The 57,671-nt window shown below is 35.5% G+C and carries 57 protein-coding genes and 3 tRNA genes (1 of these 60 running past the window's edge); 38 read left to right on the plus strand and 22 right to left on the minus strand.

Features of this window, described 5'->3' with window-relative positions:
• Positions 1-125: 125 nt before the first annotated feature.
• From JO950_RS01815 to JO950_RS01900, 18 genes are all read left to right on the plus strand, one after another.
• On the plus strand, positions 126-587 hold the full coding sequence (locus JO950_RS01815; RefSeq protein WP_017495265.1) for a MarR family winged helix-turn-helix transcriptional regulator: 462 nt from the start codon (positions 126-128) through the stop codon (positions 585-587).
• Between the two features lie 4 nt (positions 588-591).
• Positions 592-1,224, plus strand: a complete 633-nt coding sequence (locus JO950_RS01820) for an NAD(P)H-dependent oxidoreductase (protein ID WP_202700798.1) — start codon at positions 592-594, stop codon at positions 1,222-1,224.
• 30 nt (positions 1,225-1,254) lie between these two features.
• Positions 1,255-1,821, plus strand: a complete 567-nt coding sequence (locus tag JO950_RS01825) for a YceI family protein (RefSeq protein ID WP_202700799.1) — start codon at positions 1,255-1,257, stop codon at positions 1,819-1,821.
• 207 nt (positions 1,822-2,028) lie between these two features.
• Positions 2,029-3,309: a hypothetical protein gene (locus JO950_RS01830; protein ID WP_202700800.1), complete on the plus strand. Its 1,281-nt coding sequence runs from the start codon at positions 2,029-2,031 to the stop codon at positions 3,307-3,309.
• Positions 3,310-3,609: 300 nt separating this feature from the next.
• Positions 3,610-5,010 carry an anthranilate synthase component I family protein gene (locus JO950_RS01835; RefSeq protein ID WP_202700801.1) on the plus strand — a complete coding sequence of 467 codons (1,401 nt, stop codon included), beginning with the start codon at positions 3,610-3,612 and terminating at the stop codon, positions 5,008-5,010.
• Between the two features lie 144 nt (positions 5,011-5,154).
• Positions 5,155-5,604 (plus strand): hypothetical protein, encoded by a 450-nt coding sequence (locus tag JO950_RS01840; protein WP_202700802.1) that lies wholly within the window; start codon positions 5,155-5,157, stop codon positions 5,602-5,604.
• 82 nt (positions 5,605-5,686) lie between these two features.
• Positions 5,687-6,253 carry an aminodeoxychorismate/anthranilate synthase component II gene (locus JO950_RS01845; RefSeq protein WP_202700803.1) on the plus strand — a complete coding sequence of 189 codons (567 nt, stop codon included), beginning with the start codon at positions 5,687-5,689 and terminating at the stop codon, positions 6,251-6,253.
• Positions 6,254-6,403: 150 nt separating this feature from the next.
• A complete protein-coding gene (trpD, locus tag JO950_RS01850; RefSeq protein ID WP_202700804.1) occupies positions 6,404-7,396 on the plus strand; it encodes an anthranilate phosphoribosyltransferase in 993 nt (330 codons plus the stop codon).
• Between the two features lie 84 nt (positions 7,397-7,480).
• Positions 7,481-8,260 carry an indole-3-glycerol phosphate synthase TrpC gene (trpC, locus tag JO950_RS01855; protein ID WP_202700805.1) on the plus strand — a complete coding sequence of 260 codons (780 nt, stop codon included), beginning with the start codon at positions 7,481-7,483 and terminating at the stop codon, positions 8,258-8,260.
• A gap of 174 nt (positions 8,261-8,434) precedes the next feature.
• The gene (locus tag JO950_RS01860; protein ID WP_202700806.1) at positions 8,435-9,097 is read left to right on the plus strand and encodes a phosphoribosylanthranilate isomerase; all 663 of its coding nucleotides are present in this window, start codon (positions 8,435-8,437) and stop codon (positions 9,095-9,097) included.
• Complete coding sequence (gene trpB, locus JO950_RS01865; RefSeq protein WP_202700807.1) at positions 9,087-10,268, plus strand: tryptophan synthase subunit beta; 1,182 nt, start codon at positions 9,087-9,089, stop codon at positions 10,266-10,268. The genes JO950_RS01860 and trpB overlap by 11 nt, the downstream gene beginning before the upstream one ends.
• 13 nt (positions 10,269-10,281) lie before the next feature.
• Complete coding sequence (locus JO950_RS01870; protein WP_202700808.1) at positions 10,282-10,602, plus strand: gamma-glutamylcyclotransferase family protein; 321 nt, start codon at positions 10,282-10,284, stop codon at positions 10,600-10,602.
• Positions 10,603-10,611: 9 nt separating this feature from the next.
• A complete protein-coding gene (locus JO950_RS01875; protein ID WP_202700809.1) occupies positions 10,612-11,349 on the plus strand; it encodes a carbon-nitrogen hydrolase family protein in 738 nt (245 codons plus the stop codon).
• Positions 11,350-11,443: 94 nt separating this feature from the next.
• The gene (trpA, locus tag JO950_RS01880) at positions 11,444-12,205 is read left to right on the plus strand and encodes a tryptophan synthase subunit alpha (protein WP_202700810.1); all 762 of its coding nucleotides are present in this window, start codon (positions 11,444-11,446) and stop codon (positions 12,203-12,205) included.
• 291 nt (positions 12,206-12,496) lie between these two features.
• Positions 12,497-13,126, plus strand: a complete 630-nt coding sequence (locus tag JO950_RS01885) for a TetR/AcrR family transcriptional regulator (protein WP_202700811.1) — start codon at positions 12,497-12,499, stop codon at positions 13,124-13,126.
• On the plus strand, positions 13,116-14,435 hold the full coding sequence (locus tag JO950_RS01890; protein ID WP_202700812.1) for a TolC family protein: 1,320 nt from the start codon (positions 13,116-13,118) through the stop codon (positions 14,433-14,435). Before JO950_RS01885 ends, JO950_RS01890 begins: the two co-directional genes overlap by 11 nt.
• A gap of 12 nt (positions 14,436-14,447) precedes the next feature.
• Positions 14,448-15,527, plus strand: a complete 1,080-nt coding sequence (locus tag JO950_RS01895; RefSeq protein WP_202700813.1) for an HlyD family secretion protein — start codon at positions 14,448-14,450, stop codon at positions 15,525-15,527.
• A gap of 4 nt (positions 15,528-15,531) precedes the next feature.
• Entirely contained in the window at positions 15,532-17,118 is a 1,587-nt protein-coding gene (locus tag JO950_RS01900) for an MDR family MFS transporter (protein ID WP_202700814.1), read from the plus strand.
• 245 nt (positions 17,119-17,363) lie between these two features.
• Here JO950_RS01900 and yaaA read toward each other — a convergent pair whose 3' ends face one another.
• Positions 17,364-18,122: a peroxide stress protein YaaA gene (yaaA, locus tag JO950_RS01905; protein WP_202700815.1), complete on the minus strand. Its 759-nt coding sequence runs from the start codon at positions 18,120-18,122 to the stop codon at positions 17,364-17,366.
• Between the two features lie 476 nt (positions 18,123-18,598).
• Between yaaA and JO950_RS01910 the strand changes: the two genes are divergently transcribed.
• From JO950_RS01910 to JO950_RS01920, 3 genes are read left to right on the plus strand one after another with little or no spacing between them, the layout of a single operon-like run.
• Positions 18,599-18,970, plus strand: coding sequence for a GxxExxY protein (locus tag JO950_RS01910; protein WP_202700816.1), 372 nt, complete (start codon positions 18,599-18,601; stop codon positions 18,968-18,970).
• Between the two features lie 16 nt (positions 18,971-18,986).
• On the plus strand, positions 18,987-20,414 hold the full coding sequence (locus JO950_RS01915; protein ID WP_202700817.1) for a CCA tRNA nucleotidyltransferase: 1,428 nt from the start codon (positions 18,987-18,989) through the stop codon (positions 20,412-20,414).
• 23 nt (positions 20,415-20,437) lie between these two features.
• Positions 20,438-21,463, plus strand: coding sequence for a COX15/CtaA family protein (locus tag JO950_RS01920; protein ID WP_202700818.1), 1,026 nt, complete (start codon positions 20,438-20,440; stop codon positions 21,461-21,463).
• Positions 21,464-21,754: 291 nt separating this feature from the next.
• Here the strand turns inward: JO950_RS01920 and JO950_RS01925 are convergent, their stop codons facing one another.
• The 10 genes from JO950_RS01925 to JO950_RS01970 form a co-directional block, all read right to left on the minus strand.
• Positions 21,755-22,522, minus strand: coding sequence for a LytTR family DNA-binding domain-containing protein (locus JO950_RS01925; RefSeq protein WP_202700819.1), 768 nt, complete (start codon positions 22,520-22,522; stop codon positions 21,755-21,757).
• A 36-nt stretch (positions 22,523-22,558) separates the two neighbouring features.
• Positions 22,559-22,927: a 2TM domain-containing protein gene (locus JO950_RS01930; RefSeq protein ID WP_017495242.1), complete on the minus strand. Its 369-nt coding sequence runs from the start codon at positions 22,925-22,927 to the stop codon at positions 22,559-22,561.
• Between the two features lie 18 nt (positions 22,928-22,945).
• Positions 22,946-23,317 (minus strand): 2TM domain-containing protein, encoded by a 372-nt coding sequence (locus tag JO950_RS01935; RefSeq protein ID WP_202700820.1) that lies wholly within the window; start codon positions 23,315-23,317, stop codon positions 22,946-22,948.
• 10 nt (positions 23,318-23,327) lie between these two features.
• Positions 23,328-23,645: a 2TM domain-containing protein gene (locus JO950_RS01940; protein WP_202700821.1), complete on the minus strand. Its 318-nt coding sequence runs from the start codon at positions 23,643-23,645 to the stop codon at positions 23,328-23,330.
• Positions 23,636-23,965 (minus strand): 2TM domain-containing protein, encoded by a 330-nt coding sequence (locus JO950_RS01945; RefSeq protein WP_202700822.1) that lies wholly within the window; start codon positions 23,963-23,965, stop codon positions 23,636-23,638. Before JO950_RS01945 ends, JO950_RS01940 begins: the two co-directional genes overlap by 10 nt.
• Positions 23,955-24,269, minus strand: coding sequence for a 2TM domain-containing protein (locus tag JO950_RS01950; RefSeq protein WP_202700823.1), 315 nt, complete (start codon positions 24,267-24,269; stop codon positions 23,955-23,957). The genes JO950_RS01945 and JO950_RS01950 overlap by 11 nt, the downstream gene beginning before the upstream one ends.
• A 2-nt stretch (positions 24,270-24,271) precedes the next feature.
• A complete protein-coding gene (locus tag JO950_RS01955) occupies positions 24,272-25,630 on the minus strand; it encodes a 2TM domain-containing protein (RefSeq protein WP_202700824.1) in 1,359 nt (452 codons plus the stop codon).
• Positions 25,631-25,651: 21 nt separating this feature from the next.
• Positions 25,652-26,275 carry a hypothetical protein gene (locus JO950_RS01960; protein WP_202700825.1) on the minus strand — a complete coding sequence of 208 codons (624 nt, stop codon included), beginning with the start codon at positions 26,273-26,275 and terminating at the stop codon, positions 25,652-25,654.
• A 43-nt stretch (positions 26,276-26,318) separates the two neighbouring features.
• Positions 26,319-26,726: a DUF2141 domain-containing protein gene (locus tag JO950_RS01965; protein ID WP_202700826.1), complete on the minus strand. Its 408-nt coding sequence runs from the start codon at positions 26,724-26,726 to the stop codon at positions 26,319-26,321.
• A gap of 340 nt (positions 26,727-27,066) precedes the next feature.
• Complete coding sequence (locus JO950_RS01970) at positions 27,067-29,226, minus strand: TonB-dependent receptor (RefSeq protein WP_202700827.1); 2,160 nt, start codon at positions 29,224-29,226, stop codon at positions 27,067-27,069.
• Positions 29,227-29,363: 137 nt separating this feature from the next.
• On the opposite strand from JO950_RS01970, the gene JO950_RS01975 reads away from it, so the two are divergent.
• The 10 genes from JO950_RS01975 (at position 29,364) to JO950_RS02020 (ending at position 36,046) form a co-directional block, all read left to right on the plus strand.
• The gene (locus JO950_RS01975; RefSeq protein WP_202700828.1) at positions 29,364-29,822 is read left to right on the plus strand and encodes a DinB family protein; all 459 of its coding nucleotides are present in this window, start codon (positions 29,364-29,366) and stop codon (positions 29,820-29,822) included.
• Between the two features lie 10 nt (positions 29,823-29,832).
• On the plus strand, positions 29,833-30,324 hold the full coding sequence (locus JO950_RS01980; RefSeq protein ID WP_202700829.1) for a hypothetical protein: 492 nt from the start codon (positions 29,833-29,835) through the stop codon (positions 30,322-30,324).
• Between the two features lie 49 nt (positions 30,325-30,373).
• The gene (locus tag JO950_RS01985; protein ID WP_202700830.1) at positions 30,374-30,832 is read left to right on the plus strand and encodes a YciI family protein; all 459 of its coding nucleotides are present in this window, start codon (positions 30,374-30,376) and stop codon (positions 30,830-30,832) included.
• A gap of 9 nt (positions 30,833-30,841) precedes the next feature.
• Positions 30,842-31,408: a sugar O-acetyltransferase gene (locus tag JO950_RS01990; RefSeq protein WP_202700831.1), complete on the plus strand. Its 567-nt coding sequence runs from the start codon at positions 30,842-30,844 to the stop codon at positions 31,406-31,408.
• Between the two features lie 7 nt (positions 31,409-31,415).
• Complete coding sequence (locus JO950_RS01995; protein ID WP_202700832.1) at positions 31,416-31,805, plus strand: VOC family protein; 390 nt, start codon at positions 31,416-31,418, stop codon at positions 31,803-31,805.
• Between the two features lie 137 nt (positions 31,806-31,942).
• Positions 31,943-33,223, plus strand: coding sequence for a chloride channel protein (locus JO950_RS02000; RefSeq protein WP_202700833.1), 1,281 nt, complete (start codon positions 31,943-31,945; stop codon positions 33,221-33,223).
• Positions 33,224-33,229: 6 nt separating this feature from the next.
• The gene (locus JO950_RS02005) at positions 33,230-33,832 is read left to right on the plus strand and encodes an HPP family protein (protein WP_202700834.1); all 603 of its coding nucleotides are present in this window, start codon (positions 33,230-33,232) and stop codon (positions 33,830-33,832) included.
• Between the two features lie 117 nt (positions 33,833-33,949).
• Positions 33,950-34,489 carry a hypothetical protein gene (locus JO950_RS02010; RefSeq protein ID WP_017495227.1) on the plus strand — a complete coding sequence of 180 codons (540 nt, stop codon included), beginning with the start codon at positions 33,950-33,952 and terminating at the stop codon, positions 34,487-34,489.
• A gap of 94 nt (positions 34,490-34,583) precedes the next feature.
• The gene (locus JO950_RS02015) at positions 34,584-34,943 is read left to right on the plus strand and encodes a four helix bundle protein (RefSeq protein ID WP_202700835.1); all 360 of its coding nucleotides are present in this window, start codon (positions 34,584-34,586) and stop codon (positions 34,941-34,943) included.
• A 44-nt stretch (positions 34,944-34,987) separates the two neighbouring features.
• A complete protein-coding gene (locus JO950_RS02020) occupies positions 34,988-36,046 on the plus strand; it encodes a nucleoid-associated protein (protein WP_202700836.1) in 1,059 nt (352 codons plus the stop codon).
• A gap of 85 nt (positions 36,047-36,131) precedes the next feature.
• Here JO950_RS02020 and JO950_RS02025 read toward each other — a convergent pair whose 3' ends face one another.
• Together JO950_RS02025 and JO950_RS02030 are read right to left on the minus strand one after the other, a co-directional pair.
• Positions 36,132-36,713 carry a TetR/AcrR family transcriptional regulator gene (locus tag JO950_RS02025; RefSeq protein WP_202700837.1) on the minus strand — a complete coding sequence of 194 codons (582 nt, stop codon included), beginning with the start codon at positions 36,711-36,713 and terminating at the stop codon, positions 36,132-36,134.
• 73 nt (positions 36,714-36,786) lie between these two features.
• A complete protein-coding gene (locus JO950_RS02030) occupies positions 36,787-37,539 on the minus strand; it encodes an SDR family oxidoreductase (protein ID WP_202700838.1) in 753 nt (250 codons plus the stop codon).
• Positions 37,540-37,764: 225 nt separating this feature from the next.
• Between JO950_RS02030 and JO950_RS02035 the strand changes: the two genes are divergently transcribed.
• Positions 37,765-40,134, plus strand: a complete 2,370-nt coding sequence (locus JO950_RS02035) for a GAF domain-containing protein (protein WP_202700839.1) — start codon at positions 37,765-37,767, stop codon at positions 40,132-40,134.
• Positions 40,135-40,149: 15 nt separating this feature from the next.
• On the opposite strand, the gene JO950_RS02040 is transcribed toward JO950_RS02035, so the two are convergent.
• On the minus strand, positions 40,150-41,328 hold the full coding sequence (locus JO950_RS02040; protein WP_202700840.1) for a Pycsar system effector family protein: 1,179 nt from the start codon (positions 41,326-41,328) through the stop codon (positions 40,150-40,152).
• Between the two features lie 26 nt (positions 41,329-41,354).
• On the opposite strand from JO950_RS02040, the gene JO950_RS02045 reads away from it, so the two are divergent.
• Positions 41,355-45,089, plus strand: coding sequence for a metallophosphoesterase (locus JO950_RS02045; RefSeq protein ID WP_202700841.1), 3,735 nt, complete (start codon positions 41,355-41,357; stop codon positions 45,087-45,089).
• A 245-nt stretch (positions 45,090-45,334) separates the two neighbouring features.
• On the opposite strand, the gene JO950_RS02050 is transcribed toward JO950_RS02045, so the two are convergent.
• On the minus strand, positions 45,335-46,195 hold the full coding sequence (locus tag JO950_RS02050; RefSeq protein ID WP_202700842.1) for an SdiA-regulated domain-containing protein: 861 nt from the start codon (positions 46,193-46,195) through the stop codon (positions 45,335-45,337).
• Between the two features lie 70 nt (positions 46,196-46,265).
• Positions 46,266-47,318 (minus strand): hypothetical protein, encoded by a 1,053-nt coding sequence (locus tag JO950_RS02055; RefSeq protein WP_202700843.1) that lies wholly within the window; start codon positions 47,316-47,318, stop codon positions 46,266-46,268.
• A 110-nt stretch (positions 47,319-47,428) separates the two neighbouring features.
• On the opposite strand from JO950_RS02055, the gene JO950_RS02060 reads away from it, so the two are divergent.
• The 3 genes from JO950_RS02060 to JO950_RS02070 are packed head-to-tail and all read left to right on the plus strand — an operon-like array spanning position 47,429 to position 51,550.
• A complete protein-coding gene (locus JO950_RS02060) occupies positions 47,429-48,340 on the plus strand; it encodes an ABC transporter ATP-binding protein (protein ID WP_202700844.1) in 912 nt (303 codons plus the stop codon).
• Positions 48,341-48,343: 3 nt separating this feature from the next.
• Positions 48,344-49,180 (plus strand): ABC transporter permease, encoded by an 837-nt coding sequence (locus tag JO950_RS02065; RefSeq protein ID WP_202700845.1) that lies wholly within the window; start codon positions 48,344-48,346, stop codon positions 49,178-49,180.
• Positions 49,181-49,195: 15 nt separating this feature from the next.
• The gene (locus JO950_RS02070; RefSeq protein ID WP_202700846.1) at positions 49,196-51,550 is read left to right on the plus strand and encodes a T9SS type B sorting domain-containing protein; all 2,355 of its coding nucleotides are present in this window, start codon (positions 49,196-49,198) and stop codon (positions 51,548-51,550) included.
• Between the two features lie 121 nt (positions 51,551-51,671).
• Here JO950_RS02070 and typA read toward each other — a convergent pair whose 3' ends face one another.
• Positions 51,672-53,468 carry a translational GTPase TypA gene (typA, locus tag JO950_RS02075; protein WP_202700847.1) on the minus strand — a complete coding sequence of 599 codons (1,797 nt, stop codon included), beginning with the start codon at positions 53,466-53,468 and terminating at the stop codon, positions 51,672-51,674.
• Positions 53,469-53,636: 168 nt separating this feature from the next.
• Between typA and JO950_RS02080 the strand changes: the two genes are divergently transcribed.
• Positions 53,637-55,346 (plus strand): PAS domain-containing protein, encoded by a 1,710-nt coding sequence (locus JO950_RS02080; RefSeq protein ID WP_202700848.1) that lies wholly within the window; start codon positions 53,637-53,639, stop codon positions 55,344-55,346.
• Positions 55,347-55,351: 5 nt separating this feature from the next.
• The gene (locus tag JO950_RS02085) at positions 55,352-55,765 is read left to right on the plus strand and encodes a response regulator (RefSeq protein ID WP_017495212.1); all 414 of its coding nucleotides are present in this window, start codon (positions 55,352-55,354) and stop codon (positions 55,763-55,765) included.
• Positions 55,766-55,903: 138 nt separating this feature from the next.
• Here JO950_RS02085 and rpsT read toward each other — a convergent pair whose 3' ends face one another.
• The 5 genes from rpsT to proS all read right to left on the minus strand — a co-directional run.
• Entirely contained in the window at positions 55,904-56,155 is a 252-nt protein-coding gene (rpsT, locus tag JO950_RS02090) for a 30S ribosomal protein S20 (protein ID WP_017495211.1), read from the minus strand.
• 158 nt (positions 56,156-56,313) lie between these two features.
• A tRNA-Glu gene (locus JO950_RS02095) sits at positions 56,314-56,385 on the minus strand.
• A gap of 44 nt (positions 56,386-56,429) precedes the next feature.
• Positions 56,430-56,501, minus strand: a tRNA-Glu gene (locus JO950_RS02100).
• Between the two features lie 40 nt (positions 56,502-56,541).
• A tRNA-Glu gene (locus tag JO950_RS02105) sits at positions 56,542-56,613 on the minus strand.
• Positions 56,614-56,693: 80 nt separating this feature from the next.
• A protein-coding gene (proS, locus tag JO950_RS02110) for a proline--tRNA ligase (protein ID WP_202700849.1) crosses the window boundary here: on the minus strand, positions 56,694-57,671 show its 3' portion. 501 nt of this gene lie beyond the right edge of the window; the window shows 978 of its 1,479 coding nt (coding positions 502-1,479); the start codon falls outside the window, past its right edge — the gene reads right to left on this strand; its stop codon occupies positions 56,694-56,696.

A 57,671-nucleotide genomic window follows, 5' to 3' on the forward strand; every position in this document is an offset into this window, starting at 1 on the left:
GTTCTATAGGGTATATAAAGTTTAAAAGCAGTGTTATTTTTAATTAACAAAAAGTTAACAATACATTTGTATATACAAATATAAAAAGTTATACATTTGTATATACAAATTATACACTTACGACTATGACAATTGAAGAGGTTATAAAAAGTACAGTTAAGATGGATAATGCGAGAAAAGTTATTCTGAATATCATGTACACGCAAAATGTGATTCAGGATCATTTCAACGAATTGATAAAACCGTATGATCTGTCCGGAGAGCAATACAATGTACTGCGTATATTAAGAGGACAAAAAGGAAACCCTGCTAATATGTGTGTGATACAGGAGCGAATGCTGGCCAAAACGAGCAACACGACCCGATTAGTAGACAAATTATTATTGAAAGATTTCGTTACCAGAAATGTTTGTCCCGGTAATCGACGTAAAATTGAAGTTCTAATCACCCAAAAGGGATTGGATGTATTGAAAGAATTAGATCCGAAAGTAGACGAGCACGAGCGTTTGTTTGCCAAGAACATAAGTCCGGAAGAATTAGAATTATTAAACCAATTATTAGAAAAATACAGAACCCAACAAAATTAAAATTATGAGTACATTATTAGACAATCTAAACTGGAGATATGCAACAAAGAAATTTGATGCCACCAAAAAAATATCTTCACAAGATTTAAACACTTTAAAAGAAGCTGTTAGATTAAGTGCTTCTTCATACGGATTACAACCCTACAAAGTTATTATTGTTGAAAATCCGGAAATCAGAGAAAAATTAAAAGCTGCTGCTTACGGACAGACGCAAATTACAGATGCTTCTCAAATATTTATTTTCGCCAACGACTTAAATCTTGGAGCAGATTCTGTAGATGCTTACATCAACACCATCAGTGAAACAAGAGGTGTTCCTGCTGACGCTTTAGGCGGATTCAGTGACATGATGAAAGGTACTATTTCAAATCTTTCAGTTGAAGCAAAAAATATTTGGACAGCAAAACAAACTTATATCGCTTTAGGTACTTTATTGAGTGCTGCTTCTGAATTAAAAATCGATGCGACTCCAATGGAAGGATTTAATGCTGCTGCATTTAATGAAATCTTAGGTTTTGACAAATTAGGATTAAACACTTCTGTTATCGCAACTGTAGGATACAGACATGATGAGGACGAAACTCAGCACTACAAAAAAGTTAGAAAATCAAACGAGGATTTATTTATCACTATATAATTATTATTAATCAAAATCAATTTTAACAAAATGAAAAATTTAAAGACAATTGCAATAGCATTATTCGTAGCAGTAGCTGGACTTTCAGTAAACGCACAAACTAAAAAAATCGATGTAAAAGCAAGTACTATCAAATGGGTAGGTAAAAAAGTAACCGGAGAGCACTCAGGAACTGTAAACTTCAAAGAAGGTGCAGTAGTTTTCAAAGGAAAAAAATTAACAGGTGGTAGCTTCACTGTTGATATGACTTCATTAACAGCAACTGATATCACCGGAGAATACCAAGGAAAATTAAACGGTCACTTAAAAGCTGACGATTTCTTTGGAACTGACAAATTCCCAACTGCAAAATTAGTTTTCAAAACTATCGGAGCAAAATCAACTGATGTATACACTGTAACTGCTGATTTAACTATAAAAGGAATCACTAAACCTGTAACTTTTGATATCGCTGTAAAAGGAAATACTGCTACAACAGCTTTCAAAGTAGACAGAACTAAATACGATATCAAATACAACTCTGGTAATTTCTTCCAAAACTTAGGAGACAAAACTATCAATGACGAATTTGAATTGACTGTAGCTTTAAAATTCTAATAGCATAAAAATCAGCAATTCCTTATTTTATAAGAAAAACCCCAATAGTTTAACACTATTGGGGTTTATTTTTATATTTTTCCCAAAAAAATAACATTCTTAATACTCCCCTAACGCTTTCGTAATACCATACTGGACTTTGATTAACATTGGCCTTCTACTTTTGAACTTATTAAAAATCAAAAACTGGAAATCAAAATCATAGTTATGAAAGCAAAAATACATCTTATAGTTGTCACGGTTCTTAGTACTTTTTTTCTACAGGCACAACAACAGCCTAAAGGTATTATTGGTACCTCAAACTGGATGAACAACTGGACCAATTTTAAACCTGCCAATACCGAATATAGCGAAGCCACAAACATTATTGCAGGAACTATTAACAAAGACACCAAACTCCTTAAACGCAATACGTATCAGTTAGTTGGAGTTGTTTACGTCACCAACAATGCCGTATTATCTATCGAACCGGGAACTGTAATAAGAGGCGACGATAAAACATGTGGAACTTTGGTAATTACAAACGGATCCAAAATTGTAGCCGAAGGTTTAGAAACAGACCCTATTGTTTTTACATCCAATAAAGAAACGACCCAAAGAAAACCGGGAGACTGGGGTGGAATTATCATTTTGGGAAAAGCACCAATCAATACACTTGGAGGAGTACATACTTTACCTTTTGATCTCGAACCAATGCTAAACCACTATGGCGGTCAGGATGCCGAAGACAACTCGGGAGTTTTAAAATATATTCGAATTGAATATTCCGGACGAAAACTAAGTGCTGCCAAAGAACTTAATGGACTTTCGCTTGCCGGAGTAGGAAAAAAAACAATTTTAAGCAACATTCAGATCAGTTACTCTAATGATGACTCTTTCGAATGTTACGGAGGAGATTTAAACCTGAATAATCTGGTTTCTTATCGAACTACCGATGATGATTTTGATTTTACTCAGGGTGCACAAATCAACATCAATAACAGTATTGCCATTCGTCATCCCTTTTCATCGGATATTTCAGGCTCAAGATGTTTCGAAGTTGATTCTTATGACAAAATCGGAAATACAGACATGAGCAAAAAATTAACTAAAATAAACGCCAGTAACATTACACTTATAAATCTGGAAGAAAATAATCAGGGACTTGTGAGAGAATCAGTCTATGTGAGAGAAAATACTTTTTTTAATTTTACGAACAGTATTGTTTCCGGATTTACACCTTTTGTTCTACTGGAAGGAAATATTGGAAACGGCGAAGTTAATTTGGGAAAAATTACCTTCAAAAACTTAATCGTCAATAACTGTAATGGTGGAATCACAAGCGAAGCCGGCGGAGCAAATACTGCAATTGAAAATTATTACAACAATCCCATTTTTGACATTAACTTTACTAAAATCAAAAACAGCGAATTGTTTACAACACCAAATATCAAAGGAAGTCCGGACTTTAGGATGAACGTAAACAATACCATAGCCATTGGCAACTAAGACCTTAAAACAACCTTACAAGAACAAAATTTAACAAATTTTAAAATTTAAAGAAGTTTTTTTTTACTTTTTATACCTTGTAATTCAAATTACATTTATATATTTGTGAAATCAATATAAGATATGAAAACAATAATGAACAATACTTGGTGGTGGAAGAATTTACGTGAAACGTCGTGAACAAAGCTTCCTATGGTATTATAAAACTATAAATATAAAAGGCTTGTCATCACGACAAGCCTTTTTTTTTGGTCTGAACTCTGATAAGAAAATCTATTAAAAATAAAAAAACGAAAAACTTTGAAACCATTTACACTCAACACACACTACAAACAAATTCTGGCAGACACCATTACACCGGTAAGTGTTTATTTTAAAATCAGAGACAAATTCCCAAATAGCTTACTATTGGAAAGTAGTGATTATCATGGAAATGATAATAGTTTCTCTTACATCTGCTGCAACCCTATTGCAACCATTAAAATTGAGAACGAAATCATTTCAAAAACTTTTCCTGACGGAACGAAAGAACGAATCACTATCGACAGTTCAACGAATATTCCGGAAATTATTCAGGAATTTTCGAGCCAATTCCAATCAGAGAAAAATGATTTTAAATTTATCAATAATGGTTTATTTGGATACATTTCTTACGATGCTGTTCGTTATTTTGAAAAAGTTTCGATTGCCAAAAAAGACAGAGCTACCTCAATTCCTGATGTATTTTATGCTGTTTATCAAAACATCATTGCCATCAATCACTTTAAAAACGAAGCGTACATTTTTTGTCATAGTGTTGATGGAAGAAATAATATTTCGGAGATCGAACAATTATTACAATCGAGAAATATAGCATCTTACAAATTCAGCAAGGAAGGCGAAGGTTTCTCTAATTTAACCGATGACGAATTCAAACACAATGTAGCTTTAGCCAAAAAACACTGCTTCCGTGGAGATGTTTTTCAACTGGTACTTTCACGTCGTTTTACCCAAGGTTTCAAAGGCGATGAATTCAACGTATATCGAGCTTTACGAAGTATAAATCCTTCTCCGTACTTATTCTTCTTCGATTATGGTGATTTCAAAATATTTGGGTCTTCACCTGAGGCACAAATAATTGTAAAAAACAGAAAAGCCGAAATTCATCCTATAGCCGGAACTTTCAAAAGAACCGGAAATGACGAACAGGACGCTGTTTTAGCCAAACAACTATCAGAAGATAAAAAGGAGAACAGTGAACACGTGATGCTTGTCGATTTGGCCAGAAATGATTTAAGCCGAAATGGACATGATGTAAATGTTGAAAAATACAGAGAAGTTCAGTTTTTCTCGCATGTAATTCATTTGGTTTCCAAAGTAACCGGTTATTTACATGAAAAAGCAACCACTATGCAGGTGGTAGCCGATACTTTCCCGGCAGGAACTTTAAGTGGAGCTCCAAAACACAGAGCCATGCAACTGATCGAAGATTATGAAAAAACAAATCGTAATTTCTACGGAGGAGCCATTGGGTTCATGGATTTTGAAGGTAATTTCAATCACGCTATTATGATTCGAACTTTCCTGAGTAAAAACCACCAATTACACTGCCAGGCTGGTGCCGGAATTGTTGCCAGTTCTGATGAAGAAAGTGAAATGCAGGAAGTTTACAACAAACTAAGAGCCTTGAATACAGCCTTAGAGATGGCAGAGAAAATATAAGTCATTTTGTTTCAGGTTTGTCTGCGTTACAACAACGTGAAACTTGAAACTTAAAACTTGAAACAAAAAGAACCTGAAACAAAAAGAACCTGAAGCTTGAAACAAAACTAAAAAAACAACCATAAAACCAACCTAAAAAAAACGATGAAGAACATTATTCCATTTTTGATTGCCATTGTATTATTTACTTCCTGTGAAGCTAAAAAAGAATCAAACACACTTCCTTTAAGCGGAACCTGGCGTCTGATATCAGCTGAAACCACCGAAAAAGATTCTACGTTCTCAACTTTCAATCCGAAAACAAAAATGATTAAAATTATAAATGATAGCCATTTTGCTTTTTTTAATCATGATTTAAATAGCGGTAAGGATTCAACGAATGCGGTTTTCTTTGGCGGAGGTGGAAAATATACTTTAAAAGACAGTATTTATACCGAAAATCTGGAATACTTCAATAACCGTCAATGGGAAAACAATAAGTTTGAGTTTGTTGTAAAAATTAAAAACGATACTCTGATTCAAAAGGGAATCGAAAAATTAGAAAAATTAGGAATCGATCGTATTATCACTGAAAAGTACGTTCGGGAGAAATAAACAGAAATCAGTTGCCAGTCACAGTATTCAGTCTCAGAAAACTTAGCACCTCAGAACCTTAGCAACTTAGAACCTTAAAAAAATGAAAAAAATATTAGTTATAGACAATTACGATAGTTTCACTTATAATTTAGTACACTATCTGGAAGATTTAAACTGTGAAGTTACGGTATACAGAAACGATGAGTTTGATATTGATGAAATTGCATCTTTTGAAAAAATACTACTTTCACCAGGTCCCGGCATACCGGATGAAGCAGGGTTATTAAAAGCGGTGATTCAGAAATATGCTCCAACAAAAAGTATTTTAGGCGTTTGTTTAGGACAACAGGCTATCGGAGAAGTTTTCGGAGGAACACTTTCAAACCTGGACAAGGTATATCATGGTGTTGCTACAAATGTAAAAACAGTAGTTTCAGACGAAATTTTGTTCGAAGGTTTGGGTAACGAATTCGAAGTTGGTCGCTACCATTCCTGGGTTGTTGATGCCAACTTGCCCGATGTTCTTGAAGCCACTTCAATTGATGAAAACGGACAAATCATGTCTTTAAGACACAAAACTTTTGATGTAAGAGGTGTACAATTTCATCCGGAAAGTGTTCTGACACCAAAAGGAAAAAGGATTTTAGAGAATTGGATTAAGAGTTAGACATTAGTCAAAAGTTTTAAAGTCGAAAGTCCCAAAGTCAAAAACTTCACCTTTCCTATTAAAACTTAAAACAGCAATCAATTCCAGAAAAAACATCAAATTTTGAAGACTTTATGACCTTCGACTTTAGACTTTAAGACTTAAAAAAAAATGAAAAACATACTAAATAAATTAATCAATCACGAAGTACTTTCGAAAGAGGAAGCCAAAGACGTGTTGATCAACATCTCAAGCGGGGCTTACAACCCAAGTCAAATTTCGGCATTTTTGACTGTATTTATGATGCGAAGCATTACCATTGATGAACTTTCCGGATTTCGAGAAGCTTTATTAGAATTGTGCATTCGTGTGGATTTATCGGCCTACAACGCTATTGATTTGTGCGGAACGGGTGGTGACGGAAAAGATACTTTCAACATTTCGACTTTAGCTTCATTCGTAGCTGCCGGAGCAGGAATAAAGGTAGCAAAACATGGAAATTATGGGGTCTCCTCTATTTCGGGATCAAGCAACGTGATGGAAAAAATGGGAATAAAATTCAGCAACGATCCGTCATTTTTAGAAAAATGCATTGATCAGACAGGAATTTGTGTTTTACACGCTCCTTTATTTCACCCTGCTATGAAAAATGTAGGGCCAATCCGAAAAGAACTAGCGGTAAAAACATTTTTTAACATGTTAGGTCCAATGGTAAATCCATCTTTCCCTAAAAATCAATTAGTTGGTGTTTTCAATTTAGAATTGGCGAGAATGTATGCTTATTTATATCAAAACACCGATGTTAATTTTACCATCCTGCATTCGCTTGACGGTTACGATGAAATCTCGTTAACCGGTCCGACAAAAATCATTACAAGCGATATGGAAGGCATGTTGAAACCCGAGGATTTCAACGTTCGCCTTTTATCGCAAAGAGAAATTGAGGGAGGAAGAACCATCGAAGAATCAGCCGATATGTTTGTGAGTATTATTTCCGGAAAAGGAAGTGAGGCTCAGAATAATGTGGTTTGTGCAAATGCCGCAATGGCCATTTCAACCGTAACCAAATGCTCTCCTCAGGAAGGTTTTAAGCAGGCCAAAGAAAGTTTGTTTTCCGGAAAAGGGCATCAAGTGCTTAAAAAATTACAAGAACTAAGTAAGTAAAAAATAGTTTCAAGTTTTTTTGTTTCAGGTTTCAAGTTATTGAAACCGGGAACTTGAAACCTGAAACCTGAAACCAATAAAACAATGAACATTTTAGATAAAATAATTGTAGATAAAAAACGAGAAGTCGTTCTGAAAAAATCAATCATTCCCGTTTCACAATTGGAAGCTTCTGTATTTTTTGGAAGAGGAACGATTTCTTTAAGTCAAAAACTGAAGACAAGTTCGACAGGAATAATTGCAGAGCACAAACGCCGTTCGCCGTCTAAATCTGTAATCAATCATAGCTTCACAGTAGAAGAAGTTGTTAAAGGATATGAGAATGCAGGCGCCTGTGGAATTTCAGTTTTAACTGATGGAAAATACTTTGGCGGTTCATTAGACGATTTACTTCTGGCAAGAGCAAGTGTAAATATTCCGCTTTTGCGAAAAGAATTTATCGTCGATGAATATCAGATTTTAGAAGCCAAAGCATACGGAGCCGATTTAATTTTACTGATTGCAGCCGTTTTAACCCGCGAAGAAATCAAATCCTTATCGGAATTTGCCAAACAATTAGGGTTAGAAGTTTTACTGGAAGTACACAATCAGGAAGAATTAGAGAAATCTATAATGCCGAGTTTAGATATGATTGGCGTGAACAACAGAAATCTGAAAACCTTTGAAGTAAGTCTGGATTTCAGCAAACAACTGGCCGCTCAAATCCCGAATGATTTTGTAAAAGTTTCAGAAAGCGGAATTTCATCTATTGAAGCCATTTCGGAATTAAGACCCTATGGTTACAGTGGTTTCCTAATCGGAGAAAACTTTATGAAAACAGATAATGCCGGTCAGGCAGCAACTGAATTTATTAGACAGCTGTAGGCTGTAGGCTGTAAGCTTTAAGCCGTAAGCTGAAAACCGAAAAACTTTCTTAACATTACTAATTTAGCCTAAAGCTTACTGCTTAAACTCTAACCAATCGATAAAAAATAATACGGCATGAAACAAAAGCTTATAGCTTAATGCCTATTGCTTAAAGCATAAAAATAAAAAAAAATGAAACTAAAAATATGCGGCATGAAATATCCCGACAATATACTCGAAACAGGAGCACTCCTGCCCGATTATATGGGATTTATTTTCTGGAAAAAATCCGCACGTTATTTTGACGGAACGATTCCGGAATTGATTCATACCATCAAGAAAACTGGTGTTTTTGTAGATGAAACGGTTGATAACGTATTATCAACAGCAGACAAGTATCATTTACAGGCCGTTCAGTTACATGGAAAGGAAACCGTAGAATTTTGCCAGGAACTGAGAGCTAAGATCGATGCCAAAATTGATGTGACTATTGAAATCATAAAAACATTCTCGATAGATGAACATTTTGATTTTGAAATTCTGGCACCTTTTGAAAAGGTTTGCGATTATTTTCTGTTTGATACAAAAGGAAAATTACCGGGCGGAAACGGAACCACTTTTGACTGGAAAATACTGGAAAATTATAAATCTGAGAAACCAATCTTTTTGAGCGGTGGCATCGGAATTGAAGAAATACCTGCGATAAAGAACCTCAAAGTGCCTATTTACGCTATCGACGTAAACAGTAAATTTGAGACAGAACCAGGATTAAAAAATATAAGTCTATTAAGAAAGTTTCAGAAAAATCTAAAACCTGCTACTTTAAACCCAAAACAACTATACAATGAATTATAATGTTAACGAAAAAGGATATTACGGAGAGTTTGGAGGCGCCTATATACCCGAAATGCTTTATCCGAATGTAGAAGAATTACGTCAGAATTATCTAAAAATAACAAGCGAACCAGATTTTAAAGCAGAATTTGACCAATTACTAAGAGATTATGTAGGTCGTCCTAGTCCGCTTTATTTTGCAAAACGTTTGTCGGAGAAGTACAATACTAAGATATATCTGAAAAGAGAAGATTTAAATCATACCGGGGCACATAAAGTCAATAATACTATTGGACAAATTCTGGTTGCCAAACGCTTGGGTAAAAAAAGAATTATCGCCGAAACTGGTGCCGGTCAGCATGGTGTGGCAACCGCTACAGTATGTGCTTTAATGGGAATGGAATGTATCGTGTATATGGGTGAAATTGACATCGCACGTCAGGCACCAAACGTGGCACGTATGAAAATGTTAGGCGCCGAAGTTCGTCCGGCACTTTCAGGCTCCAAAACATTAAAAGATGCTACCAATGAGGCGATTCGTGATTGGATTAACAATCCCGTAGATACACATTATATCATAGGTTCAGCAATTGGACCACACCCCTATCCCGATATGGTTACCCGTTTTCAAAGTGTTATTTCAGAAGAAATCAAATGGCAGTTAAAAGCAAAAGAAGGACGTGAAAATCCTGATTATGTAGTAGCTTGTATTGGTGGAGGAAGTAATGCGGCCGGAACTTATTATCACTTTCTACACGAACCTGAAGTGGGAATTATTGCCGTAGAAGCTGCCGGAAAAGGTGTAGACAGCGGTCATAGCGCCGCCACCAGTAAATTAGGGAAAATGGGAATTATTCACGGCTGTAAAACCCTTTTAATGCAAACTCCGGACGGACAAATCACCGAACCGTATTCTATTTCTGCCGGTCTTGATTATCCCGGAGTTGGTCCTATGCATGCCCATCTGGCGCAAACCGGTCGCGGGGAATTCTTTTCTGTAACTGATGATGATGCAATGAACGCAGGTTTACAGCTTACCAAACTGGAAGGAATTATTCCGGCAATTGAAAGTGCACATGCTTTTGCTGTTTTAGATCAGAAGAAATTCAAGCCAAGCGATATTGTAGTGATCAGTCTTTCCGGTCGTGGAGATAAGGATTTAGACAATTATATTGATTATTTTAAATTGTAATAAGATAGCAACTATGGAAAAGTTATTCTCTTACGGAACATTGCGATCAAAAGAAATTCAGATGCGCCTTTTTAACAAGGTGTTAATCGGAACCCGAGATCAGCTTCATGGTCACAAACTAAAAAGTCTGCAAATCGAAGAAGAATTTGGAATGGCAGATTATGTTGTAGTTGTACCAAGCGCATCCTCTACGGACCCTATACACGGTGTTGTTTTTGACGTCACAAATGCCGATTTAGCCAAAGTAGATCTATTCGAATCTAATGCGTATAAAAGAGTTCAGGTAACCTTGAATTCCGGAACAGTTGCCTGGATTTATATCGAAAACAAATAATTCTATACCATGATTCTGGCAGCAGCACAAACAAAACCACTCCGCGGGGATATTGATTCCAACTTATTAGAGCACTATCGTCTTGTTGAACTAGCCGTTCAGAATGGAGCAAAATTAATTGCATTTCCTGAAATGTCAATCACGGGTTACGAAAGAGAGTGCGCTCAAAAACTAGCGTTTCAAAAAGACGATTCGAGATTAGATCGTTTAAGAAAATTAGCCATAGAAAATAATATCGTCATCATTGCAGGAGCACCAATCCAAATTGAAACAAAATTATTTATCGGCGAATTTATTATTGCTCCGGACAATTCTGTTTCGATATACACCAAGCAATTTTTGCATGAAGGAGAAGACGATTTTTTTCAATCTTCGTTTGATTATAATCCGATGATTGAAATTGAAAATCAGAAAATTTCATTTGCTATTTGTGCTGATATTGACCATCCGCTGCATCCGCAAAATGCATGTAAGAGAGAAGCAAATATTTATATTGCCAGTATTTTCTTTTCGCCAAACGGGATTCCAAATGCTTACAGGCATTTACAAAGTTATGCCGAGAAACATCAATTGAATGTGCTGATGTCTAATTTCAGCGGAGAATCGTGGGGATCACCATCAGCCGGACAAAGTGCTTTCTGGAATAATAAAGGTGAGCTTATTGGGCAGATGAACGATACAGATTCGGGAATATTATTAGTCGAAAAACTAAATGAGGATTGGACAAGTAAGATTTTAAAAAAATAAAAATAATGCCACAGATTTCAAAGATTTTAACAGATTAAACTATTAAAAAAATGGTTGAAATCCTTTTAATCTGTGGCACAAAAAACATAATAAAATGAACAGAATAACTCAAAAATTACAAGAAGATAAAAAGATTCTTTCTATTTATTTCTCAGCGGGATATCCCAATTTGAATGATACCGTTCCCATCATTCAGGATTTAGAAAAAAATGGTGTTGATTTAATCGAAATTGGCTTGCCTTTTAGTGATCCTTTGGCTGATGGTCCAACCATTCAGGCGAGTTCAACACAGGCACTTCACAATGGAATGACTACCCAAATTCTTTTTGATCAGTTGAAAAACATCCGCGAAAGCGTAAAAATTCCGTTAATTATTATGGGGTACTTCAACCCGATGCTGCAATACGGAATCGAAGAATTTTGTAAAAAATGTGCCGAAATTGGTATCGACGGCTTAATTATTCCGGATTTACCTGTTGATGTTTACGCAGACGAATACAAAGCAATTTTCGAAAAATACGGTTTAATCAATGTTTTCCTGATTACCCCTCAAACGTCAGAAGAGCGTATACATTTTATCGACAGCGTTTCAAATGGATTCATTTATATGGTGAGTTCAGCCAGCGTAACGGGTTCTCAGGCCGGTTTCGGAAATACTCAGGAAAGTTATTTCGAAAGAATTGCCCAAATGAATCTTAAAAACCCACAAATTGTAGGTTTTGGAATTTCAAACAAAGAAACATTTGATCAGGCTACTAAATATGCCAAAGGGGCTATTATCGGAAGTGCGTTTATCAAACATTTAAGTGAAAACGGTTCTGGAAAAATTAGAGAATTTGTTGGAGAGATTAGATAATTAATTTTTCTACTAAATATATAATACTGTCTAGTTTGTCATTTCTCCTCCGTCGAAATCACACTCGTAATTCGACAAAGATTGACTATTATGCAGGAGGAATTTCTTATGCGATTTCTCCCTTCGGTCGAAATGACAAAAAACCATTAAAAGCTGAAAACAGGTCTGTTTTCAGCTTTTTTTGTGCAAAATTATCACGCTTAAAAAGTGTTAATATTTTGTTAAAATAAAATTAAACAACTGTTTAATTTAAACGCTTGTTTAATTTTGTACCCGATTAGAAACAATACCATGTTAAACTTAGAATTAAACGATAAAAAAATTCAAATTCTGGAAGTTGCTGAAAAGCTATTCTCAGAAAAAGGATTTGAAGGGACTTCGATACGGGATATCTCCAAACATGCAAAAATTAATATTGCAATGGTTTCGTATTACTTTGGCTCTAAAGAAAGACTACTGGAAGCCCTTATTATTTACAAAACTGCCGATTTAAAGCTTCAACTTGAAAATTTATTACAGGAAAATATTGAACCTCTCGATAAAGTCAATAAATTAATCGAAATTTACATTACGAGAATAAGCTGTAACAAAGGGATTTTCAGAGTTTTACACTTTGAACTTAACTCTAAAAAAAGAGAGAAAAGTATGATCGCCTTCACAGAACTTAAAAAAGGAAATTTAAAATCGGTTGAGAGTATTATTGCACAGGGGCAGTCTAAAGGAGTTTTTAGAAAAGATGTAATTATTCCACTCATTACTCCTACCATCATTGGAACCTTTTTTCACTTTCACATGAATAGGCCTTTTTTTGAGGAACTATTAAATTTAAAAACAGAAGAGATGTACAACGAGTACATCAAAACCAGTCTTACAAAGCACATTCAACAAACTATAAAAGCGCTACTTGTTTATGAAAATTAGTCAATTAATGCTCTTTGGGGTTTTCTTCATCGGAATTTCGTCAATAGAAGCACAAGAGAAAACAAGTTTAACCTTAGGCGAGGCCGTAAAAATGGCTTGGGAAAAAAGTAACGAAGTTACACTTGCCAACTCTAAGGTAAACACAAAAAAATACGAATTAAAAAGCGTAAAAGACAATCAATACCCGGATATTAAAATTTCCGGTCAATACCAACGTCTTACAAAGGCATCGATTACTATGCCAAATCAAAGTGAAAATGCATCTATCGCATCTCCGGACAGAGCAATGTTTGGAATGGCAACTTTGAGTCTTCCTTTATTTTCAGGATTCAAAATTCAGAATAGTATTGAAGCCTACGATAACTTGTACGAAGCGGAAAATGCTACTGCTGCCAAAACGAAAGAGGATGTTGCTTTAAAAGTAATTACCTATTACACTGCTTTGTACAAAGCTCAAAAAACATTGGATGTTTTAAATGAAAATCAAAAAAGTGCGAAACAACGTGTTACTGATTTTACAGAATTGGAGAAGAATGGAATTATTCCAAGAAATGATTTATTAAAGTCTCAATTACTGGTTTCAAAAACACAATTATCTATTGATGAAGCCACTAACAATCTTAACAATATCAACTTCTATCTAACGACTTTATTAAAGTTAGACCCTAACACAAAACTGCAGGTTAATGAAGCTGATTTTTTCAACTTAAAAACAAGCAATGCACCAACATCAGATGCAATAGCTCTTGAAAACAGAAAAGATTTAGAAGCAATTCGTTTGCAGCAAAAAGCTACTGAGTCAAATATCAAAGTAGCAAAGGCTGCCTATTATCCTACATTAGCCTTACTTGGCGGTTATACGGCACTGGACCTTAAAGACATCATAACGGTGAGATATGCTATGAACTTTGGATTAGGTTTAACTTATGACTTATCCGGAATTTACAAAAACAGTGCCCATGTACGAGTAGCGGAAAGCAAAGCTCTGGAAGTTAAAAATAGTGAGGCTGTAATGACGGACCGTATTAAAATTGAAGTTCAAAAATCAATTGAAGATTATGATTTGGCTATAAATCAAAGTGTGGTTTACGATGAAGCTCTTCAACAGGCAAGTGAAAATTACAGACTTGTAAAAGATAAGTTTGACAATGGTTTATCAGATACTAATGATTTGGTTGAAGCTGACGTTGAACAATTAAGCGCTAAAATAAATACCGCATTATCAAAAGCTACTATCATTCAAAAATATTACGAATTACTTTCGGTATCCGGACAATTATCACAATCATTCAATCTTTCTAAAATATAATCGACAGCTCTCATGGAAAAGAAAAAAACAAATACTAAATTCATCATTATACTAGCCGTTTTGGTTTTAGTGGGCGGAACTTACGGAATAACTAAGTACATGCATTCTTTAGCTCACGAAGAAACGGACGATGCTCAAATCGAGAAAAAAATGAATCCGATTATTCCAAGAGTATCGGGATATATTAGTAAAGTATACGTAAAAGATAATGATTTTGTAAAAAAAGGTGATACTTTGTTTACGATTGATAAAAGAGATTATCAGTTAAAAATAGATGAGGCTAATGCTGCTTTATTAGGCGCTGAAGGACAATACGAAGCTGCAAAAGCTGACATTGGAAGCGCTAGTGCAAGCATCTCTGTATCGGATGCGCAAATGAGATCTGCAACTGGTTCTATCGAAAGCGCAAAAATTAGATTAAGACAGATTACAAACGATTACAACCGTTACAATAATTTGTACAAAACACATACGATTACAAAACAACAATACGAACAGGCTCTATCTGCAAAAGAAGAAGCCGAAAACCAGGTACGTGTTTTGCAAGATCAACAACGAGCTAGTTCTTACCAAAAATCAGTAATTCAATCGAAATCAAAAGTTTCTGACAAACAAACTGAAGTAGCTTCCGCTAATATCAAAAAAGCGAAAACAATGTTAGACGTTGCTCATTTAAACCTTAGCTATACGGTTGTAACTGCTGCAATTGACGGACAGGTTTCTAAAGTAGACATTCAACCAGGACAATTAGTTCAACCGGGACAATCTTTATTCTACATCATCAACAACAATGAAGCTTGGGTTGTAGCTAACTTCAAAGAAACGCAATTAAACAAAATGGTTGCCGGACAAAAAGTAAGTCTAAAAGTGGATGCTTATCCAAACTATGAATTTAAAGGTACTGTAACCTCTTTTTCTCCTGCAACGGGATCTCGTTTTTCTTTATTACCTCCTGATAATGCAACCGGTAACTTCGTAAAAACAATTCAAAGACTACCCGTAAAAATTAGTTTAGACGAATCAAACGATCCTGAGAAAGTAAAATTACTAAGACCAGGGATGAATGTTGATGTAGATGTACATTTAAAATAACATAATGGCAGCAGTACAAGCAGACGATGATTTAGTAGAATACGGATTCAGACGTGTCATTATTACGATTACGGCGGTACTTTGTGCCCTGCTTGAAATCGTCGACACGACCATTGTAAACGTAGCACTAACAGACATGCGAGGTAGCCTTGGTGCTACTTTGACTGATGTGGCCTGGGTAATTACAGCATACGCCATTGCGAATGTGATTGTAATTCCGATGACGAGCTGGCTTTCACAACAATTTGGAAGACGTAATTATTTTGTGGCTTCTATCATAATATTTACGGTCTGTTCCTTTTTATGCGGAAACGCCTCCAATATTTGGGAACTGGTAGCCTTTAGATTTGTTCAGGGTATGGGTGGAGGTGCCTTACTGGTAACAGCACAAACCATTATCACCGAAAGTTATCCCGTAGCAAAACGTGGAATGGCTCAGGCTATTTACGGAATGGGGGTAATTGTTGGACCAACTTTAGGACCGCCATTAGGAGGTTATTTAGTAGACAACTACTCCTGGCCTTATATTTTTTACATTAATATTCCATTGGGGATCATTGCTACAATTTTAGCATTAACCTTCGTAAGAAGTCCTAAGTATGGAGAAAAATTAAAAGCCAATCAGGTTGACTGGTGGGGAATTATATTGCTTGCAGCCTTTATCGGGTCTCTACAATTCGTTCTGGAGCATGGGCAACAAGACGATTGGTTCAACGATTCAACTATCATAACTTTAAGTGTGGTTACGGTTTTAGGATTGGTCTTATTTATTTGGAGAGAGCTTACTTATAAACATCCAATCGTAAACTTAAGTGTTCTAAAGGATGGAAATCTTAGAATAGGAACTGTAATGTGTTTCATTCTTGGTTTCGGTCTGTACGGATCGACTTTAATTATACCAATCTACACGCAATCTATTTTAGGATGGACCGCAACCGATGCCGGATTATTATTGATTCCCGGGTCTATTACCACAGCAATCATGATGCCTTTTGTCGGGAACATGATTCAGAGAGGAGTTCCGCAGGGCTATATGGTTGGAGTAGGATTTTTGGTATTCTTTTTCTTTACCTTTATGATGCAGACCCGTATGACTCCTGATACCGGAGTTGAACATATGTATTGGCCTCTAATTTTAAGAGGAGTTGGTTTAGGATTACTTTTTGTACCTATTACGACACTCTCTCTATCTACCTTAAAAGGAAAACATATTGGTGAAGGAGCTGCTTTTACCGGAATGATGAGACAACTAGGAGGTTCGTTTGGTATTGCCATTATTACCACGTTTATTACTCGTTTAGGACAGGAACACCGAGTAAACTTACTAACCAAGTTAGATCCTGCAAAATACGAAGTACAACAGCGTATTGCAGGAATGCAAAGAGCTTTTATGTCTAAAGGATATAGCGCAGACGTTGCATTGAAAAAAGCCTACCAAGCCATTGAATATTCTGTAATGAAACAAAGTACCGTAATGGCTTATATGGATATTTTCATGTATTTGGGAATTATGTTCTTATGCTGTATTCCAATTATTCTTTTAATCAAAAAAGGAAAAAACAAGATTAATCCTGCTGATGCAATGCATTAATAATAATTGATTTATAATACGTAAAAACGCCGAGTTCATTCCTGTAACTCGGCGTTTATTTTTTTCAAACATTAATAATTTAACCGCAAAGCACGCAAGGATATTATTTCTAAGAAGCTTTAAATATGAAAAGTTCGCAAAGCTTTGTGTAAAAACTTTGCGAACTTTGCGTAAATCATTGTGTTCTTTGCGGTTAAAAACCTAAGTATCTCAGCATCTTAGCCCCTCAGAACCTTAAAAAAAACCTATCTCGTAAACACCAAATGATTTCCCTTTGAAAGATTACCATCAAACTGATACCCTTCATAATTAAATCCTTTTAAGTCTTCAATAGTTTCAGCATTAGTATCAATAATATAACGCACCATCATCCCTCTTGCCTTTTTGGCAAAAAAACTGATTATTTTGAGTTTTCCGTCTTTATAATCTTTAAAGTCCGGTGTGATCACAGGAACTTTTAAAGCTTTTACATCTACCGCTGAAAAGTACTCGTTACTTGCTAAATTCACGAACAGCTCTCCCTTAGACAACTCTTTATTTAATGCTTTTGTCACGGTTGGTTTCCAAAACTCGTGCAGATTTTTATACTCCCCCACTGGCAATTTTGTTCCCATTTCCAGACGGTAAGCCTGCATTAAATCTAATGGTCTCAAAACGCCGTAAAGTCCTGACAGAATTCGAAGTTTACTTTGAAGAACGTCGAGTTTCTCCACCGGAATAGTATAAGCATCTAACCCCGTATAAACGTCTCCATCAAAAGTATAGACTGCCGGACGGGCATTTTCAGGTGTGAATGGTGTTTTCCAATCCTGATTTCTTTTCCAGTTCAAATCTGATAATTTAGCTGAAATCGACATTAATTCAGATAACTCAGCAGGTTTTTTAGTCTTTAAGATTTTATGAACCTCACGTGCTTCTTTTAAAAAATAAGGTTCTGTATGTTGAGTAGTAGGTAATTCTTTTTCGAAATTCAGTGACTTTGCAGGCGATATAACAATTTTCATGTGTACATTTTTATATACTCCAAAAATACAAATTGAATTTTTAAAAATAACAGATCTGAATTGATTTGTTCGATCGCATTATAAAGGTTTTTTTTCGCCACGAATTCACGAATTAACTTTTTAAATTAAATAAAATCCGTGAGTTGTTTCGCACGTTCACATTACTAAATATTTATTTTGCCACAAATTTTCGCTAATTTCTGTTTCTATACCTAATCTAATTCGCAGAAATTCGTGTAATTCGTGGCAAACTTTTTTCTATTAATAAAATCCTAGCACTCAAACTGTGAATTTATTCAAAAAAGTGAGCCTTAGATTATAATAGGCATTTTCTATGTCGTAAATTTGCAACCATAAAATTCCAAAAACATTTTCAATGCAAAATTGAAAGTTGTATTCAAAAAAATAGCCACGAATTCACGAATTAAAATTTTTTAAATTAATTCGTGAATTCGTGGCAGAAAAAAATTTAGAACATGACAAAGATTTTGTACCAGCTGGAAAGTTATCAAATAATGGGAATTTTATTTGATGTTCATAGAAATTTAGGTGGAGGCTTTTCTGAAATCGTATATAAAGATGCTTTAGAATATGAATTTAAGAAAGAGAATATTCCATTTGAAAGAGAAAAAGAATATTTGGTAAACTATAAAGACATAATATTGAATCACAGATTTTACGCTGATTTTATTTTGTTCGATAAAATTGTACTTGAAGTAAAATCGAGTGAATTTTTACATCCAAAATACATTTCGCAATGTCTTAATTATCTCAAAGTTTCTAAAACGCATTTAGCAATTTTAGCGAACTTCAATTCTGTCTCACTTGAATACAAACGTATTATTTAATAAAATTCGTGAATTCGTGGCTATACAAACAAATTATAAAACTGCATTACAACATAAAATCTTCGATATCATTTCGAAGGCATCCCGGGAACTTAATGTTGACAGTTATGTCATCGGAGGTTTTGTTCGGGATTTACTTTTAAACAGAGGTTCTAAAAAAGATATTGATGTTGTTGCTGTGGGCAGCGGTATTGAATTGGCATTAAAAGTTTCTGAATTATTGCCCAACAAACCAAAGGTACAGATTTTTAAAACTTACGGAACCGCCATGCTTCGTTTTGAAGATACTGATATTGAATTTGTCGGAGCAAGAAAAGAATCTTACAGTTCTGACAGCCGAAATCCGGTAGTGGAGAACGGAACCCTGGAAGACGATCAAAACCGTCGCGACTTCACCATTAATGCTTTGGCTTTATCATTAAACGAAAAAAACTTCGGAGATCTTTCTGATCCTTTTAATGGTTTGTCTGATTTAGAGAACAAAGTCATCAAGACCCCTTTGGATCCGGACATCACTTATTCTGATGATCCGTTGCGCATGCTTCGTGCGATTCGTTTTGCCACACAGTTGAATTTCGAAATAGAAGAAAATTCATTGAATGCCATCACAAAAAATGCTGACCGCATTAAAATTATATCAGGTGAAAGAATTGTTGACGAATTAAACAAAATTCTCTCCACTCCTAAACCTTCAACCGGCTTTTTACTATTGTACCAAACAGGACTTTTAGATTTAATTTTACCTGAATTAACAGCATTAAATCAGGTCGAAGAAATTGAAGGCCATACCCATAAAAACAACTTTTACCACACACTGGAAGTGGTCGACAATATTTGCCCGAATACAGATGATGTCTGGTTACGCTGGGCAGCTTTATTGCACGATATTGGAAAAGCACCGACAAAACGTTTCAATAAAAAACAAGGCTGGACTTTTCACGGGCATGAGTTTTTAGGTGGTAAAATGACTAAAAAGATTTTCGAACGTCTGCACATGCCGTTGAATCACAAAATGAAATTTGTACAAAAAATGGTTATCATGAGTTCACGCCCTATTGTTTTGGCTGACGACATCGTAACCGATAGTGCAGTGCGTCGTTTGGTTTTTGATGCCGGTGAGGATGTCGAAAATCTAATGACTTTGTGTGAGGCAGATATCACCACCAAAAATCCGTCAAAGTTTAAAAAATACCATAAAAACTTCGAGCTCGTCCGCAAGAAAATCGTTGAAGTCGAAGAACGCGATCATGTTCGTAATTTTCAACCGCCCATTTCGGGTGAAGAAATTATGAAAATCTTTGATCTGAAGCCTTCAAGAGAAATCGGAATTTTGAAAGAAGCTGTAAAAGAAGCAATTCTTGAAGGTGACATTCCAAATGAGTATCAGGCTGCTTATGATTTTGTGATTAAAAGAGCTGAAAAATTAGGCATAAAAAAAGTATAAAGAATTAAGTATTATTTTATAAAATGAAAAAAGAAAATAAATCAGTAATCATCTGGTTGCTATCGGGTTGTGCTTTATTGTTTTTAATGGTTGTCGTTGGCGGAATTACCCGTCTGACCAATTCAGGTTTATCCATGACCGACTGGCATTTGGTAACAGATACCTTTCCTCCACTGACAGAAGCAAAATGGAATGAAGCATTTGAACAATACAAGAAATTTCCAGAGTACCAAAAAATTAATATTCACAACGATTTTCAGCTTTCAGATTATAAATTCATCTATTTTTGGGAATGGTTCCACCGCTTCATTGGACGCATCATCGGACTGGTTTTCTTTGTTCCTTTTGTTTATTTTTTAATTCGAAAAAAACTCGATCGTCCAACCATAAACAAATGTATTGTTCTTCTGGCAATGGGAGGTTTTCAAGGGTTCTTAGGATGGTTTATGGTGCGCAGCGGATTAATCGACAATCCGGATGTTAGTCATTTCAGACTTTCTCTTCATCTTACTTTTGCCTTTATTACTTTTGCTTATACACTTTGGGTTGCCTTGGATTTAATTTATCCGGAACGCAATGTTTATAAAATAATTCCGCTTCGTAATATTGCAAGAATAGCTCTTGTCGCTTTACTGATTCAAATTATTTACGGCGGATTTGTAGCAGGTCTTAATGCCGGTTTAATACACAATCACTGGCCTTTAATGAGTGACGGACAATTTATTCACGATTCGGTTTTTATTGAACAACCAACTTTGGTTAAAAACTTAATCGAAGGAAAAAGCGGAGTTCAGTTTGTGCATAGAACTTTTGCTTATGTAGTAGTAGCGCTTATCCTTTTCTTATATTACAAAGGAACTCGATTTTCTCTAACCAGAAATCAGTCTAAGGGAATCGACGTTCTTCTTGTTTTTGTTTTCATTCAGTTCTTACTGGGCGTTTTTACACTTTTATACAGCGTTCCTTTAGCTTTAGGATTAATTCATCAAATTATGGCTTTTTTCCTTTTGAGTGCCATGACCTACACTTTGCACCGATTGAGTAAATAATAACTTAAATTATATAGAAAGAGCTGGAAAATTCCAGCTCTTTTTTATTTAGAATATGGCCCGAACTCAAGGCTCTCTATATTTGATAACCTATTTTTTAAATCGAATTAAAATCCGCTCCTACAAAATGCGTCGAGCCAATGGCTCTTTGTCTTAACTATTAAAACTGTTCAGGCACATTATAAAATTCCGAAGGAATGACCAATATTGTAGCAATGGATTTTAATCCATTGAAAAATAAATTCAACCCACAAAAAAGTTCCGTAGGAACAATACATGTATTAAATAAGTTTACCCCAGCCAGTTTTTAAAGTCCTGTACTTTCTCGCGGCTCACAATTACCTCATCCTCTTTATAAGTAGGTAAAATTACCTTTAGCCGTGAATTGGTGTACACCTGAATTTCTTTTATCGCCGTAAGCGGAACAATGAATTTTCGGCTAACGCGAAAGAAATCTTTTTTATCGATTTCCTGCTCCAGGATTTCCAAAGTCGAGTCAATTAAATAATTTCTATTATCAAAAGTATGAATGTAGGTTCCTTTATTTTCACTAAAGAAACACTCAATTTCGTCTGTGGTAATAACCTTTAAGTGCTGCCCGATTTTAACTGTAAATCGTTTTTTATAATTCTTTTCAAAGGGGTTTGACAACATTTGACGAATTTGTTCAAAATCAAGTTGCAAATTTGAATTTTCTGAACTTGTTTTCGGTAATCTTGTTCTGAATTTTGCAACAGCAACTTCCAGATCATCTTCATCAATGGGTTTTAAAAGATAATCGATACTGTTTAATTTAAATGCTTTTAAAGCATATTCATCATAAGCCGTGGTAAAAATAATGGCGCTCTGAATATTTATTTTTTCAAAAATTTCAAACGATAAACCATCAGACAATTGAATATCCAAAAATATGAGATCCGGATGTTCGTTATTTTCAAACCAATAAACGGATTCTTCAACAGAATGTAACATGGTCTTTACAGCAATATCTAACTTTTCGAGTTTTCGTTGTAGTAATCTTGCCGCCGGTTTTTCGTCTTCTATAATTAATGTGGTCATTTTGTAAGATGCAAAAATTAAAAATTCAGTTTAAAATTACTTCCATTTATTTTTATTTTCAGCCTCTTTCTTCATTATTTTTTGAATTTTCTTTTGCTCCCAATCCCTATTAAAAAAAACATCAGGGCCAAAAACGGAAATTCCATGAATCACTAGAGCAATTCCCCAAAAAAAAGCAGTCGAGTAAATTTCCCAATCACGGAATCCTCTAATGACAAAATGATCTCCTATATAACTTTGATTCAGACTTGAAACAATGATGATAATGTTCACCAATATATAAACTCTTAAATGCGAATAAAAGCCTTTAATTCTTTTTACTTTTTTATATGCCAAATTGAAACTTTCGTCTGTACTAAACTCATGTGAATACTCTTCGTACATCTGTCTTCTAAACTGTCCCATATTATTTTGATTTAAAAATTATTGCCATTTTGTATTATTGTTCTGTGCCTCTCTCTCCATATACTTTTGGATCTTTTTTTGTTCCCATTCACTGCTGAAAAAAATATCAGGGCCAAATACAGTAAAAGCATGAATGCCTAAAGCTACTCCCCAGCATATCGCTGTCGAATAGGTACGCCAGTCTAACAATCCGTTTTCATAAACACTATGGCTGAAATAATCTCTGTTTAAATTAGAAACTATAATAATGGCATTCACAATCAAATACACTTTTAAATGCGTGTAAAAACCTTTGATTTTTTTCACTTTTCTGTAGGCTAAATTATAGCTTTCGTCTGTACTAATTTCATCCCTGAAAGCTTCGTACCTGTCTCTTCTATATCGTCTCATTTTACTATAATTATTGCCATTTATTTTTATTCTCTCTCTCTTTTTCCATCAGTTCTTTGATCTTTTTCTCTTCCCAGTCTTTTCCGAGAACCGGAAACACTTTAAAGACTTTCAAACCATGAAAAACCACTCCAACTCCCCACCACATTAAGGGCCAGTAAAACCATAAATGTCTTGGTGATGTATAAAGATTGATAAAAATCAGAACCAGATTTACAATAACGTATGCCGTTAGATTGCCATAGAAACCTTTGATTTCCTCCACTCTCTTTTTTGCGAGGTAATATTTATCCTCTTCATTCAAATCTACTTCCATGATTACTCCCATTTTTGTTTTTTTTCCTTTTTCTCTAAAATGCTTTTCATTTTACGCTCTTCCCATTCTTCTCCAAAAATTTTAAAAGAAGCGAATATCTCTATTGCCGATACTACAAAAACAGTAGTCCAAATACACATGACAAATCCGTTCAGATATTGTACAGGAAAAATATTAAGCGGAAGCCCAAAATAATCTTTTAAAATATAAAGTATAAGACCTGCACTATAGAAAATCACATGAGTGTAAAAAGCCTTTAACTTCACCACCTTTTTACTTGCCATCTTTTGAAGTTCAAAATCTTCCTGTTCCTTATTAAAATTAGTTTCCATAATTATTTTTAGATTTGCTGGTTCTTTCTTTTTCCAAAATTTCTTTGATTTTCTTCTCCTCCCAGTCTTTACTGAAAAATGGCGGGATATCAAACACTGTCAGTCCATGAATGACTACTCCTACTCCCCAACCCAAAACACACCAGACAAACCACAAATATTCGGGCGAGGTTATAAGATTTACGGCTATCACAATAATGTTTACCAGTATAAAAACCGCCAGGTGCTCGTAAAACTCTCTAATTTCTTTTACTTTTTTCTTGGCCTGATAAAAACGTTCTGCTTCAATAAAATCCTTTTCCATGGCTACTTCCAGTTTTTTTGTTTGTTTTCCCGTTCCAGAATCTCTCTTATTTTTCGTTCTTCCCAATCTGAGCTGTACCCAAATACCTTAAAAGCATGCATGACAACCCCAAACCCCCAGCCTAAAGCCGAGAACCAAAACCACTGAAATCCAGGAGAATACCTCAAATTTATAAAAATTAAAAATGGTATCACACAACAATATGAAATTACGTTACCGTAAAAACCTTTTAGTTCCTCTACTCTTTTCTTAGCTCTGAAATAAGCTTTATTTTCGTCGCTGTATTCTGCACTTGTTTCCATGACTGTAATTTGTTTGGTTAAAATTGGAATTTTAACGGTGAAATTTTCTTCGTTTTGTTCAATCAGAACTTTTCTGTTAGTTACAATTGAATATCGGTTCACAATGTTCTGCAATCCTACTCCCTGCCTGTCCTGCAAAACTTCTTTCTTCTGAAAATCATTTTGTATCGCCAGATAATCTCCCTCTACAAAAATCCTGATATGCAAAGGTTTTTGCTCGCTAACGATATTGTGTTTTACTGTATTCTCTAATAAAAGCTGCAAGGATAGCGGAACTACTTTTGCATCGGGATTGATATTGCTCGTTGGTAATTCATAAAACAAACTGTTCTCGAATCGCATTTTAAGCAAATTCATATAGGTTTTAGCAAACGACAGTTCATCTTCAACAGAAACCAGCTCCTTGTCTTTTTGCTCTAAAACGTAGCGATAGATTTTAGATAAAGAGGTCGTAAATCGTTGTGCATTATCCGGATTTTCTTCGATTAAAGAACTAAGAACGTTTAAACTGTTAAAAAGAAAATGAGGGTCTATTTGATTTTTTAAACTTTCGAATTTTGCATTGGCCGTTCCTGCAATAATCTTTTGCTGTGTTACTTCAAATTTGGATGCCTGTTTCCACTTCACCATAAAGCTTCGGGCCTGCATGAAAGTTGATACTCCGAGAGACAGAATCACATAAAAGAGGTGTGCCCAAATCATTCTTTCACTAAAAAACTGATCCGGCGGAAGGTCCTGAACAAATACACAAACAACATAATTGATTCCCAAAACAACCGGAACGGTATACAATATGGTAATCAAAATTCCGTAGTACACCCTTAGATTGGTTTGTTCCAGCCAATCCCATTTTTTATCTAAAAGAACGTTAATAAATCCGTTACCAAAGCCCAATCCAAAAGAGTAAAGGCAGCTTATCCCGAAGGTTAGTAATACATTTTCAATATTTAAATCGGTACCAAGAAAGGCACAGAATAAAATGGTAAAGACCATAGAAATCTTGAAACACATAAGAGTTCCACTTTTCAAATCAGCAAATGAGTTTCTATGATCTTTCATTCTATTCTGTTGGTATTAAATTTATTTTTTACAATTCTTTTGTGTTTCCAAAGCTCTTTCTAGTCCCCATTTTGGAGAAAAAGGTGTCGCTGGTTTAAAAGTAGCAAAAAGTTCGACAGCTTTATCCACTTGTGCACATAACGGTTTGGTATCAACCCCTGACCATTTTGCTCCTCCAATCTGATAATCCGCTTCACCAAAAACAATTCTCGGATTATTCGGGTCTATCGCTTTTCCTTTTGCATAAGCTTCCATCACCTTAGCCGAATATTTCATTCCGTTTGTCATTGGATCAGCTACTACCCAGGCTGTATAGATTAAAGCCTGCATCGCATAAAGCTCGGCATTATTTTGATCTTTAATAAATTCTGTATCCAGTGCATCTTGCGCTTTCGTCAGCAACAAATCGATTTTCGTTTTATCTTTTTCAGAAAATGCTGCTGTAGTATTGATTAAGGCTACATAGTAATTTGGCAAATAACTGTTTTTTTCTGCTGCAGCAATTCTCTCAAACATAGCCGAAGCTTCCGTATTTTTTCCTTCTTTCCAAAGCCCGAAAGCTTTTCCCATTCCTTGTTCAAATTGTGTTTGTGCCGAAGTTAGCAATACGGTAAATAATGCGATTGTGGTAATAATTCTTTTCATTTTGATAGTGTTAAATTGGTTACTGTTTTTAGTTTTAGATGTTTTAAAATACGATGTTAACTTTTGAATCGTTGTTTACGCTAAATTTAGCATCGTTATAGATTGGAGGTCCCATAAATCCTTTGGCATTATTCGAACAGGCATAATCTTCAGAAGGAATTCCCATCATATTGCGGTCCAGTTTTCCGTTGCTGTTTTCGTCATGATAAGTCGAGATTCCGTATTCTCCTTTGGGAACCCCAACAAAAGTTACCGTAGCTTCATTATTTTTAATTTCGGAAACTATGCTTTTGTAAGTCGTTTTAAGAAATGTTGTATCGGAATTGTACAAACCTACTCTAACAGTTCCTTTATTGTTTTTCAAACCTGAAACAGCAACTGTAAGGTTTACATTCTGCGCAGATAACAAACTGCAGATAAACAGCATAAGTAAAGTGATAATTTTGACCATGATTTCTTTTTTTAAGGTTCTAAATGACTAAAACTCTGATTTTTTCTGATGATGATTAAAACTCTTTTTTTTTAGGTTCAAAGGTTCAGTGTGACAAAAGGCTCAAAGGTTTTGATTTTGTAATTCTTAACCTCTCTCTCTATTCCTTTTAATTTATACTTCAAAAGTATATCGGATTTTATTCTTTTAAAATTAAATGATACCGAGTTGTTGATTTTGATGACTGAATTGTTTTTTTTTGAGGTACTAAGGTTCTGAGAGACTAAGGTACTAAGGTTTCTTCTAAATAGCTCAGTGTCATAAGTATCTTAGTACCTTAGTCTCTCAGAACCTCAGCAACTTAGAGATTCTTCAACTGATTCTCATTCTTATTCTGACTAATGGTCCAGAAGAAACCAACGAAGAAAAAGCGATCGGCGGTTGGTATCACGGCTTGTCTGTTGTAAACTCCGTTGGTATCGGGATTCCTTGCATAATCATATCCAAAAACATTTTGAGTTCCCAATACATTTGAAACAGAGAAATACAGAATTTTTTGAGTGGTTAACAAATAAGCCCAGTTGAAGCTCAAACTATTATATGCTTTTGTTCTTCCATTCATAAACTGCGTCTGATTTGGATCGTTGTACGGACGTCCGGAGCTGAAACTGTTAGTAAAACCAATCTGAGATTTCCAATCGGTAATAAAATATTTGGTTACGACAGACAGGGTATGATGAGCCACAAAACTAGGAGTTACCATCGCTGGAAAATTCTTGTACTGTCTCTCTGAATCGATATAAGAATAAGAAATCCAGTACTCCAGGTTTTTATGCAGATTGCTGTCTCTCCAAAACAAATCCAATCCTTTTGCATAACCCGAACCGTTGTTGTTGAAAACCGAATTATACTGAATTTCTCTCGTATTGTATTGTACTAAATTGCTATAGTCTTTATAGTAGGCCTCTGCTCTAAAAGTTTGCCCCGGTTTGGTGAACTGATAATTTAAGATATAATGTCTCGCTTTTTCACTTTCAAACTGATGGTATTTGGAGTATTTAATATAATCAACTACTGGTGTCTGCGTAAAATCTCCGTAAGCAAATGAAAACTGACTGGTTTTTGAAATTTTATAAGCCAGAGAAGCTCTTGGTGCAATGTTGGTTTCGTTCAGCAAACTGTTATTTGAAAGTCGGAAACCTACTTTTGCAGCCAGTTTTTTCGAGAATAGAATATCTCCTTCGGTGTAAAAAGCGGCAATATTAGAATCATAGCCATTTGCCGTTTTTATAGTATTATTATCCGTAAAATTTTCATTAAACTTTGTGATGAAATAATCGGCTCCAAATGACAACTTGAAATAATTCGAGATGTTTTTTCTCAATTTTAATTTTAGCTGTGCTGCATTTTCATTGTTGTCTACATCATTAATATCAAACTTGATTTTGTTTTTGCTGTATCCGTAACTAACTCCTGATGTGAGCTGCCAGCCTGTTCCAAAATCTCCTTTATAAGAGGCATTCAGATAAAAGTTATTGTTGTCCAGATCCGTTCGGATAGGATTAGCGAAATTGACATTTTTCTGATTCAAATCGAATTTCTCTGCATCAAAAGCAGCGTAGAATTTAAAAATTCCTCTCTCAAAATTATAGCGATATACAGCTTCCCCTCCCAAAGACTGATACGGATTATTCCAATCTACGTTTTGCGGAATTACAGCCTGGTAAGGTGCCAGATTAATATAATTGGTATTGATACTGAACGAGCTTTTTTTCCATTTTTGAGTATTCCCTACTCCTAAACCCACAGTCATTAAAGCAATATCCGTTTTATTCTGATCCGGTTCATCCTGAGTGTTTAACAACAAAACACTTGATAAAGCTTCACCATATTCTGCGGAATATCCTCCGGTTGAAAACGCAATTCCGCTAAACAAAAATGGAGAGAATCGGCTTCGGGTGGGTAAATTATTAGTCGTTGCGCCATAAGGCTGTGCTACACGAAGTCCGTCTACAAAAGTTTGTGTTTCGCTTGCCTCCCCTCCACGAACAAATAAACGTCCATCTTCGCCAACACTTTGTGTTCCCGGTAAAGTTTGTAAAGCTGCAATAATGTTTCCCGCTGATCCGGCAGTAGTCACAATATCCAGAGGTTTTAAAACTGAAACTCTTGCTTTATCACCTGATTCTAATGTTCCTGCAGTAATAACAACGGCGTCAAGTGCATTTACATTCTCTCTCAGTTTCACTGTTTGATCTTTATAATTGGCAACATCTATTTCCTGTTTGAAAGTTTCGAAAAGCAAAAAACTCACTACCAAAAATTTATTTCCTTTTTCACTGGTTTCGAATGAAAAACTACCGTCTTCAGCACTTGTCGCTCCGTCATAAGTTCCGTCTATGTAAATATTAGCGCCCTGAACCGGCTTTCCTTTTTGATCAACCACTTTTCCTGAAATCGTATTCTGGGCAAAAGTAAAAATGGTAAAGAATAATAAAATAAAAGTAATTTTGGTTTTCATGATTTTGGTTTTTGATAGAGCAAATGTATTTTAACATTTCCTGTTAAAAAATATTAAATAACCCAATTGTAGAATTTTAAGGATGAGTTGTAAATATCTAATTTGTATCTTAGCTATGAATTCTAAAATCTTCACTTATGTCAGAAAGCAAAAGAATTTCAAATCTGTATCAATCCATTTATAATGGTGATCCATGGCTGGAAGTTAACTTAACCAAAACTTTAGAAAATATAACTGCCGCACAGGCCTACCGGAAGATAAATCCTAACTTAAATACCATTTGGGAAATTACCAACCATTTGATCCAATGGAGGAGAAACATTCTAAACCGTATGCAGGGAGAGACCGTAATAACGCCGGATCACAACTATTTTGTGCCTGTATTGGATCCATCAGAAGCGGCCTGGGAGCAGTCACTTCAAAGTCTGGCAAAATCACAGGAAGCCTGGAGTACTTTCTTTCAGGATTTTGATGATGCCGATTTGGCTAAAATATATGTGAATAATGGTCATACTTATTACGAACATCTTCATGGAATTATTCAACATGATGTGTATCATTTAGGACAAATTGTTATCTTGAAAAAACTTCTTTAAAAATTTTATAATGATTGATGAAAAATTAGATTACCGATGGCAGAAAATTAAAAATGGAAAACCTTTTCTTGCTATTATGAATCTTGAAATCAGTAAAAACGATAATCAAAATGAAATCATAGAAGAATACGACGGTAAAGGCTGGGTCGGAATGGGCAATTTTGTAAGCATCCCAGCTAAAGATGAACCTGGTAAAGCACATTTTAGAAATTGGAGAAAAGCAGTTATCAAGGGCCTCGAATTTGTTTTTTCTAAAACTGATACGAAATGGACTGTTAAGATAAAAAAAGTAGAAGGACTAATTGCTACAGACACAAATCCTACAATTGTAGGCTATGCCGCTATATTAGCTTTTTGCAGACAAACTAATCTGGAACTGGATTTTGATACCAGCCGCAAAATTGAAGATTTCACCTTCAAAAGCTGGGAAGTTAAAAATAGTGATATAAAAATTCCAAATTTTACAGATTTGAAATATGAAGATGATGATTTCAATGAATAACGTCTCAAAGACTTCACAATATTTTACTGCAACTTTAAAATTTTCTCTCATGAAAAAAAATCTCTTTTTACTCACATTCTTTATAGTTAATACTATCGCTCTTTCTCAGGAATCAGAAACTAAATTCGATGAAAAACTAGCTAAATCTCTGAATGCCGACGAATATGGAATGAAAAAATATGTCTTCTGCCTTTTAAAATCCGGAAGCAACACCACCGCATCCAAAGAAGAAAGCAAGAAACTGTTTGAAGGTCATATGGAGAATATCGGAAAATTAGCCAAAGAAGGAAAACTGGTTGTTGCCGGTCCTTTTATGAAAAACGACCGAAATTATCGCGGCATCTACATTTTTAATGTTGAAACCATAGAGGAAGCAAAAGCATTGGTAGCTACAGATCCTGCCATAAAAGCCAATCTGCTTGAAGCCGAATTAACCCCTTGGTACGCCACAGCAGCTTTGCAGGAAACCTTAAAAATACACGACAAAATTGCCAAGAAAAAAATATAAAAACACTTTATGAAAACCGAAAAGGAAAAAATGATTGCCGGAGAATATTATCTGGCAGGTGACCCTATTTTAGTAAAAGAACGCCGAAAAGCCAAAAACTTACTGCACCGCTTAAACGTCACCGAATACCGAATGACCAAAAAAGCCAAGGAAATTTTAGCAGAATTGATTCCGAATGCAGGCAAGAGTTTTTATATAGAACCTCCTTTTCATTGTGACTACGGTTACAATATTTCCTGTGGCGACAACGTTTATTTTAATGTAAACTGTGTTGTTTTGGACTGTGCTCCGGTCAATATTGGATCAAATGTGTTCTTTGCGCCAAACGTTCAAATTTATACCGCCACCCATCCGCTTGACGCTGAACTCAGAAAAACACTCGAAAATGCCTTACTCATTTCTATCGGAGACGATTGCTGGATTGGCGGAAATACGGTAATCTGTCCGGGGATCACCATCGGAAAAGGTTGTGTGATTGGTGCAGGATCAGTAGTGACCAAAGATATTCCCGACAACTCACTGGCCGTTGGAAATCCGGCAAAAATTATTCGAAAATTAAATCAGGAACCCCAATAATTAAACAATGCTTACCTTAAATAAAGTTCACCATATTGCCATTTTATGCTCGGATTATCAAAAATCTAAAACATTCTATACCGAAGTTTTGGGACTTACCATTATTCGAGAAATCTATCGCGAGGAGCGTCAATCCTATAAACTCGATTTGGCTCTGAATGGTATTTATGTTGTCGAATTGTTTTCGTTTCCTAATCCTCCTAAAAGGCCTTCAAGACCTGAAGCTGTCGGCTTGCGTCATTTGGCTTTTGAAGTCATTAACTTAGAGGAAACCATCGCTTTTTTAAACACTAAAAACATCGAATCAGAACCTATCCGAATCGATGAATTCACTGAAAAGCGATTCACTTTTATTGCCGATCCTGACGAATTGCCTATTGAATTTTATGAAAGATAAGATGAAAACGAACAGAAAACATTTTCTTTCACTGATAACTTTAACACAATATAGGGAGCGATTTGTATTAAAAACCGAATTTGATTAACTAATTTTGTAATCCGCATAAAAAATTGCGATTTCAAAATCGATCTCTGATGAACAAAACGGCGAAAATCAAAAAAAATCATCAATTTATTGTCCTCAAAAAATTAGTTATTGTTTCCGTGTTAATTGGCTTTCTTTCTGCCTTTTTAGGAATCTCACTCAAAAAAATCACCGAATATTACGAAGAAATTTTCTTTCATGAAGTCTCCGTAAATCCTGTTTTTTATATCCTCTTCCCTGTTTTTGGATTATCCGTTATTTACTTTCTCAGACAATATCTCTTTAAGAAAAAAGAAAACAAGGGCATTAAAGAGGTTTTCGAAAGCACCAAATCCTCTTCCAAAAACTTGCCTTCTTATAAAATTCCGTCCCACTTCATCAACGGATTACTGACGGTTATCTTTGGAGGCTCTACCGGAATTGAGGTTTCAACCGTAGTAGCCACCGCCACCATTGGCTCTGTTGCACAACAAAAAGAAAATGTCTTTCGCCAATACAAGACCGAACTAATATGTGCAGGAGTTGCAGCAGGAGTAACCGCTTTATTCAGCAGTCCGATTGCGGGAATTTTATTTGCTTTAGAAGTAATCTCCAGAAAAGTAACACGCGCTTTTATTATTTCCAATATTATTGCCGTTTCCATTGCTTTTGGTTTACTTACTATCTTGAAAGAAGAGCCGCTATTTGCCGTATCTATTACCACCTGGCATTTAAAAGCCATTCCTTACTTCATTCTTTTAGGAATTCTGGCCGGAGTAAATTCTGTTTATCTGACCCGTTGCGTTTTATTTTTTAAATCTCAATTCTCACGAATCGATACGCATTATTATAAAATTTTAATTGGTTCAGTGGTTTTAAGTATTTCTCTTTTTATTTTCCCTCAATTGTATGGAGAAGGATATCACGCTATAAAAGGAATATTCACCACTACTTCTGAAATTCCATTAACACTGACTTTATCACTAACCTTTATTGGTATATTAATTCTAAAACCAATCGTTACCTCAATCACATTGGCTTCCGGAGGCGATGGCGGTGTATTTGCTCCAAGCTTGTTCATTGGTGCTTTTTTAGGATTACTATTGGCCTCTGTATTGAATACCTTTTTTCATGTACACGTAATTCCGGTAAACTTTATGATTATTGGTATGGCAGCTGTATTAAGCGCCAGCATCCACGCTCCTTTTACAGCAATATTCTTAGTCTGTGGCTTAACCAACGATTATACTCTATTTCTGCCTATTCTCGTAGTTTGCCTGATTTCTAAATATACCGCAAAAATGATATATCCTTACACTGTATATTCTTATTCTCCCAGCATTTCAAAATAATACATCATGCCCGTTCCCAACATAAAAAGAGGTTACCGCAAAACACGTTATATCCTTTACAAAGAAACTTTAATTGACTACAAAGAGCATTTTTGGTCATTTCTGGGATCTTTTGTCGGAATTGGAATTTTGGCTTATCTGGAGTCGATACATTTTGGAGGAAGTGACCTTGTGTATCTTATTGGTTCATTTGGCGCTTCAAGTGTTTTGATTTACGGAATCATACAAAGTCCGTTTTCACAACCCCGAAATTTAATTGGCGGTCATTTGATTTCAGCAATTATTGGGGTTTCTGTAAATAAATTAGTTCCGGATATTGTCTGGATCGCGGCACCTTTGGCGGTATCTCTTTCTATTATTTTCATGCAGATTACCAAAACACTTCACCCACCCGGAGGAGCCACTGCGCTTATCGCTGTCACCGCTTCCCCGCAAATAAAAAATCTAGGGTATATGTATGTGCTGTCTCCTGTGTTAGTTGGAGTGTTGATTTTATTTGTGACCGCTTTGATTTTCAACAACATGACTTCCAGCAGAATTTACCCAAGTCATAGCACCTACCACAAACACTACCATAAGATTAGAAAACGTCTGAGTAGAAAGGGATAATAAGAGTTGCCAATCTTTCTCTTAAAGGAAAGAAAAATATTTTCAACAATTCGTAAATCAAAATTCGTAAATCGTTAATTATACTTTACCTTTGCCCTTTCAATAAAAACAACGATTATGGTTTATAAATTTAGAGTAATTCTAGACGCCGAAGAAGATATTTTTAGAGACATTGCTATTCTTGAAGACGATACTCTTGAGGATTTACACAATGCTATCTTCAACGCTTTTGGTTTTGACGGAATGGAAGTGGCTTCGTTTTATACTTGTGATGAAACCTGGAATCAGGAAGATGAAATTCCACTTTTTGATACTGGTGACGTTCCCGGTGAGCAAAGAACGATGGGCGATTATCCGTTATCTTCTATTTTAGACGAACAAAATACCAAAATTATCTATGTATATGATTTCATCAATATGTGGACATTCTTAGTTGAATTAGCTGCTATTGAAGATCAAATCGCAGGAGCTCCATATCCTGAAACATTATTTTCACATGGAGAAATGCCGGACGAAGCTACAGAAAAGAACTTTGAAGCCGACATGCACGACGATATCTACGGAGAATTTGAAGATGATCTTGATGAAGATGATCTTGACATGTTCGAAGGCGATGACAGCTTTGAAGATTACGGATTTGAGGAGAATTGGAATTAGTGTAAGTTACTAAGGTTCTGAGATGCTAAGGTTCTAAGTTTTTTACTTTGAAAGTTTTTTCTTATTTTTAATTTTTCAAATTAAAAATATTTTCATGAGTAATTTTAAAAATCTGCTTATCTGGCAAAAATCAATGGCTCTCACTACCAAAATTTATTTTTCAACAAAACATTTTCCAAAAGAAGAAATCTTCGGATTGACTTCACAAATTAGACGTTGCTCTATCTCTATCCCCAGCAATATTGCAGAGGGATTTGGAAGAGAAAGTGACAAAGATCTTTTACGTTTTTTGAGTATTTCCGTTGGGTCATTGTTTGAAATGCAAACCCAACTTGAAATTGCAAAAAACATATCTTATTTAAAAGAAGACGATTTTAACAATCTATACGAGGACAGTCGCGAAGTAGAACGGATGTTAGTTTCTTTTATAAAAAAAATAAAACAAAGAAACTAAACCTTAGTAACTTAGCATCTAAGAACCTCAGCACCTAAAAAAATATGATCAACTTATTCAACACCCACATCGATACGCTTTCGATACACCGCGTAGGGAACAAAAGCAGAAACGAAGCGATTTTTTTATCGGAACAACCATTTAATTTAAATGATGAAATTGTTCCTTTGATCAAAGAGTACTTTTTTAAGCCTTTCAGAGAGAAAGAGGAAAACTATTATCAGTTTGCGCACGAAGTTGATTTAGACTACAACGACATGTTTAAATATGCTACAGAAATTTTTAGCAACCCTGGAAATTTACACGAGGTTTCAAAAAAAATTACTACGCATTTATTTGAGCAATCCAATCACCCGCATATTAAAAATGGAGAGGTTTACATCACTTATCTTACCAATCTAAGTATCGACAATAATGTTGTGGATGCTATTGGAATTTTTAAAAGCGAGTTACAAGCCGACTTTTTGCAATTTGAAGAGAAAGGAAGCAATCTTGAAATGGTCCTGCAACAAGGAATCAACTTAAGTAAATTAGATAAAGGATGTTTGATTTTTAACTATAAAAAAGAAGAAGGATACAAAATCCTAACCGTTGACAGCAACCGTTATGACGCGCGCTACTGGTTAGAGCACTTTTTATCTGTTGATGCTTTTGAAGATGAAAACTTCATCACTAAAAAATACTTAAAATTCTGCCAGAACTTCGCCAAAGATGTCGTTTTACCGGCAGAAGACAAAAAAGAAGAAGTAATGTTCATGAACCGATCTGTGAATTATTTCGCAAAAAACGATCAGTTTGAAGAACAAAATTTCTTAAACGAAGTATTAGACAATCCTGAATTAATTCCTGAATTCAAAAACTATAAAGTGGATAAAGGAGAAAAATACAGCATCGAAGATGTAACCTCATTCCCTATTGCCAACGCAGCAGTTTCAGACGCCAGAAAATCGATCAAAAACGTGATTAACCTGGACACACACATTCAGATCAAAATGGATTTTATCAATCCGGAAAGTGCTGAAAAATTTGTTGAAAAAGGCTGGGATGAAGAAAAACAAATGTATTACTACTTAGTGTATTTCAATAAAGAAGAGAAAAGCTAAGAGTCATTCATTTTCTATTACTTACTTAAAATAAAAAACGGCAACTACACTAGTAATTGCCGTTTTTTTATACTTTATTTCAAAGTCACAATACTGAAAACATCGCTTTCAGAATATCATCGTAAACCTTCTTATCGTTCTCTCCGGAGCGAGCCAACACCCTGATTCCGGTATAATTATTAAAGATAAAACGAGCCAGCATTCTTGCTTCTAATTGCGTTGAAATTTGTCCTGCCTGCTGTCCTTTTTTTACTGCTGTCAAAAAAATCTCCTCCACTGTTTGTCGGTTATCGCTCACAATTTTAGCAATCTCTTCGTCATGCATCGCGAGTTCAACAGCAGCATTTACTACAAAACACCCCTTTGTCATTCGGTCATCCAGACTTTCAATAACCGCCTGTTTAAAAATCTCAGTTAAGCTTTCTTTTATATCTTCTGATTGGTTCAAAAGGTTTCTTGTGGCTTCCTGCCCATGTTCCAGATACCTTCTTAAAGCTTTTGAAAAAAGTTTCTGTTTGTCTCCAAAAGTATCATACAAACTCGAACGACTTAACCCCAAATGCGTTACCAGATCCTGTGCCGAAGTACCGTTATATCCTTTACACCAAAAAATTTCTATCGCTTTATCCAGAGCCTTATCCTCATCAAATTCTTTTGTTCTGGCCATAACTTCATAATTAAATTCTCTTACAAAGATACGAAAAATTACGGAACGATTGTTCCGCAATTAGAGCGAAAAATTAAACCACTGTGTTTACTGTAAGCCCACCGTCTACCACAATTTCGGTTCCTGTAATAAACGAAGCATCGTCTGAGGCAAGAAAAGTTACTGTCTTAGCAATCTCGGAAGCTTTACCAAAACGTTTCAATAAAATTTTATCGCTTAACGCTGCACCAAATCCTTCGATTTCTGCTTTTTCTAATCCTAATTTTCCAAAAATAGGCGTTTCAATAGGCCCCGGTGAAATCGCATTAATTCTGATATTTCTGGGTGCCAGTTCTGTTGCAAAAACACGGTTCAAAGATAACAGAGCTGCTTTACTTGCCGCATAAACTCCTGAATTCTCCATACCAACATTGGCATTTATCGAGGTATTAAAAATAACAGAACCTCCATCGTTTAAAATAGGCAGCAACTTTTGAAGTGTAAAATAAACTCCCTTAACGTTCACATCCATAATCGAATCATAATGACTTTCTGAAGCAGATTCCAAGGGAGCAAAAGAAGCGATTCCGGCATTTAAAAACACGATATCAATTTTACCAAATTGGTCTTTCACTTCGGCAACTAAACCGTCAATTGATTTTAAATCGGATTGGTCCGATGCAATTCCGGTTACTTTCAATTCAGCTTCTGCTTTTCCTAAGGCTTCTTTGTTTCTTCCCGTCACAATTACTTTTGCACCATTTGCTGCCAAATCCGCTGCAGCCGCATACCCTATTCCACTATTACCTCCTGTTACAATGGCTACTTTATTCTCTAATTTTTTCATTTTAATTGTTTTTAAATTACTGATTCTTTGATTATTCTGACACAAAGATATCATTACGGAACGATCGTTCCGTAATTAATCGAGTTAATATTTTGTTAAATAAAAAGACTTGCTTTTAACCCTGCTGTTTATCAGCTTTTGCTCTATGCTATCATAAAGGAAAGAAATGATGAAATGCTAAAAATTCTTAATTTATGCTTAAATTTACAGTCTAAACCAATTCAGATGGATATTCATTTATACAACGAAAGTCCTTTCGAAACGATCATCTCCTTTCATAAGCTTATTGAATCTTTTGAGAAAATTGCTTTGTCGGATGTTGATTACAGGGCTAACTACGCAAAAGCCATTCTAAAACAAATAGAGGCCCTTCCGGAACTTCGAACCGGAATTAAGGACTACGCCACCATTAAAGACAATGAAGCTTTAATCAGGAATCTTTTGGCTGATATCTTCCCAACTGCTTTGACAAACAACGAAATAAAAGCGGTTACCATACCTTTTCAGAATTTATATTTCAACTATACGGAACGCTTTAAAAAGATCTTAAGCAACGCAGGATCAGAGTTTGATATGGAAATTCGCGATTTCGACGATCATCAGTTCTATGTCAACAACTGCTGCATTATTTTAGGTGCCTATTACAAACAGCGTATCGATTTTAACAACCCTTTTTTCTATGACATTCCCGATGAAAATGGAATAGAAAAGCACTATCGTATTCTGTACAATGCCGATTTCATGGAAGTTATTCCAACAGAAAAATCAATAGCTTTAACTCAGGATGATATTGACTTATTACTGGACAACTACCACGATCTTGAACTCTGGAAATCAAAATTCCCTGCCGGAAGCTGGATTTTAAAAGGTTTTGGAATTGTTTCTTTGTTCGACGCCACCACAGAAAGTGCGATTTCAAACCTGAAAAGCAACTTATTAAAATCTGATTCAAAAACAGCTGCTACAGATGAAATTGTATTCAATATTTTTAAATCGATCTTTAAAATTCCTGATTTAAAGGTGGGGTTTATTGTATACAGTCCGGAGGAAGAAAAATTTATCAGACCTGTTAAATTTGACACTCAGATGCAGAGTTTTCTACTTTCAAAAGATCAGGAAATTGATTGCAAGAATGCTTTTTTCGGATGTACCTTCGAGAAATTATTAAACGATAAAGAACCTTTGGTAATTTCTAACGTCGAAAAATTCATTGCCGAATCACATAATATAAAATTAGGGGAGCATCTGTTAAAACAAGGGATCCAAAGTTGTGTTTTTGCTCCTGTCATAAAAGACGGGCAGTTACTGGGCGTTGTTGAACTGGTTTCTTCTCAACAAAAAGCACTCAATACGATTAATGCTACCAAACTGGAACTGGTGCTTCCTTATTTAACCGATACTATTGATCGTTACAATACGGATATGCAGCATCAGATTGAAGCCATTATTCAACGCGAATACACCACCATTCACCCTAGTGTATATTGGAAATTCAAAAAAGAATCGCAAAACTATTTCCAAAATATCAATCATACCAAGGATTATATTTTTAAGGAAATTGTGTTTAAGAATGTATATCCGCTTTACGGGCAAATTGACATTAAAGGCTCTTCCGAACATCGAAATGAAACGGTTAAGATCGACCTTAAAAATCAATTGACTGCTTTGCTGAAAATTTTCGAATCTCAGAATACAAACCACAATCTGGTCCTTTTGGAACAGCGTAAATTTGAACTGGAATCTTTTCGCGATGAGCTAGACGCTCCTTTAAAAGCAGATACCGAGCAATACATTCAGCGTTATATTGAAGAAGAAATTCATCCTCTTTTAAAGAATACAAAAGAAACACAAAAAAGCGAAAAACTGGAACGAGAATACTTTGAGAGTCTTGACGCAAAAAGCGGATTGTTTTATCAGGAGCGAAAGAAATTTGATAATGCGATGTCTATTATCAACAAAAAACTGGCCTCGGTTCTGGACAAAAAACAACTCGAAGCGCAACAGATTTATCCACATTATTACGAACGATTTAAAACAGATGGTGTTGAGCATAACCTCTATATTGGGGCCTCTATTGCTCCAAATCAACCCTTTGATATGATGTACTTGCACAACTTGCGTTTGTGGCAGTTACAAACCTTGTGCGAAATGGAACTTGAACATCATCAGCTTAAAGAATCACTCCCGTACGAACTGGACGTGACTTCTTTAATATTAGTGTTTACTTCTCCGCTTTCGATCCGTTTCAGAATGGATGAAAAACGTTTTGATGTCGACGGAACCTACAATGCCAGATACGAAGTGGTGAAAAAACGCATCGACAAATCGAATATCAAAGGCACAAAAGACCGTATTACGGAGAAAGAGAAAATTACCATTGTGTATTCTCAAAACAGTGAGGAAGCTGAATATTTAAAATACATCAAATACTTACAGCACAAAAAAATTCTCGAACCTTCCATCGAACAATTTGAAGTTGAAGACCTTCAGGGAGTTTCGGGTCTAAGAGCCATTCGTGTTAAAGTAATCAATAACAATACAAATCCCGTAGCGAAAAAAATTACCTATCAGGACTTATTAGATGAGCTCAACTAATTTTTAGTTGAGCTTTTATATGGATTTAAACGCAATTACAAAAGAGATTACGGTAACAATGATACCGATCATAAAAAGATTGTAAGCAATACGCAGTAAATTATATTTGCGCTGTAACACCAATCCTAAATAATACAAATCTTTTATCATGGTAGAATACAGATAATCTTTATCCTTCATCATTTCGTTCATCGCCCAGTCATATTCTTCAAGAGGCATTTTGTAGAAATTTCCAAAGAATAATAAATTAATTTTCTTGGCTTCGATATCCTCACGTGTAAAAATGCCGGTTGTTACTTTTGGTCGTGTAGATAAAATCGCAAAAATAATGGTCACCACACTTGAAATCAGCATGATAAAAGTGGGAACAACCAAATGCGCGTTCTTCGGACTGTCTAATTTAGGGATAATCGTAGAAAGTGCAATCGAAATGATAATAGCATTTACAGACAATAAAATATTCGCTTTACTATCGGCAATTCCGCTTAAACGCGTATGATTCCCCAAGGTAACACGAAACAAGGTGTCGATACCACGATCCGGTTTTTCGATTTTATCTCTCTTTCTATTCTCTTCTTCGATTTTTTCTGCCTCTTTTTTTTCCTGCTTTTCAATCTTTTTCTGAACCATTAACAGATTTTTCTCTTTTAAAGGCTGCCATTTTCTAAGCGCATAATCCGTATAAAAACGGTGCTTGTTCATTAGAAAATTCAGATTTTCTTTTGCCCATTCGGCATTTGAAAAGTTTAAATTCCAGGTATTCTTTAATTCAATACGCAATAATTCGCAAGTCGTTGCATACTCAGTCCCCATAAGGTGAGCAAAATCGGCATCCTTGATTATTTTCTCCAAATGTGTTTTCGGAGTATACTCTTTTACCGTGGCCAGAATCAAACCGGAAACCTGTGTTATGAATTCATCCGACAGTCCTTTTTCCTTCAAAAAAGCCGTAGCAATTTTCACACTCTCTTCTTCATGTTTTTCATAACCATTAATGTACCCGCTATCATGAAACCAGGCTGCCACTAAAAGTACTTCCTTCTCCTCAGCCGTAACATCTTCCTTTTTACAAAGCTCTTTTACAGCATTTACGACCGTTAAAGTATGGTTGAAATTATGATAAGAATATAAATTAGAAAGTTTATCTTTGAGTAAATTACTAACAAAATCTTCGGATTGTTCTATTAAATTCATAAAGAATATTTTTACACCACTAAATTATGAAATTGTTTTTGGATAATCATTTTATTGCGAAAATTAAAACCTGTTCTTTGGCAATAACTGTCTTGCTGCTCACCTATTCCTGTGCGACTCATAAAGCCCAATATGGTAAAAATGTCAGTGCTAACGAAACGGAAAACGCAACAGATACCCTAAAAATTGCACACACTTTTTATTTAGTGGGTGATGCCGGAAACGCCGACGAAGAAAAAGCACAGCAAACTCTTGAACTACTGCACCAAAAGCTAAAAAAAGCGAATAAAAAATCGACCTTGCTTTTTTTAGGAGATAATATCTATCCGAAAGGTTTTCCTGCCCATAATGAGGGGCCGGAAAAGGCTTTGGCCGAAACGAAACTGACCAATCAATTAAAACTTACCGAAGGATTTAAGGGAAAAACGATTGTCATTCCCGGAAACCACGATTGGTACAATGGCATCAAAGGCCTTGAACTTCAGGCTGAATTTGTTACTAAATATTTAAACGATAAAAAAGCCTTTTTACCCCGAAAAAGCTGTGCTATAGAAGCTGTTAAAATAGACAGTACAACTGCTTTAGTAACGATTGACAGTGAATGGTTTCTGGAAGACTGGAACAACCACCCTACTATAAATGACAATTGTGATATTAAAACCAGAGAAGATTTCTTTGACGAACTGGAAAGTGTTCTTAATAAAAATCAGGAGAAAACAGTCATTCTTGCCCTACATCATCCGCTCATGAGCAACGGATCGCATGGTGGTCAATATTCGTTGGAAAAACAACTGTTCCCTCTGGAACAAAAAATTCCGCTTCCGGTAATTGGTTCCTTTATTAATTTACTGCGAAAAACTACAGGTGCCAGTCCACAAGACATTCAAAACAAACAATATACTGCTTATGCCAAGCGCATTAAAACGCTGCTGCAAAAACAAAAAAATGTGATTGTAGTTTCCGGCCACGATCATAATCTGCAGTATGTAAACAAGGAAAATATTAAGCAGATTATTAGCGGTGCGGGATCAAAATCTGAAGCTGCAAGGGCCATTAATTCAAATGATTTCTCTTATGGAGGAAACGGTTACGCTACCTTAACTTTATTCAAAAGCGGAGATGCGAAAGTTTCTTTCTTCGGAAATGAAAACAACCACGAGAAGCTACTTTTTGAGCAGGAAATCATAAAGGCCAAAGAGATCAACTGGGCTGCTGATATTCCGAATAATTTCCCTCCTAAAATTACGACTTCCATCTATTCTCAAAAAATGACGCAGAAAAGTCTGTTTCATAAATTTCTTTTCGGAAACCACTATAGAAAATATTACAGCTTACCTATTGAGGCTAAAACCGCAACTTTAGACACCTTAATGGGAGGTCTGAAACCCATTCGTGAAGGTGGCGGACATCAGTCTAAATCTTTAAGAGTATCTGACCCTAAAGGCCGTGAATATGTAATGCGTGCTATGAAAAAAAGTGCTACACAATTTTTACAATCTGTAGCTTTTAAAGATCAGTACATTGTTAATGATTTTGAGAATACCTATGCAGAGAATTTCTTATTGGACTTTTACACTACTTCACATCCGTATACTCCCTTTGCAGTAGGCAATCTGGCTGATAGAATAGGGCTGGCACACAGCAACCCTATTTTATATTACATTCCGAAACAAAATACTTTAAAGGAATTCAATTCGAATTTTGGAGATGAATTGTATATGGTTGAAGAAAGACCTGCCGACAATCATCTGGAAGGGAAGAATTTTGGAAATCCAACCAATATTATCAGTACATCTGACATGATGAAAAACCTTCATAAAGATGAAAAATATACCGTTGACGAAAACGAATACATAAAAGCCCGTTTGTTTGACATGCTTATTGGCGATTGGGACCGACACGACGACCAATGGCGTTGGGGAGAATATAAAAAAGACGGAAAGGTAACTTACAAACCTATTCCCAGAGATCGCGATCAGGCTTTTTCGAAATATGACGGAACTTTGCTTTCACTGTTGATGAACATTCCTGCACTGCGCCACATGCGTACTTTTAAAGACAAAATCGACAATGTAAAATGGCTTAACAGAGAACCTTACCCGCTTGACTTGGCCTTTTTAAAAACTGCCGAAGAAAAAGACTGGATTGCTCAGGCAAAATACATTCAGGAAAACTTAACCGATGCTGACATTGACAATGCTTTCAAAAGCCTGCCAAAAGAAGTTCAGGATGAAACGATTAAAGACATACAACAGAAATTGAAAAGCCGAAAAAAAGAACTTCAAAAATATGCTTCCCAATACTTTGACGTTTTGAGTCATACTGTAATGATCGCCGGAACAGATAAAAAAGACAAGTTTGTAATTCGCCATAGCGCCAAAAAAACACTCGAAATTCAGGTATTCAGAGTTAAAAAAGAGGGCGACGAATTGATATACAATAAAACCGTTACCGATGCTAAAACTTCCAACTTATGGATTTACGGTTTAGATGATAATGATACTTTTCAGGTAACCGGCAATGCAAAATCGAAGATAAAAATTCGGTTAATTGGCGGACAAAACAATGATACGTATAACATTGAGAACGGAAAAAGAGTGATCGTTTATGATTTTAAATCAAAACAAAACACCTATAATCTGGATTCAAAAACGGGAACTCAACTAACAGACGATTACGACGTTAACCTTTACAATTACGAAAAACCAAAATATAATGTGATTTCAGGGCTTCCGAATATGGGGTACAATCCTGACGATGGTGTAAAGCTTGGTTTTAATCTGAACTATACCGTAAACAATTTCAAACAAAACCCTTACACACAAAAACATGTGTTAAACGGTTTTTACTACTTCGCAACGGAAGGTTTTGAATTGAATTACGCCGCACATTTTCCGGGCTTGCTTGGCAAGTGGGTTATTGATGTTGAATCGCAATATACAACTCCAAATTTTACGGTGAATTATTTCGGATATGGGAATGAAACAATCAATAATACAGAGCAATTCGGAATGGATTACAACCGCGTTCGCATTCAGAAGTTTAATGTTTCAGCGGCCATCAGACATGTCGGGCGATATGGAAGCGAGTTTAGCATCCAGCCCATGTTTCAACAAATGAGAGTAGAAGAAACTAAAAACCGATTTATTGATATTCCAAACATCATTAATCCGGAGATTTTTCAAAGTCAGACCTTTGGTGGTGCGAAAATCAAGTACCATTTCAAAAACTCCGACTTTGCTGCAAAACCTACTTTGGGAGTTACTTTCATGATCTCGGCAGCGTGGTTAGCCAATCTAAATGAAACCAGGCAAAACTTTCCGACTCTTGAAAGTCTTTTAGGATTTACGCATAAAATTGATTCTAACGGAAAGCTGGTTTTGGCCACTCTTTTAAAAGGAAAAGCGATCCTAAATAACAATTACGAATTTTATCAGGGTGCGTCTTTAGGAGGCGATACAGACTTACGCGGTTATCGAAACGAACGCTTTCTGGGAAGTTCTTATTTTTCTCAAAGTACTGATTTACGTCTTAGCATTGGTAAAATCCAAAAAACAATTGCTCCGTTAACCTACGGAATACTGGGTGGTTTTGACTATGGAAGAATCTGGCTTGACGGTGAAAATTCCCAAAAATGGCATCAGGATTATGGCGGCGGACTTTGGCTGAACGCGATCAATGTAATAACCGCAAGAATCACTTATTTCAAATCTCCTGACGAAACAGGAAGAGTCATTTTTGGAGCGGCTTATAGTTTTTAACTAGAGGTTCTGAGATGCTGAGTTACTAAGGTTCTAAGGTTTTTTGCCACGAATTCACGAATGATTTTGTAATTTAAAATTCGTGAATTCGTGGCAAACTTTTTATTTTAAAGGTACTGAGTTACTGAGATTCTAAGATCCTAAGCTTTCTTTCTCAGTATTCAAAAATGATACAGTAAACTAAAATTCGCGAATTCGTGGCAAAAAACCTTAGAGCCTCAGCACCTCAGTACCTTAGCCCCTTTTTATTTTAGCTTAAACTCATAAACATTGCCTCCTGTTTTATTTGCCTTTTCATCGGCAATCAATAAAGTAGTGTTGTCTTTAAAAACGATAGCTTCTTTTTGCGAAAAGTGATCCAATTTAATTTCCGTTTGTGATCCTTTATGGAACAAATCATTTTTATACCCTTTAAACAAAACGATTTTATCATGACTCAGCAAAGCTACTTTTTTACCATCAGGGCTAATGGTTGCACTGGTTAAAACACAATGATTGTAATTATCACAAGTCTTAAACTCCCCTATTTTAATCGCCTTCTGAGTTCCCGGAGCATTTAAAATTTTATAAATAAAGGCAGTTCCATCAAAATTCTTACTACGGTTTTTGGTAAACAGATAAAAATAATTCCCGTGCTCAAAAAAGCCTTCGACATCATAGAACATTTCCTTTTTCTTCGGAGGAAATTCCTTTTGTTCCGGGTAAGAAAATGAAACCTTATACTCTGCCACTGCTGAATCTTTATTCAACTGATTCTTATTGACTTTATAAATACACAAATCTTTGCGCTCGTTGTCGTTATTTCCAAAATCTCCAATGTAAATATTCCCGCTTTTGTCTTTGGTAATATCTTCCCAATCTACATTAGTTGCATTTGAAACAACAATCGATCTGGCAATCTTCCCGTCCGATTTTATCGCATAAATTTCATTTTTATTACCACTGTCTTCTATCGCATAAATTAAATTCGTTTCAGGAAAATAAGTAATTCCCGAAACTTCTTTTAGCTTCTTCGGAAGGGCGTACAACGTTTTTAAATTTGGATTGGATTGTTGCTGACAAGCCAGTAAGGCTATAGAAGCCCCGAGTAAAAAAAATTTTTTCATAATATCTTCTTTTAATATTTAACCTAACTAAAACCTGCTAACAACCCAACATCTTTATGGAGTGCAGTATTTAAGGTAGGTTTGTATTTTTAAAATTACGTGTAATAAATTCAAAAGCGGCAAACATAATATGTCCCATAGATTTGGCATTTTTGAACTTCATATCATTGGTATAACGGTACAATTCCATTTTTAGTTGATTCAGATGCTCTTCTGTCGAAATCGTATCGTGACACATGATGTTCAGCAGTTTTTTGATTCTGGTTTCGGCAGAATGGATACGTTTCGCCAAAATCGCTCTTTCCTCGTCCTTATACTGAATAATTGACCGGTCCTCCAGTTTTTCTTTAATCAATTTGATCATCGGATAATTTTCTTTGAAAAACTGCGGACGATACACTTTAAAGTTCCCTTCATAACATTGCTGATCAAAATCAATTGGACGGATTTTATAAACTACCTGATCGAAGTCATGAATGGGAACAATCACATAATTGTAAGCACGCATATCCCCCAAAAGCCTGATCATACAGCGTTCGTTGAACTTCACAAATTCTTTTGCAATTTGCGACTTTTCCATTTCCGTACAACTGTCTAATAAAGTATCCATAAAAACGTCACCCGGGATTCCGATAATATGCTCTTCAATTAAAGTATCCTTAAAAACCAAAAAGTTGATTTTATCCGGTGAGAGAATATCCTCCAGCTCTAATCCGTAAATTCTTGAAGCATCTGCTTTTTTGATATAAAAATGAACATAATTATCATTGAGAATATTACGCACTTTTATCCGGAAAGGTTTAGAATTTCCAAAAGTACAGTAATCAATTGCATCAATATTCAAATACTGAATGATCTCGTTATTTCCATCAGAATGCAAAAGAGAATAGATTTTTTTCAGATTCAAATCGATTTCATTTCTCTCAAACTCGCTGTAATACACTCTGATCCATAAAGTATCCGTTTCATTTTTATCATAAACGTTAACCGAACCTGAAAATCGCAATAGATCATCATAGAACACCGATACTTTCGAAATACGTTCGTATCGCTCTAAATAACTAAGAAGAGACGGCATTAAAGGATAGGACGGTTTTTTCAAAACCATTAAAGGTTCGCTCATATTTTTGAATATCTTTAGTACAAATTTAAATGAATAGCATCATATAAATAAATTTAGCGTAACAAAATAAAAGTTGAATCGTCTTACATAAAACTAAAACCGAAATAAATTTGGAAACCATACTTACTATCGAGAATCTTCACAAAAGATACGGGCGTATTCAGGCCTTAAAAAATGTATCTTTTGAAATACAAAAAGGCCACGTTTATGGCATATTAGGCCCTAACGGAAGCGGTAAATCGACTACTTTAGGAATTGTACTGAATGTTGTGAACAGAACTTCGGGAAACTATACCTGGTTTGGAGGAAAGGTACAAACACATGAAGCACTAAAAAAAGTAGGCGCCATCATCGAAAGACCCAACTTTTACCCGTACATGACTGCCGAAGAAAACCTGAAACTGGTTTGCAAAATAAAAAGCATCAATTATTCTAAGATCAGTGAAAAACTTGATTTAGTTGGGCTATCCGAGAGAAAAGACAGCAAGTTCAGCACCTTTTCTTTGGGAATGAAACAGCGTCTGGCTATTGCTTCGGCACTCTTAAATGATCCGGAAATTTTAATTTTAGACGAACCAACAAATGGTTTAGATCCACAGGGAATTCATCAGATCAGAGACATTATTCGAAAAATTGCGTCACAAGGAACCACTATTTTACTGGCCTCTCATCTTTTGGACGAAGTAGAAAAAGTATGTTCGCATGTAGTTGTTTTACGTAAAGGAGAAATTTTATACTCTGGTTCAGTAGACGGAATGTCAGCCAATGAAGGTTTCTTTGAACTTCAGTCTGATGATAATCTGGCGTTGAAAACCATACTGGAAACACATCCGGCAGTTGAAAAAATCACCGAAGAAGACGGGAAAATCCTGGTTTATTTACACTCTGATTTATCCGCTTCAGAACTCAATCATTTTCTGTTTTCTAAAAATATCGCTTTGAGCCATCTGGTAAAACGCAAAAACAGTTTAGAAGCGCAATTTTTAGAATTAACCAAGAACGCCATTATCCAAAACAACTAAACCATGAACAGACTAATTTCTATAGAACTACAAAAAATCTGGAAAAACAAAGCCAGCCGCATCCTCACTTTAACTTATTTCATACTGCTTTCGTTTATCGCTTTAATGGCTTCGATCAAATTTGACATAGGTCCATTTAAATTCCATTTGGCAGAAATGGGTATTTTCAACTTCCCTTTCATTTGGCATTTCAATTCTTATGTAGCCGCCTTACTTAAACTTTTCCTCGCAATCGTTATTGTTTCTATGATGGCCAATGAATACAGTTACGGAACTTTAAAACAAAACCTGATTGACGGTTTAAGCAAAAAAGAATTCGTTCTGTCCAAGTTCCTGACAGTCGTACTGTTTGCATTAGCCTCTACCCTTTTCGTATTTGTCATGAGCTTAATTCTTGGACTGTGCTTTTCATCCTATACCGAATTTGATGTGATTATGATGGATTTAGACTATCTTCTTGCCTTTTTCGTAAAACTCACTGGCTTCTTTGCATTCTGTTTATTTTTGGGAATTTTGGTAAAACGTTCGGCTTTTGCCTTGGGTTTTCTTTTGGTATGGAGTATAACAGAAGGAATTGTGAAAGGAATTTTAATCTTTAAAATTTTCCCTGAAAGTTCAGTAGGCCAGACAATAATGATTTTTTTCCCGTTGGAAGCTATGTCAAATCTAATCATTGAGCCTTTTTCAAGATTATCAGTAATTCGTTCAATAGGCACACAAATTGGGGTAGAAAATACCAAAGATTATGATGTACACTATACCTCGGTTATAATCGTTTTGATCTGGACCTTCTTATTTGTTTACTTCTCATACAAGCTATTAAAAAAGAGGGATTTGTAGTATATTTGCTGTACTATGAACTATTTTAAAATCTTATCACTAGTCTATTTTGTGTGTTTGCTCTCTATAAAAGTAAACGCACAAAATATTAGTGTAGACGATACCAGAACCCCTGAAGATTTAGCAAAAAATATTTTAATCAACAGCGCTTGTATCAATGTTAGCAGTGTTAATGCAACCGGAAACCCTGCCAATACTGGTAAAAGTTATGCTTACTTTAATTCAGGTGGAGGTAGTTTTCCCTTTTCAGGAGGTATTGTTTTAAGTACATCACCAAGTTCAAATGCTTCAGGTCCATTTATAAGATCAAACTCTATAGGCATTACAAACGATAAGTGGCTGGGTGACTCAGACTTAAATCAGGCCTTAAACAATAACAGGAGTAAACAGGCAACTGTGCTCGAATTTGATTTTATTGCTTTAGCCAACTCCATCAGCTTTAATTATATTTTTGCTTCAAACGAATATCAAACATACTATCCCTGCATCTATTCTGATGGTTTTGCTTTTTTAATAAAAGAAGCAGGCACTAGCGATCCTTATAAAAATTTAGCCGTCTTACCCAATACAACAACCCCGGTTTCTTCTACAACCGTTCATACTAAAATCGAACCCGTTTTTGCCAATGGTACCAATCATCAGGGATGTGACCCTTTAAATGAAAGTTTTTTCAATGGCTACAACACCACTAATAGCCCCATAAATTATGCTGGACAAACTGTAGTTATGAATGCTTATACAGATGTAATTCCCAACAAAAAATACCATTTAAAACTGGTAATTGCTGACGATCCGACCGGGCAATACAACTCGGCTGTTTTTATAGAAGCAGGTAGTTTTGTCTCTAGAATAAATCTTGGAAATAACAGGACAATTGCCGATAAAAATCCGGCCTGTTTTGGAGAAAGTATCGTCTTAGATACACAGCTCGACAGCAATCTTTACACTTTTAAATGGTTTAAAGAAACTACCACTAATAACTATGTAGAAATTTCTCCGGCAGAAACCGGTTCTGCTTATACTGTAAATACGACAGGGAATTACAAAGTTGAAGCCACACTAATAGGAACAACTTGTGTTGCCACCGGAAAAAGTAAAATTGAGTTTGCTCCTGAAATTCTGTCCACTAATACCACATTAGTACAATGTGATGATGACACCGACAGAATATCAATCTTCGACCTTACAAAGGCCGCTAATATTGTTAAAAACAATGTTGCTGAAACGCTGATCAAAGGATACTACGAATCACTAGCTGATGCTCAAACTAAAACGAATCCAATCTCAACTCCTGAAAAGTACACTAATAAATCCCCAAATCAGGTCATTTACGTCCGACTTGAAAACCAATACGGCTGTAGTAAAACTGTAGAAGTGACGTTGCAAATTTCCAACACCACAATTGCCCCTCAAAATCCATTTGCAACTTGCGACGGAGATGACAAACAAGATGGATTTTATCAATTTGATCTTAATACACAGGTAACCCCTCAACTTTCGACAGGTTTACCTCCGGGCATCACTTTCAGTTACTTTTTAAATGCAAATGATGCTCTGACAGCTACAAATACATTACCTAATATCTTTAAAAACACTACCGCTTTTACCCAAACCATTTATGCTAAAGCCACAAATGGGCCCGATTGTTACGACATTCTTCCCATAACTCTTGTTGTAAATACTTTTGATCCCGCTAATTTTCAAGACGAATCAAAATACCTGTGTAAAGGGGAGCAGATTACTCTGGATGTCGCCACTGGTTTTGCCAGCTATTCATGGAATACCGGCGCTTCCTCAAGCTCCATTACTGTAAACACAGTAGGTGATTATTCAGTACTCGTACAAGATACTAACGGCTGTGAAAAAACCAAAAAATTCAAAGTAATACTCTCCGAACCTGCACTTATAACCAGTGCAGACACAAAAGATTTCTCTGGTGATGAAAATTCTGTTTTAATTCAATACACAGGAGTTGGTAATTATGAATTTTCATTGGATGGAAGTGTTTTTCAGGATACTCCATTATTCACTAATGTCAAACCCGGGGTTTACAATACTATCGCAAGAGATAAAAATGGCTGCGGAATATCGAACCAATATAAAGTTTACATAGCAGACTATCCGAGATTTTTCACTCCAAACGGAGATGGTTATAATGATTTATGGCTAATTAAAAACTCCGACCAGCTTCCGGCTTTTAAAATCTTCATTTTTGACCGTTACGGAAAATTACTCAAACAAATGGATCAAAATACTCTGGGCTGGAATGGCCAGTTTAACAACCAGCAATTGCCTTCAGATGACTATTGGTTCAACCTTCAATTTGTTAACGGCAGAGTCATAAAAGGTCACTTCAGCTTAAAAAGATAAAAACTTAGCACTTCTTATTCCGGAAATCTGCAAAGCAATTCCTGTTCGAAAATTCCAAGACAAAAAAAAAGCCAAATCCCACTAATTGGAATTTGGCTTTTTATATTGAATTTTAAACTCCTTAGAATTTAAATCTTTTTCTATCAGTTTCTGTCAAATAGATTTTTCTCAAACGAATAGATTTTGGAGTAACCTCTACATATTCATCTTTTTGAATGTACTCTAATGCTTCCTCTAAAGAGAAAATGATTGGAGGAATAATTCTCGCTTTATCATCTGCTCCGGAAGAACGAACGTTAGATTGTTTTTTCTCTTTCGTTACGTTAACACACATATCATCACTACGAGAGTTTTCTCCAATTACCTGACCTTCGTAAATTTCGGCATTTGGTTCAACAAAAAACTTACCACGATCTTGTAATTTATCAATAGAATAAGGAATAGCTTTTCCTTTTTCCATAGAAATTAACGAACCTTTGTTACGTCCGGCAATTTCTCCTTTATAAGGCTCATATCCAATGAAACGGTGTGCCATAATAGCCTCACCAGCTGTTGCAGTAAGCAATTGGTTACGCAATCCAATAATTCCACGTGATGGAATATTAAATTTAACAATCATACGTTCCCCTTTAGTTTCCATACTCAACATTTCACCTTTACGCATGGTAACAAACTCTACCGCTCTACCTGAAAGATTCTCTGGCAAATCGATTGTTAATTCCTCAATTGGCTCACATTTTTTACCATCAATTTCTTTGATGATAACTTGTGGCTGACCAATTTGCAACTCATACCCTTCTCTTCTCATTGTTTCAATAAGAACAGATAAGTGAAGTACTCCACGACCAAAAACCATGAATTTATCAGCAGAATCAGTTTCACCTAACTTCATCGCAAGGTTTTTCTCTAATTCTTTTGTCAATCTTTCTCTAATGTGACGAGAAGTTACAAATTTACCTTCTTTACCAAAGAAAGGAGAGTCATTAATAGTAAACAACATACTCATTGTTGGCTCATCAATAGCAATAGATGCTAAACCTTCAGGATTTTCAAAATCAGAAATAGTATCACCAATTTCGAAACCTTCAACACCAACAATAGCACAAATATCTCCTGCAATTACTTCTGTTACTTTTTTACGTCCAAGACCTTCAAAAGTATGTAATTCCTTAATTCTCGATTTTGTTACGGCACCATCTCTTTTTACCAAAGAAATTGGCATTCCTTCTTTTAAGATACCTCTTTCTAAACGACCGATAGCAATACGTCCTGTAAAAGCAGAGAAATCTAAAGATGTAATCAACATTTGAGGATTTCCTTCTGAAACTTTAGGAGCAGGTACATTATCAACCACCATATCCAATAATGCTTCAACATTATCCGTTACGTTTTCCCAGTGGTCAGACATCCAGTTGTTTTTAGCAGAACCATAAACGGTTGGAAAATCCAACTGCCATTCTTCAGCACCTAATTCAAACATTAAGTCAAAAACTTTTTCATGAACTTCTTCAGGAGTACAGTTTTCTTTGTCCACTTTATTGATAACTACGCAAGGCTTAAGACCTAAGTCAATCGCTTTTTGTAATACGAAACGAGTTTGTGGCATTGGGCCTTCAAAAGCATCCACTAGCAAACATACACCATCGGCCATGTTCAATACACGTTCTACTTCACCTCCAAAATCCGCGTGGCCAGGAGTGTCAATAATATTGATTTTTGTTCCTTTATATTGAACTGATACGTTCTTTGAAGTAATAGTAATACCTCTCTCACGCTCTAAATCGTTATTATCAAGAATTAAATCACCTGTGTTTTCGTTGTCACGAAATAATTGACAGTGATACATAATTTTATCAACCAAAGTGGTTTTACCGTGATCGACGTGGGCAATAATTGCAATGTTTCTAATAGATTCCATCTGTGATTTTTAATGGGTGCAAAGGTACACTTTATTTTGATATAAAAAACGTTTCTGCGATAGTTTGCGTAGAGACAAGTAATTAGTCACCCAAAAACAATGTAAATTTAAGTCTAATTTGAACTTTTGTTATTGTTTAATTATAGTTAATTTAACTATATTTGAGTGATGAAAAGTAAAACTCTCCAAATTACTCTAGTTTATATTATCATATCGTTATTTGTGGCAATCATCTGTCATAAATTACTTACGACTTACTTTTCAAAGACCGATTACTACACTGTTTTTTTTTTAAAGGACATTTTTTTCATCCTTAGCACTGCACTGTTTTTCAGATACATACTTTCTAAAAACGAGAAAAAAAACATTACTATTTTCAAAAAATTAAAGGAAACAAACGAAGAAATAAAGGAATCAAACGAAAAATATGACATTGTAGCCAAAGCAACAAGCGACACCATTTGGGATTGGAAAATCCAAGAAGACAGCATCAATTGGAACAAAGGAATAGAAAACGTTTTTGGGTACAATCCGGCAGAAGTTGGTAAAACATCCAAATGGTGGTTTGACAAGATTCACCCGGAAGATAGCATCAGAATGTCTATCAAACTATACTCTTTTATAGAACAAAAAACAGAAAAATGGCAGGATCAGTATCGTTTTAAATGTGCCAATGGAAGTTACAAATATGTTCTGGACAGAGGTTTTCTACTCAAAGATGAAAACGGAAGAGCCATCAGAATGATTGGAGCCATCCAGGACATCACCAAACAAAAGGAAGAAGAGCAGCGTTTAAGACTTTTAGAAACTGTAATTACACAATCTAAAGATTCCATATTAATAACAGAAGCCAATTCTCCAGATCGAAAAATACCTAAAATTGTTTACGTTAACCCTGCTTTTTCACAAATGTCAGGATACATGTCAAATGAAATAATTGGAAAATCACCCAACATCTTCAAAGGCCCAAAATCCGATTCAGAAGAATTAAAAAAACTCTTAAGAGCTATAAAAAACGAAGAAGAGTGCCTAATTGAAACCATAACCTATACTAAATCAAAAGAAGAATACTGGGTAAGATTCTCCATGATCCCTATTTTCAATACCGAAGGTATTATTTCACACTGGATCTCCATTCAAAGAGACATTACCGATGAAAAGAAACTAGAGACAGAAAAAGAACACTTAATTAGAGAATTAACTCAAAACAACAAAGACTTAAAACAATTCTCCTACATCACCTCACACAATTTACGTGCACCACTATCCAATTTAATCGGACTATTAAACCTTATTGAGGACATACCTGTCGAAAACGAAGAACTCGAAGAAATCTTGTCCGGTTTTACGAAATCAACACATTTGCTAAACGAAACCATTAACGACTTAGTAAAAGTAATCATCATCAAAGACAACCCTTCTATGCAAAAAGAAGAAGTCTCCCTACAAGAAGTTTTTGAAAATGTATTTAGCCAGCTATCGTTTCAAATCGAACTACACAAACCCATTATCAAACTCAAATTCGATAAAGTCCCATTGCTAAACACAAACAAAGCTTATATCGAGAGCATTTTACTAAACCTACTTACCAATTCCATCAAATACAAATCAGAAAACAGAAAACTAAAAATATCGATTACAGCAGAACAAGTCGACCAAAAAGCAGTTCTAACTTTCAAAGACAACGGAATTGGGATTGATTTAGAAAGAAACCGCGACAAAGTCTTTGGACTGTACCAACGATTCCACAACTACCCCGACAGTAAAGGACTGGGACTATATCTTGTAAAATCGCAAGTCGAAACTATGGGAGGAACCATCAGTGTTGATAGTGAAGTCAACAAAGGCACCACATTTACAATAACATTCAAAAACTAACTCATATGCTGGAGCAAATTTTATGTATAGACGATGATCCTATCACGTTGATGTTATGCAAAAAAGTAATTTCGAAATCATCATTCTCCAAAGAAATCATCACAGCTCAGAATGGCGAGGAAGCATTACACCATTTCAACACACTTAAATATACCAACAACAAAAACAAAGCAAACAAAAAACCGGAACTGATTTTTTTAGATCTAAACATGCCCGTAATGGGCGGTTGGGAATTCCTGGATCATTTTACCTCTCCGGCTTACAAAGAATTCAATACCGCAAATGTAATTGTCCTCTCCTCTACTATTGATCCTGAAGACTTGGCCAAGGCTAAAAAATACCCCATTATAATCGATTTCCTTTCAAAACCAATCACTCTTCCAATGCTGGAGTATCTTAAAAAGAAAATCGGAATCTAACCCTGGAATTTTAAATTTTAAATCCTAAATCCCAAACCACAATCAAATACTATTAAACCTTAAAAAGCATCCGAATAATACAAACAAAAAAAAGTCCTCAAAAGAGGACTTTTTATATTTTTATCAAATTGCAATTAATTACAATTTAGCAACATGTTTAGTTAATTTAGACTTCAAGTTAGAAGCTTTATTATCATGAATGATGTTCTTTTTAGCTAATTTATCAATCATAGAGATAACAGTTGATAATTTAGAAGATGCATCAGCTTTATCAGTAGCTAATCTTAACGCTTTAATAGCATTACGAGTAGTTTTATGCTGGTATCTGTTAAGAACTCTTCTTTTTTCGTTACTTCTGATTCTTTTTAATGCTGACTTATGATTTGCCATTTTCTTTTAATTTTTTAGATGTAATAATTATTATAAATACTAGTTAAAAAAGAAAAACCTCCCACAATTATAAAACAATCACTTTGGTTTTAACTAATAAAACAAAAATCGAGACACCAATTTTTATTTTACAAAACTTATTTACAACTAATTTTTTGTAGTCTGTAAGGGAATCGAACCCCTGTTACCAGGACGAAAGCCTGGAGTCCTAACCCCTAGACGAACAGACCATCATCGTACTAAGTTTTCTTCAATTTAAAGAAATTGAAATTTGTAGTCCGTGGGGGAATCGAACCCCCCTTACCAGGATGAAAACCTGGCGTCCTAACCGATAGACGAACGGACCATTACATCAAGTTAAATAACTTTGTCGCAGAAAAAAAAAGTAGTCCGTGGGGGAATCGAACCCCCCTTACCAGGATGAAAACCTGGCGTCCTAACCGATAGACGAACGGACCGTGTGTTTCTCTAATGCGGATGCAAAGATACATCTATTTTTTAGTTGCACAATAGCTGATGCAATTTTTTTTATTTTTTTTTAATATGCCTTAGCAAAAAGCACTCTTTTAGAAGATGGATTCCCAGTAAACACACAGCTTCCCGCTTCTTCAACAGCATCCAAAGGAATACAACGAATCGTTGCTTTTGTCAAGTCTTTTATCTTCTCTTCAGTAGCTGCGGTACCATCCCAATGAGCCGATATAAAACCACCTTTTCCATCTAAAATTTCTTTAAATTCCTCAAAGCTATTTACTTCCGTAATATGCGTATCACGATAGTTCAATGCTCTATTGAATAAATCGACCTGAATCTGCTCCAAAAGATCATTTACATAATTCACAATTCCGTCATTAGAAACAACCTCTTTAGTCAATGTATCACGTCTGGCAACTTCAAAAGTTCCATTTTCCAGATCTTTTGGTCCGACCGCGATTCTAACTGGTACCCCTTTCAATTCCCATTCTGCAAACTTAAACCCAGGCTTCTGAGTCGTTCGGTCATCATATTTAACAGAAATCTTCAGCTTTCTTAGTTTAGCCGTCAATTCATTAACTGCAGCCGTAATTTCTGCCAACTGCTCGTCTGTTTTATAAATCGGAACAATCACCACCTGTATTGGTGCTAAATTTGGAGGCAATACCAATCCCTGATCATCAGAATGCGTCATAATCAACGCTCCCATCAAACGAGTCGAAACTCCCCATGAAGTTCCCCAAACATGCTCTTGTTTTCCTTCGGCGTTGGCAAACTTAACATCAAATGCCTTAGCGAAGTTCTGCCCTAAAAAGTGAGAAGTCCCTGCCTGCAATGCCTTTCCGTCCTGCATCAAAGCTTCAATACAATACGTTTCATCAGCACCTGCAAAACGTTCTGTTTCGGTTTTAAAACCTTTTACAACCGGAATCGCCATAAAATTCTGTGCAAAATCAGCATACACATGCATCATTTTTTCAGATTCCTCTAAAGCTTCAGCTTTTGTAGCATGAGCCGTATGCCCTTCCTGCCACAAGAACTC

The organism is Flavobacterium sp. UGB4466, assembly GCF_903469665.1.
GTDB lineage: Bacteria > Bacteroidota > Bacteroidia > Flavobacteriales > Flavobacteriaceae > Flavobacterium > Flavobacterium lipolyticum.

Coding starts and splice junctions, on each gene's coding strand:
- JO950_RS01815 (WP_017495265.1), top strand. CDS start 126: ATGACAATTGAAGAGGTTATAAAAAGTACAGTTAAGATGGATAATGCG.
- JO950_RS01820 (WP_202700798.1), top strand. CDS start 592: ATGAGTACATTATTAGACAATCTAAACTGGAGATATGCAACAAAGAAA.
- JO950_RS01825 (WP_202700799.1), top strand. CDS start 1,255: ATGAAAAATTTAAAGACAATTGCAATAGCATTATTCGTAGCAGTAGCT.
- JO950_RS01830 (WP_202700800.1), top strand. CDS start 2,029: ATGAAAGCAAAAATACATCTTATAGTTGTCACGGTTCTTAGTACTTTT.
- JO950_RS01840 (WP_202700802.1), top strand. CDS start 5,155: ATGAAGAACATTATTCCATTTTTGATTGCCATTGTATTATTTACTTCC.
- JO950_RS01845 (WP_202700803.1), top strand. CDS start 5,687: ATGAAAAAAATATTAGTTATAGACAATTACGATAGTTTCACTTATAAT.
- trpD (WP_202700804.1), top strand. CDS start 6,404: ATGAAAAACATACTAAATAAATTAATCAATCACGAAGTACTTTCGAAA.
- trpC (WP_202700805.1), top strand. CDS start 7,481: ATGAACATTTTAGATAAAATAATTGTAGATAAAAAACGAGAAGTCGTT.
- JO950_RS01860 (WP_202700806.1), top strand. CDS start 8,435: ATGAAACTAAAAATATGCGGCATGAAATATCCCGACAATATACTCGAA.
- trpB (WP_202700807.1), top strand. CDS start 9,087: ATGAATTATAATGTTAACGAAAAAGGATATTACGGAGAGTTTGGAGGC.
- JO950_RS01870 (WP_202700808.1), top strand. CDS start 10,282: ATGGAAAAGTTATTCTCTTACGGAACATTGCGATCAAAAGAAATTCAG.
- JO950_RS01875 (WP_202700809.1), top strand. CDS start 10,612: ATGATTCTGGCAGCAGCACAAACAAAACCACTCCGCGGGGATATTGAT.
- trpA (WP_202700810.1), top strand. CDS start 11,444: ATGAACAGAATAACTCAAAAATTACAAGAAGATAAAAAGATTCTTTCT.
- JO950_RS01885 (WP_202700811.1), top strand. CDS start 12,497: ATGTTAAACTTAGAATTAAACGATAAAAAAATTCAAATTCTGGAAGTT.
- JO950_RS01890 (WP_202700812.1), top strand. CDS start 13,116: ATGAAAATTAGTCAATTAATGCTCTTTGGGGTTTTCTTCATCGGAATT.
- JO950_RS01895 (WP_202700813.1), top strand. CDS start 14,448: ATGGAAAAGAAAAAAACAAATACTAAATTCATCATTATACTAGCCGTT.
- JO950_RS01900 (WP_202700814.1), top strand. CDS start 15,532: ATGGCAGCAGTACAAGCAGACGATGATTTAGTAGAATACGGATTCAGA.
- yaaA (WP_202700815.1), bottom strand. CDS start 18,122: ATGAAAATTGTTATATCGCCTGCAAAGTCACTGAATTTCGAAAAAGAA.
- JO950_RS01910 (WP_202700816.1), top strand. CDS start 18,599: ATGACAAAGATTTTGTACCAGCTGGAAAGTTATCAAATAATGGGAATT.
- JO950_RS01920 (WP_202700818.1), top strand. CDS start 20,438: ATGAAAAAAGAAAATAAATCAGTAATCATCTGGTTGCTATCGGGTTGT.
- JO950_RS01925 (WP_202700819.1), bottom strand. CDS start 22,522: ATGACCACATTAATTATAGAAGACGAAAAACCGGCGGCAAGATTACTA.
- JO950_RS01930 (WP_017495242.1), bottom strand. CDS start 22,927: ATGGGACAGTTTAGAAGACAGATGTACGAAGAGTATTCACATGAGTTT.
- JO950_RS01935 (WP_202700820.1), bottom strand. CDS start 23,317: ATGAGACGATATAGAAGAGACAGGTACGAAGCTTTCAGGGATGAAATT.
- JO950_RS01940 (WP_202700821.1), bottom strand. CDS start 23,645: ATGGGAGTAATCATGGAAGTAGATTTGAATGAAGAGGATAAATATTAC.
- JO950_RS01945 (WP_202700822.1), bottom strand. CDS start 23,965: ATGGAAACTAATTTTAATAAGGAACAGGAAGATTTTGAACTTCAAAAG.
- JO950_RS01950 (WP_202700823.1), bottom strand. CDS start 24,269: ATGGAAAAGGATTTTATTGAAGCAGAACGTTTTTATCAGGCCAAGAAA.
- JO950_RS01955 (WP_202700824.1), bottom strand. CDS start 25,630: ATGAAAGATCATAGAAACTCATTTGCTGATTTGAAAAGTGGAACTCTT.
- JO950_RS01960 (WP_202700825.1), bottom strand. CDS start 26,275: ATGAAAAGAATTATTACCACAATCGCATTATTTACCGTATTGCTAACT.
- JO950_RS01965 (WP_202700826.1), bottom strand. CDS start 26,726: ATGGTCAAAATTATCACTTTACTTATGCTGTTTATCTGCAGTTTGTTA.
- JO950_RS01970 (WP_202700827.1), bottom strand. CDS start 29,226: ATGAAAACCAAAATTACTTTTATTTTATTATTCTTTACCATTTTTACT.
- JO950_RS01975 (WP_202700828.1), top strand. CDS start 29,364: ATGTCAGAAAGCAAAAGAATTTCAAATCTGTATCAATCCATTTATAAT.
- JO950_RS01980 (WP_202700829.1), top strand. CDS start 29,833: ATGATTGATGAAAAATTAGATTACCGATGGCAGAAAATTAAAAATGGA.
- JO950_RS01985 (WP_202700830.1), top strand. CDS start 30,374: ATGAAAAAAAATCTCTTTTTACTCACATTCTTTATAGTTAATACTATC.
- JO950_RS01990 (WP_202700831.1), top strand. CDS start 30,842: ATGAAAACCGAAAAGGAAAAAATGATTGCCGGAGAATATTATCTGGCA.
- JO950_RS01995 (WP_202700832.1), top strand. CDS start 31,416: ATGCTTACCTTAAATAAAGTTCACCATATTGCCATTTTATGCTCGGAT.
- JO950_RS02000 (WP_202700833.1), top strand. CDS start 31,943: ATGAACAAAACGGCGAAAATCAAAAAAAATCATCAATTTATTGTCCTC.
- JO950_RS02005 (WP_202700834.1), top strand. CDS start 33,230: ATGCCCGTTCCCAACATAAAAAGAGGTTACCGCAAAACACGTTATATC.
- JO950_RS02010 (WP_017495227.1), top strand. CDS start 33,950: ATGGTTTATAAATTTAGAGTAATTCTAGACGCCGAAGAAGATATTTTT.
- JO950_RS02015 (WP_202700835.1), top strand. CDS start 34,584: ATGAGTAATTTTAAAAATCTGCTTATCTGGCAAAAATCAATGGCTCTC.
- JO950_RS02020 (WP_202700836.1), top strand. CDS start 34,988: ATGATCAACTTATTCAACACCCACATCGATACGCTTTCGATACACCGC.
- JO950_RS02025 (WP_202700837.1), bottom strand. CDS start 36,713: ATGGCCAGAACAAAAGAATTTGATGAGGATAAGGCTCTGGATAAAGCG.
- JO950_RS02030 (WP_202700838.1), bottom strand. CDS start 37,539: ATGAAAAAATTAGAGAATAAAGTAGCCATTGTAACAGGAGGTAATAGT.
- JO950_RS02035 (WP_202700839.1), top strand. CDS start 37,765: ATGGATATTCATTTATACAACGAAAGTCCTTTCGAAACGATCATCTCC.
- JO950_RS02040 (WP_202700840.1), bottom strand. CDS start 41,328: ATGAATTTAATAGAACAATCCGAAGATTTTGTTAGTAATTTACTCAAA.
- JO950_RS02045 (WP_202700841.1), top strand. CDS start 41,355: ATGAAATTGTTTTTGGATAATCATTTTATTGCGAAAATTAAAACCTGT.
- JO950_RS02050 (WP_202700842.1), bottom strand. CDS start 46,195: ATGAAAAAATTTTTTTTACTCGGGGCTTCTATAGCCTTACTGGCTTGT.
- JO950_RS02055 (WP_202700843.1), bottom strand. CDS start 47,318: ATGAGCGAACCTTTAATGGTTTTGAAAAAACCGTCCTATCCTTTAATG.
- JO950_RS02065 (WP_202700845.1), top strand. CDS start 48,344: ATGAACAGACTAATTTCTATAGAACTACAAAAAATCTGGAAAAACAAA.
- JO950_RS02070 (WP_202700846.1), top strand. CDS start 49,196: ATGAACTATTTTAAAATCTTATCACTAGTCTATTTTGTGTGTTTGCTC.
- typA (WP_202700847.1), bottom strand. CDS start 53,468: ATGGAATCTATTAGAAACATTGCAATTATTGCCCACGTCGATCACGGT.
- JO950_RS02080 (WP_202700848.1), top strand. CDS start 53,637: ATGAAAAGTAAAACTCTCCAAATTACTCTAGTTTATATTATCATATCG.
- JO950_RS02085 (WP_017495212.1), top strand. CDS start 55,352: ATGCTGGAGCAAATTTTATGTATAGACGATGATCCTATCACGTTGATG.
- rpsT (WP_017495211.1), bottom strand. CDS start 56,155: ATGGCAAATCATAAGTCAGCATTAAAAAGAATCAGAAGTAACGAAAAA.